The sequence below is a fragment of the uncultured Alteromonas sp. genome, from assembly GCF_963976965.1.
Taxonomy (GTDB): domain Bacteria; phylum Pseudomonadota; class Gammaproteobacteria; order Enterobacterales; family Alteromonadaceae; genus Alteromonas; species Alteromonas naphthalenivorans.
In genome coordinates, this window is sequence record NZ_CAXBMP010000006.1 from 173015 (window position 1) to 222674 (window position 49660).

Sequence of the window (49660 nt, forward strand, 5' to 3'; positions counted from 1 at the left end):
CATATCAGCTGCATGCCTTCCGCTTGCGCAAAAGTAGAGATAGCCTCTCGGAGTGTACTGCCCTCTTTGAAAGTGCGGAATTTTTGCTCTCCGGTCCAACTGGTATCTACCGTTGTATTTATACTCGACATGCTTTCTAGTCTGCTATCGAGCTGTGGATCAACGCCGCCAGTTTCTATCACAAAAGTACCCTGCTCTTCCTTAACTGGATCGGTAGAGGACATTCTAAATTCGCGGTAAAACTCGCTCAATCCCTTTGCCACCGATTTTTCTTCAGCTGGTTTACCGGAAGGTTCTTCATCACTGCTATTTTGTTGCAAATAAATCATCACACCCGCAATCACTATCAATACGAATGCCAGCGCTATGTGACGCGCCCAAAAAAATGTATTTGAATAACCTTTTTTAGCCATGACTTTTTCAATGCTTCCAATAACTTAAACTCAAGGTACAGCTTAACTCGCTTTTACCTTACGCACAAAAAGCGCGCTACAGTAATAATTGTACACCTAACGGCACAATAGGTAACTGCTTCGTTAGTACAATGACGGGGTGTCTTTACTGGGTCTGGTTTTGAACCGTTTATGCATCCACAAGTAACTTTCAGGCTGTTCTTTAATTGCCTTATCAATATGCGTGTTCAATTCTGTTAATGCCGCAACATCGTCCATATCCCCTAAATGCGTCAATGGGGGGTATATCTTTATTTTATAACCCTTCGCAGTGTACTGAGACGTAATCATCATAGGCACACTGGTAGAACGACGAATAAACATCAACGTAGCTGTGGTGGTCGCGGTTTCAGCAACCCCACCAAAAGGTACGAATACGCTTTGCTTTGGCCCGTAATCTTGATCGGGAAGGTATAAGCACAGCTCGTTTTCTTCCAATGCCATTAACAACGCTTTGGCATTTCGCTTGTCAATCATATACTTATTGGAGCGATTACGACCATGGTACTGTAAATAATCGACCAGCGGATTATTATGTTTTCTATAGAAGGCGATGCTAGGGTGGAAGTAACCAATACCCCTGCATGCAAATTCAAGGTTCATGTTGTGCAGTGCCATGCCAAACACACCTTTGCCGCTGGCTATGGCTGCCTCAACATGCTCCGCACCTTCAATTTCTATGGCCTTTTTCACTCGCCAATCAGGCCACCACCACCCCATCGCCGTTTCAAATAAGGCCATTCCGGTTCTGCGCACATTCTCATTTAATAGCGTTTGCACTTCTGACTCCGACAACGACGGGTTCCAAAGTTCAAGGTTTCGCTTTGCTACGCGCACGCGTTTAGGAACAATTTTCGCAATCAGTTTACCTGCGCCACCGCCAATAAATCGTATAACAGGCAGAGGGAGCCAAGTGATGATGTAAAGAAGGAATACTCCTAGCCATACAGGCCAAAATTTTGGAGTAAGAAAAGACAGTTTGAATTTAGGAGCCTTAATTGCCGCAGCCAACGCACTCTATTCCTAACAAATTAAGAGGAGCGCTATTGTAGCAGACCAAATTAAAGTCGAAAGTGCGTTGGTGGAATAATTCGACACTACTGTCGTGGTATTTTGAACTCAATACGCCAAGCATTGTTTTACCTAGCTCGGTTAGCAAAAATGTTCACAGGACGTTAGCCCTCTCACTCTATAAATTTAGTGAGCGCCATACTCTTTATCAATCTGCTTCAGCTTTTTCTCAAAAGTTTGAAAGTGATCGTTTGTTTCATAATCGAAGTGATACTGGTTATGGAAACCAAACTGCAATTTACAGTTCATGTCTTCGATAAATAACGTGTAGCCATCTAGGTCGGTGTACGCAACAATACCATTTAGGTGGTATTGATCTTCTTTCTTATCACCATTAGTTCGGATTTTTTCAAACACCTGCAATAGAAATTTACTGTCTAATTCATTTTTCATAAATGGCTCCTTAGTTTTTGACTAGCCACTCTTTTTACGCTGAATGATAGCGTTTGGATTACACCGCTCATACTGATATGAATTTAGTCACTTGCCACTATTAGCCATTAAAAATTGTAGCGAAAGCCCAAAGATACTAAATGCGTTGAGAGGTCATCTTCCCCTCCTAGGTATGTATATTCAAGTCGCACCATAGATTTTAGACCAACATAATAATCAAATCCAAGACCAGCAATACCTGCAACCACACCTTCATCAAACGAGCATGCATCACCCGATAACTCTGAGTTGCCACAGTCGCGCGTACTTGCAATATCAGCGTTAGCAATACCTAATTTGTAATACAGTTCACCGTACTCGCTTTTCGCCTTTCCAAGTACAGCAAGGTAAAGCGCATCCCCCGAAAGATCGGTATCATCCTCGCTATCGTTAGTGAGATTAAGGTAACCCACTTCTGCATACCACTGCCTATGGATTTGGCGCCCAAAAGCAACACTGTAAGCTAGCCCGCTATTCTCGACATTTGTGAACTCAAAATCACTAAACCCCACTGAAGCAATACCGTAGTTGGTAGAAGCACTGTGTGCGTTAAATATAAAAAAAAGCGCTATAAAACCAACAACAAACTGCTTCATTAAAACCTCAAGTTAGAACCACAAAAGAATAACCCTATTATTAAATAGCCAGGGTTACGAGTGTAAATGTTAAATTTAAATCAGAAATAACGCCTTGTACTAAAAAAAGTACTCAAGGGTAAATTGAAGATGATCATCTCTTCTTAGGAAATAAAAAGTATCGTCAGTATCATCACTTGAAAAGAAATAGCCATCCAGTTTCCATCGCCAATGGGGTGAAATACGACTGGACGCTTCAATAAATGCACTAGAGGTACTCGATTCATCTAAATCTTGAACGTACCCCATTAACACTTCTGTTCCGTCAATGTCGTTGAATATAAACCGCAAGCCCACCATAAGGTCGTTTTGACCTAAAGCAAAAAAGTTATCTTTGCGCTCATCAAACTGATATTCACTTAATACGCCAAGGCCATATTGCGTGTCGAAAATACCTTGTGTGGTGTACTCGAAACCTGTGACTACCGCAGCAAAATCTTCCGACTGCCCTTCTCGATATATCGACTCAAATTTAAGTAACCATGCCCCGTATACATTCAGTAAATCTACGCCTACCTGATTGATTTGCGCGTAATAGGGAAGAATTTCTGGCTGACCTTCATCATTCACGGTGGTAACAAGTTCAGGCTCTCTGCTTGTACCTGAAAAGTAAGACAGCCCCACTTCCCAGTCACTGATACTGGCTTGCCACCTCAGCGCATAATCAACATGACTTTGCTCACCATCCGACTCATACAAGGCATCTCCCACAGCAATGGGCGGTCGCAGACGTCCATCAACACTTTCGAAGGTACGCTCTCTAAAATAGGGCAACACAAATGCTGAAAACGTACCAAAATCACTAAAGTAAGAAACATTGACCATGGGCTGACCAAGCTTATCTTCGCCGTCTACCGCTTCAATTGCATCGGTTTGATTCACAATATCGACGAGGTGAATGGACTCTGTTTGCCCCCAGAATACTTTTCCAATCCCTATTTTGGTTTCCCATGTGTCTGCCACGTGCATCCACTGCAGTTCCCGAACATCGAAATGCGTTCTATCCTCGTCGTGTTGATCAGCCCTGAAAAAGGGCTTAAACAGCAAGCTGTCTTCCCCATCATTCCACTCGGTATAGGTTTCAGGGCTAAAAAAAACAGAGCCGTAAGCTCTTTCTTGTGCTTCGTAAAGGGCGTCTTGCAAGAAATAACGCAACTCTCCGCCTGCGGAGCCTGTCACTTCCGTATTGGCCAACAAAGAAAATGAAGCCGTAATACTTGTTACCAATAAAGCGATGGATTTAGTCACGAATTACCGCGCTCTTTTTAAGCTATTCTTATCAAAATCCGATTCTGACAAATCGGTATCAAATATTAAGCTTTCTGTAATTAGCGACGTAGACTTACGGGTTTGTACGTTCGTCATCTCGCTGCGAATAGGTCGCCAGTATTTCTCTTTGTAAAGCTCATAATCTTTTAGTTCAAGCACCTTAAGTAGCGCCCCTTTCTTATCGTAAAATTCAACTTTGTGTACGCGGTAGTGAGACTTATCAATCCATACTTTTTGCAACGTATAACCCGAATAGTCGTATTGAGGAATTTGCTCCAATACAAAGCACGCTTCGCCATTAATCGTCTCATCCCCCACATAGGAGTAGGAAAATTTCTCTACTTCGAACGATGTCATGTCTTCAAAAGCAAATTCACTGCCGACAAAAGGCCCACTTTTATTTTTTGACGCTATACGCTTTACCCGTTTTAAAGCAGGAAGAAATATCCACTGTTCATCGGCATCGAAAACATGTGAGAAGCTCAGGAATGCTGTTCCTTTTACATCCCGAGGGGATTGGAAAACCGTTAGTGCTTTATCACCATCATCGGTCAACTCCATCGATTTCACGTTGAGTTTGCGTGTTGCTTCTTGGCCTTGTGCATTACGCAGGACCATTAAGATTTTCGCCTCTGAGTTATTCCACCCGCGATCTCTCGCTTTTCGCTCCTGCGCTATTTCTAGTCCTTTTGCACTAGGCTCAGCGGCAACGCCATTGAATGCGCTGATAGATATGAACGACGCCAGTAAAACAAGGCTAATGTATCTCACTATTCTTCTCCGGTAACGGGGTTTCATCTTTATCCAACCACATTAATAACGCGGGTAGGAAAATAAGGTCAACAGCCAAAGCCGCGACGATAATAATAATGGTCAAAATGCCCATGTGCGCGTTCAGCATAAAGCTTGAAGACGCTAACACACCAAAGCCGACTGTCAGCACTATTGTGGTAGTGGTCAGTGCCATTCCAACCGTATTAAATGCATAAAGCACACTCTCTTTAACCGATTTACGCGTCAGCCTCGCCGACTGATACTTCGACAAGAAGTGCACAGTATCGTCAACAATAATACCCATGGTCATACTGATCACCACTGACAGTGCCATGTTAATTTGGCCAGAGATTAACCCCCAAACGCCAAACCCGATAGCGGCGGGTAGCAAATTAGTAAACAAGCTAACTAACCCGAGTCGCCACGAACGTAACGCGAAAAAAATCAAAACAGAAATAAGGACTAAGGCATAAATAGACCCCTTTACCATACTTTCCATATTTCGATCGCCAATATGCGCGAACATTAAAGGCGGACTGGCGGCTTCCAGACGGTTGTCGCTGCCAAGGCTTTTAAAATATGCTTTAGCATCAAACTCTAATGCGGTTAAATCTTTACTGCCTAAATTATCAATAACGGCGATAATTCTCATTGCTGATTTATCAATATCTAACTGATTACTTAAGTCTAGACCAAATGGCAGCGACATTTCGTACAACAATACATACTGCGAGGCCAGCTCTCCATCTTCTGGTAACCGGTAATAGGCATCGTCATCACCATGCATATTTTTATTTAAGCGTTTTAATGTATCGGCAAAGGACAGCACATGATGAACTTCTTCTTTATCGCGAAGCCATTTAGTGAGTAACTCTACTCGTGCCAAAAAGTCAGGCTCTGTGGCACCATAAGGGGTATCTGAATAAATAACGAAGTCGATGTTAGACATACCACCAAGCTTCTCTTCATTGATTTCCACCGCTTGGCCAAACGTACTTCTATCGTCGAAGTACTTCACCGCAACATCATTTAATTCGTTATTGGTAGCAAAAACACTGATCCCCACAATCACTAATGCACAGATAGGTAACAAAGCGCGGTAATTCGACGTGACTTTATTCCCCAATCGCTCGAAGACTTTGTTACTTTTCGTCGCTTTCGCTTTCAATGGCTTTAATAGTAATAAAGCTGGCAGGAACCAAAGTGATAATACACAGGCGAGCATTACCCCGAATGCGGTCATGTTACCTAAATCAGCCAAGACGGGGACGGCAGAAAAGTTCAGCATTAAGAAGCCGATAGCTGTAGTAACACTGGTGATAATAATAGGCTTGGTATTAATTCTTAAACTTTCACTTATCGCATTAGCGTTGTTGAGGCCGCGACCAAGAAAGTACTGTACACCCACGATGATGTGGATACAGTCAGCCACTGCCAGTGTCGTTATCATAGTGGGTGCATTTACCGTAGCGGTACTTAGAAACATGCCCAGCCAGCCAGATACCCCAATGGAAGTGGCAATAGAGACAATAACCACTAATAATGTAGCGAGAGCTGCAAACACCGAACGGACAATCACGCCGATCATCACAATGATAAGGAAAAACATAAGTGGAATGAGCGTGCTGGCATCTTGCTGCGCAGCCACCGCGAAAGCATCGTTCATTACAACCATTCCGGTGAGATAGATAGCGTGACAGGGGTATTTTTCCTCTAACTGCTGTTTTAGCGCAGTGGCAGCAGTTGCAATTTCAATCACCTCTTTCGTTTGGTCACCGTCGGGCAATTGAATGGTAGTGTTCACTACCAACACATCTCCAGGGTATGATACTAACCTTCCGGTTAGTTCAGGGGTACTATCTAGTACATCCTTAATATTTGTTATTTCAGAATTCGAGAGCGAACCCGTGGTAATTAAGTCCTCTACAATAAGATCGTCATCTTCGGCGTAGGTGTATTGGAAATTAGATATGGATTCTACGCGGGTAGAAAGAGGGAGTTGCCATGCAGCTTCTGTAAGCTCAACAACTAAAGATAAGGTAGACGGTTTAAATACATTATCGTCATCTGGCACCACCATAAAAGCGACATTTTCGCTCTTATTAAATATGTTCTGCATTTCTTCAAAGGCAAGACGCTGCGGATTATCAGGCTCAAAGAATACTTTGTAGTCGCCTCGAAAGTATAAATTTTTTGCGCCGACTACTGCCACTAACATCGCAACAATAACCACACAGATAGTTAGCTTTGGTGAAGCAAACCACCTTGATGTGTTCGATGATGTATCTTGCATTACTACTTCCTGTAACTCGCTCTGTTATCGAAAGTTTACCTGTAAATGGTTAATAAACATAACTCAGTTACCAGAATATTTTCGGTTGCCGCCTCACATTTTTTACATAAGCTCGCCTCTATCATTTTCAGCGCTATCGTAATCACTTCATTTTATTAAATTTTACATTTTTGAAACTATTTATGAGCGATTTTTTTGATCTTTTCTGAAACTGATGTAGTATTAACACTATACAACTGGTCAGATGAGCGGATGAGTCAAATATGAGTATTAGAACTAGCTTAAAAAAAGTGTTACCACCAATTTCTGTAACAGAGCAGGAAGCGTTAGACGCAGGTGACGTTTGGATTGAATCTTCTATTTATCAGGGTAAACCTGATATGCAGGCACTTCGTGATATTCCTCAAGCAAAATTGAGCGCGGAAGAGCAGGCATTTATGGACGGCCCAGTGTCAGAATTACTGGGTATGATTGATGATTTCGAGTTAAACAACGGCGATCACATTCCTCAAGACGTTTTAGACTTCTTGGGCAAAAACCGTTTCTTCTCAATGATCATCCCTAAGAAATTTGGTGGTCTTGAGTTTAGCCCTTACGCTAACTCAACTATCGTTGCCACTATTGCTGCTAAATCTGGTGCAATCGCTGTAACCGTTATGGTACCTAACTCGTTAGGCCCAGGTGAGTTACTGATGCATTATGGTACTACAGCGCAACAAGATTACTGGTTACCACGCCTTTCAGATGGTCGTGATATTCCTTGTTTTGCCCTAACCAGCCCAGAAGCCGGTTCAGATGCCGGTGCTATTCCTGATGCTGCTATCGTCACTAAAGGCGAGTACAACGGCGAAGAAGTACTTGGTCTTCGTATCAGCTGGGACAAGCGTTACATCACGCTGGCTCCAATTGCTACCGTACTTGGCTTGGCATTTAAAGTATTCGATCCAGAGCAATTACTTGGTGACAAACTAGAGCTAGGCATTACCTGTGCCTTATTACCTAAGTCTCACCCTGGTGTAGAACTTGGTAACCGTCACGACCCTATGGGTGTACGCTTCTATAACGGTACAACTCGCGGTCAAGATGTATTTATTCCTATGGAATTTATCATTGGTGGTCAGAAAAATATCGGCCGCGGTTGGCAGATGCTAGTAGCGTGTCTAGGTGCGGGTCGTGGTATTTCACTTCCGGCGATGGGCGTTGCGACAGCACAATCTGCATTTAAAGGTACGGTTGAATATTCATTCGTTCGTGAACAGTTCGGTGTTCCGATTGGTCGCTTCGAAGGTATTCAAGAGAAGATGGCAGACATTGCTGGTAAGACTTTCTTACTTGAAGCTATGCGTGTTTTAACAACAGAAGGCTTAGGCTTAGGCGTTAAACCATCGGTTGTTACCGCTATTGCTAAATACCACATGACAGAACTTGGCCGTGATGTAATGAACTCGGCTATGGATATTCAAGCAGGTAAAGCAATTCAACGTGGCCCGCAAAATACCCTTGCAGGTGGATATGCAGCACTTCCTATTGCCATTACGGTTGAAGGTGCAAACATCCTTACTCGTAACCTCATGATTTTCGGTCAAGGTGCAATGCGTTGTCACCCTTACTTGAAAGATATGGTTGACCTTATTCACAGCAACGAAAGTTCTGCGGATAAAGAATTCAACAAGGTATTACGTAAAACTGTTGGCTTCAGTGTTAAGAATGCATTCCGTAGTTTTGGTAAAGGTTACTTACCTTTCCTACGCGGTTCAGAGTCTGCATTGCCTGAAGTACGTAAGTACGAAAAGCGTGTAAATAGCATTTCAGCTAAATTAGCACCACTTGCTGACTTATCACTAGCTGTACTTGGCGGCGACCTCAAAAAGGCAGAGTTACTTTCAGCCCGTCTGGGTGACGTGATGAGCTACCTTTACGGTGCAATGGCCGCTATTCGTTTTTACGAGCAGCGCATTGAAGATCGTCAACTTGCACTACCGTATTTCGAATACGCTATGCAGTGGTCATTACAGCAAGCTGATCAGGCAATTGTTAACTTCATCAACAATTTCCCGAACACGCCTACTCGCGGTCTAATGCGTTTACTTACCAACACCTATTCTAACAGTGTTGCGGGTATCAGCGATGATCTAGTTCGTGAATTGTCTATGGCGTCTATGCAAGACAATAGCGTGAAAGCACAGCTTACTCACTTAGTTCGCGTTAGCCCAGGTGATGGCAACGACATTAACGAACAAGCGTTTAAAGCGAAACATGCAGTTGCAAACCTATTAGGTAAAGTGCAAAAAGCTCTTCGCAAAGAGCCAGTAGTGCCGTTTATTTCGTTTGAGCATGCGCTGAACAAGCTTCAAGAGAAAGGGGTTATTAATGCCGAAGAAGCTGCACAGTTGCATGATTACAATGAGAAACGCCAATTGGCTGTTCGTGTTGATGAGTACACATTCGACATGGAATTATTGCCTGCAACTGAAACGCTACGCGCAATTGATGGCGGAAAAAACGCAGCTTAATATTTCTTATTTAGCACGTTATCTATAGAAAGCTCTGGCCTTTGGCCGGAGCTTTTTTGTATTTATTAAAGAACATTAGTCAGCGCTTTAAGACGCCCTATGCTCGCTTTACATATACATCCCTTCCACCTTGTATAAAGGATGAAAATTTATCCTTTAACATCTACGCTTTAAGTATCAATTTTCAATTATAGAAAATTATGCAAATAATAAAACTTCTTAGCACTGCTTTAACTTTTATCATTGCTTAGCTTATGGGTCTGATGATTCGCCCTTACTATCGGATACCCTTGCATCTTACGTCGCATAGCAATTTTTGTAATATGAGTGTAATTTAACCAAAACAGGTGTGTAAATTTAAAGCGATAAAAGCTGATTCGCTGTTATTACTAACAACACCAATAAAAAATTCACACCACATTAAGCGTAAAAGCTTATTGAGTTGGAACTTAGATTTATAGTGAAAAGCTCTGATGAACAAAGAGGGACAACCTCTCCTATTCCTATAACGCCGCAAATGCAGCGCGACATGGTAGATATGCTTAACAGTAATATGTTTACTGGATTAGCTATGACCTTCGTTGCCTTCCTAGGCTTAACGTTCGGTTTCGGGTTTGATACCGAAAAAGACCAAAGCTTAAAAGTATTGCTTTTTATCGCAATGAGCACTGTTATTCTTTTTCGTTTTACAGATGGCCTTTACTGGCTGACTAGATTAAAGGGCACCGAATATGATGTGCGACCTGTAAAGTTTAGGTTCGCGATTGGCGTGTGTCTAGCATCTGCGGTATGGGCACTCTATTCAATTCTACTCTATCCCACAATGAACTCGGTCGAGTTGGCGACAACCATGGTTGTCCTTGGAGCCATGGCCGGTGGCGCTGCTTCAGTATTAGCGCCAAGTAAAGTTTTCGTTTTTGTCTACACCACCTCACTACTTGTGCCCATATCAATTAGAGCCTTGTTTGATAATGATAGAAATTTTGTTGTTTTGGGTATATTAGGCATTATTTTTTGTATAGGTTGCCTTGTTAGTTCCTTACGTTACCATCGATTCTTTTTTGACACTGTATCCCTTAGGTATAAGAACAACCGCCTTGTAGAGCAGATGCAATCTGATAGGAAAGAGACCGCTAAAATTAACGCCATGCTGCGTAAATCTAATGAACAGTTAGATGATGCTAATGCTAATTTAGAAGATGAAGTTGAAAAACGTACCGCTGATATTTTTCGGTTATCTAATAGAGATCCGCTGACTAATTTACTGAACAGAAACGGATTGTTTAAACAGTTAAATACTCTCATTGAAAGTACCAAAGCGCTTGATAATAACCTTGCCGTTTTGTTTATTGATTTAGATGGTTTTAAGCAGGTAAACGATAGCTTGGGGCATAAGGTCGGCGATATTGTACTTGCAGAAATTGCTGACCGACTTGGCGAATATTGCGAAAAAGATCATCTCGCTAGATGGGGTGGCGATGAATTTGTTGCAGTAACGCCCTACGCCACCGTCCACACCGCAGTGGCCGTTGCTCATGCTATGCGCAGCGGGGTCACAGAGCCCATCATAGCTTTAGAAAACCAAATAACACTGGATGCCACCATTGGTATTGCGATGTTTCCGGAGCATGGCAACGACACCATGACACTTATTCAACAAGCTGACTTGACCATGTACGATCAAAAACGCAAACAACGAGGCACTATTGGTGTTTTTAGTGAAGACCTACATGAAAAGATAAAAAGCGAACAGCGCCTTTGTGAGCAATTACGGCATGCTATAGAAAAAAATGCGTTTTCTGTGCACTATCAGCCCATTATTTGCGCCGACACACAAAAGTTAACATCGGTTGAAGCGCTACTACGTTGGAATTGTGACGGTAAAGTAATCTCCCCAGCGCGCTTTATTCCCCTTGCTGAGCGCACGGGGTTAATGCCCGAAATAGGCTCTTGGGTGTTAAACCGCGCGTGTATAGATGCGACTGAGTGGCCATTCAAAGACAACATTGCGTTATCTGTGAATGTTTCTATTAGTCAGCTGCTCGATGAAACTTTCATTAATACGCTGGACAAGGTACTAGCGTCGACCAGCATTAGCCCTTCCCGCCTTTATTTAGAAATAACAGAAAGCGTGTTCGCTAATAATATTAATGCGGTTGCAAACCAGATAAATAATGTTAAGGCCCGAGGCGTTAAAATATCAATCGATGACTTTGGCACAGGGTACTCTTCGTTAAGTCGATTGCAGTCAATGCCTTGTGATTTTATAAAAATTGATCGCTCATTTGTACAGAATACCAATGAAGGTAGTGATACTATTATGCGCGCAACCATGCTCATCGCAAACGAGTTTGGTTGTAAGACCATTGCTGAGGGCATTGAAACCTTAGAACAAATGAATAACGTCAAAGCATTAGGCGTGGATTTCATTCAAGGCTTTCTTTACGCTAAACCAATGCCATTGAGCGACCTTAAAACCTGGTATAACGAAAACAAATAATATTCATGGCTCAACTTTATTTTTATTACTCTGCAATGAACGCAGGAAAATCGACCTCTCTGTTACAATCAGCTTATAACTATCGCGAGAGAGGCATGCACTCTCTGATTTATACCGCGGCCTTTGATGACCGTTATGGCGTAGGGAAAGTAACCTCAAGGATTGGACTACAAGCCGACGCAAAATTGTACGGAAATGATGACGATCTCTATGAAGCTATAAAACATGACAACGAAGAAAAGCGTTTAGATTGCATTTTCATTGATGAAGCGCAGTTTCTAACGCAAGTTCAAGTTCGTCAGTTAATAGAAGTGGTAGACGAATTAGATATCCCCGTTTTGGCTTACGGTTTACGTACAGACTTTTTAGGTGGCACTTTTGAAGGTAGCCACTACCTTCTCGCGTGGGCTGATAAGTTGTTCGAACTTAAAACGGTTTGTCATTGCGGGCGCAAAGCAAACTTTGTGGTAAGGCTGGATGAAGACGGCAATGCAGTTACCGATGGAGACCAAGTACAAATTGGTGGCAACGATCGCTATGAATCTATGTGTAGAAAGCATTTCAAAGAGTTGGTCTGGGATAAAGACAAAATTTAATGTTTCTTGAACTTCACTCTTTGATAGTAAGTATATAATTAAACTATTGTGTTTAAATTACCTCAAAGAGTGTCGCTATGGATATAGACCGCTATACAACACTCGTCATTTCATTGTCAAAGCGCGGATTGGATGAGCAAGATAAACTTACTGCGATAGTGTCATGCCTTCAATTAGGTATTCCGGCAGCGAATCGCATAAGCTTATGGCGATTTGAAGAAAACAAGACCCGAATTCGGTGTCTTACGTTAAATCAGGATGGCCAAAATTTGGCAACTCATGATTTATCGATATCTAAAGAAGATATTCCCGATTATTTTGACGACATACTAAAACAAAGCGTGTTAGTAGCCTCAGATGCCCGTAACCATCCTGCCACAAAAGGCTTTAACAAAAATTACTTCAAGCCCAATGATATCTACTCACTATTAGATTTTACCTTCCATAACCACTTCGACCCTATTGGTGTTATCTGCTGTGAGAAAACACATAGTCCAATCGAATGGTCACAGAATGATATAGATAGTTTAAAGCGTGTAGCGCAAATAACGTCTATGTTTTACGACAGTTAGACATTCAATTTAGTACTCACAGTTAAACGCTAACCGTTTCACCTATCTTTAAATCAAACGGTAGTACGGTGCTTTTCAGTGATTCGCTGAGTAAAGCTTGGGCGGCCATCTCGCCTTTAAGTGCGCTTGATTGGCAAACCGTTGTTAAATAAGGACGAGTTCTGTCTGCCTCTTCAATACCGTCAAAACCTGTAATTTTTAGCTCTTCAGGTACTTTAATTCCCATCGAAAGCGCTGATTGCAGCAGTTCCAGGGCAATAATATCACTCATACATAATACGGTATCAGGCCGAGGGTTACTGTTTAACACTTCTTTAGCCGCTTGCTTTGCGAAGCTTCGCTCACTTTCGGGAATATGCCAAACCCAATCATTTGATATTGTTGCCTGACGTTCATCGATTGCTTTCATATAACCGTCTAATCGACGATGAGAAATAGAAGTTTGAACTTCTATAAGCGGACTGTCATAAATGCGGCAGGTACTTGGAGACTCAATTAATCGCAGTCCTAAAATGGCGACATGATCACCAGGGGAGATTGCTTTTTTAGCGATTTGATACGCGGCGTTGTAATTATCGATGTTAACTGACGGAAGCCCTTCAATATCAAAATCTACCGTAATAGCAGGTTTACTTTGTCTTGCTAGCTCTTCTGCCAACTTATAATTGCGTGGCGCTCCGTAACAAATGAACCCATCAACAAAATCCACCACATCAAGGATACTTTCTGAGTCACCCGCATAAAGCAACAGGTGCTTTCCTTGCTGCTGTAATATACTTGAAACCCCTTTAATGAAGGTACTTGCTACGGGGTCACTGACGGTATAAGGAATACTGTCAGCCAATACTAAGGCGACAATATTAGAGCGCCCTTTCCTTAAGATTTGCGCGGCTTTATTAGGCCCGGTGTAACCAATGCGATCGCACTCGGCGAGGATATGTTCTCGACGCGCTTTAGACAATTGATCGGGCCTATTAAATGCATTTGAAATAGTGGCGGTCGACACACCTAACTGCAAAGCTACATCTTTAAGTGTCAATTTTGTTTTGGTCATTTTTATGTGTACTATTCCCTGCGTTTGTTTTTACGATTCCCTGCGTACGCAAAGACAACTAACTGTAAATATGCAAGCGTTACAAACGCTTCAAGCATGCCGGTTTGTTGGCTACCCGTTAATTACAGTAAAATGACCTTAACTATATCACCACTTAAACGATTAATTCACACCTCTTATCGAATACCTATGATTGAAAGGTTTTAAGCGAATTAGACACAGAGGCCAGTTGGGCTAAGTTACCTTAATCGTTTTTGTTTTTATCGTGTTCCAAATATTTTATCGCCTGCATCACCCAAACCAGGCAGTATGTAACCCTTCTCATCTAGGCGGTCATCAATAGCAGCAGTGAAAATTTCTACATCAGGGTGCGCATCAACCACGGCTTTAATACCTTCTGGCGCGGCCACTAAAAAAAGCCCCATGATTTTCTTACAGCCCTTTTGCTTCAGTAAATCGATAGTGGCAATTAACGTACCACCAGTCGCTAACATTGGGTCAACGATTAATGCAGTGCGCTCATCAATATTCTTTACTACTTTGTCAAAGTAAGCCACAGGCTGCAGTGTATCTTCGTCGCGATACAAACCAACCACACTGATTTTTGCATTAGGGATTAGTTCTAATACGCCCTCAAGCATGCCCAGCCCAGCACGAAGAATAGGTACTACCGTAATTTTCTTGCCTTTGATTTGCTTAACTTCAACATCATCACCTGACCAGCTTTTTATCACTGCACGCTCTGTTGGTAGCGTTCGTGTAGCTTCGTATGTCAGCAAGTTACCTACTTCTGATGCTAACTCTCGAAAGTCTTTACTGCTAATTTTGGAGTAACGCATCAACCCCAATTTGTGTGCAATCAATGGATGAGTTATTTCATGAACGGCCATTTTACTTCCTTAAGTATCTGTTTTACACAGTTTAACCGCTCAAACCATTTAGGCAAAATTAACCTAACGTATTTTCTCCTACATTCACGGTGCTACCATCAGGTAATGTCATTTCTATTTTAATACTTCCTCCTACTGCCGCGAGGTAAGCCGAGGCTCTATGAAGGGGAACATCCTGTATGCGTTTCGACTCAAGCTTACTTACCCCCGAAGCAGTCACGCAAAGCGCCATTGCCACAACTTCTTGTTTAACCCTGTGTTGCTTTCTAATTTCACCTAACGTTATTTCTCTCATTGTTTTGTCGCCGATATATTTTGGGCATAAAAAAACCCAGATGGTTTAACCTTTCTGGGCTTTTGCAAAACGTTCTTACTTTTATGCTATGCCCAGAAGCGAATACTTGCCCCTGAACACTCAGCGTCAGGCGCTATTATTGGGTATAATTGTAAAAGTAATTAAAAGTAACGTTTTGCATGATGAATTCTCTTTGGTGGTTGGAATGCGCACTTGCGCTGCTCACTTATCCTTAACCATACCATTATTATTGGCAATAACAACGACTTTCCAATTTGGAAATTTTTTGCCTACCTCTTCCACCTTTACTAGAAACTTACACTTTACTTCGCAACTTTCACCTTTAAAATCTCTCTTAAGGTTATCTTTAGCTACCTCAAAAATTATAATTATGAAATTACTTGTTCCCTTTTTAGTTGCTACTGCCGTGTTAGCAGGCTGCGCCGGAAAACCAGACCATCGAGATCAAGGTGAAGTGTTCTTCGAAACCAAAATTAATCCCGATGGCACCAAATTATTTGCTTTTAGCATTGGTATGCCAAGTCGTGGAGATCGGGATGAAGGCCGCGGCCAACGTCCTTCTCGAGGTGGTAATGGTGGCGGTCGAGGCGGCAGAGACGGTGGCGGAGACGTTGGCGGAGAAGCAAGGGGCGGTAACGATCGCGATGCCGAACGTATGGAAGCTTTTTACGATACATTAAGTGAAAAGTTATTTGAAACGCAATATTGCCGAAATGGCTATATTGAAATTGATACCCATGAAACTGAAGGCCGTTATCACCTACTCGGCGAATGCCAAGAATCGGCGTCAGAGGAAGATAAACTCAAGTTCGCAAATCCTTATTAATTGGTAAATTATCGCTCATATTGTTTTGTTTAGCAGTGTGGGCGATCACTTTTTATGCTTCATAGATAGGAAAAGTGCTAACGCATTTTGGATAGAGTTTTACTCTTTTATTATAAGTTGCAAGTGTTCGTGCCAAGCACAAAAAACATTAAAACTGCGTACCTAATTCAGCCTCTTTTAGTTTCTCTAAAAAAGGTGCAACCGCTACATCGCCTTCTTCAGGTGCCCAACTTGCAAAACCTTTATCATCCATGACTTCGTAGGGGCCTTGCTTTACTTCCATAAATACCACGGGTTCAAAGCAAACCGTGGCATGCCATACGTTAGGCGGGATCTCTACCCCTACACAATCACCACCAGCGCTTAAGGTTATACGTTTAGTTAGCACAGCATTGTCGTCAAAAAACAATAAATCGATACTCCCTTCCACAGCCATAAAAAATTCCCACTTATGCTGTTGGGTATGGCGATGCGGACGAACATAAGAATCTGGCTCCATTGCAATAAATAGGCGCTGGACTAAATCTTCGTAACTTTTGTGGACGTTGTGATTGGCTCTTCGTCTTGGACTTGCTTTGGCACTTTCTTTAAGTGCATTGCGCTGCGCGTGATTAAAAAGTTGAATATCGGTAAGCATGACACTCTCCTTGTTTTGCTCTATTAATGGGATTGCCGGTATTTGACTCCCCTAAAGTGCTGAACATTTAACTTAACGCGCAAGCCCGTGTTGCGAGGGGACTTGTATTTTGGCGCAACCTGTACGTTAGCATTTACGGTGCTGAAAAAGCAAAAAGACGAGCTTACTGCTCGCCTTTGACATTCAAGAACACGCTAAGCCCTCGGCTTAGCGTGTTGAGTTACCCTATTAGTTTAGCCGCTGAACTTGCCCAAACCTTCAACCAACAGTGCTTTAATCTCTTGCCCTTGTTCGGTATCGAGGTAGGCTTTTGCACTATTCACAATTTGCATGATCTGCGCTGGCTCTAAGCCTAGCGCTTCAAATTGCTTGTTTAATTCATTAACTGACTTAAAGCTATCGCTATAACTTGCGGCTTTATCAAGAATACTGCTTAAACCGCCTTCAGAAGTTACATTGCTGATATCGGGTACTGAACCTAGTAAAGACTCAAGCCCCGGCAATGCGTTGCTTAGTTCACTGAACTGGCTGGTTGAAATATTGTCTTTTGCGTAGTTGAAGATAGATGCTAAGCCACCTGTCGCTTGAGACTCGGTAATGCCTACCGCATCACTAACTGAGCGTGTCATATCAGAAATATTCGGCACTGCTTCAACTTCTTCGGTCATACCAAACAAGCCTTTCAGAGAATCCAACCATCCTTCAGCATGGCTTTGTGGGGCAACGGCAAGTCCTGATACTAAAACAAGAGCGTAGATTTTTTTCATCATTATTTTTATTGTGAGCAGGAAACAAAAGCTCTGCCAACAATCCATCCTTAGTGATTTCAAGAGCCATAATTTTATAGGTATTTGTAATTATCACAATTAGGCAAAAGGATAAAACTATGCCCTAGCACTTACTCGAACGGGGCTGAGTCGTTATTTTAGTGGGGTGTGTAGGACTTAAGACTTAGGCTTACTACGAAGCGAAAGAAGTTGCTCGGGCATCAGCACAAAAGCCCTAACGAGCCCCATTCCATAACCCGGACCTTCGTTGTCTAGTTCAGAAGCTGGTAAGTAAAAGTGCTGTGTCGCTTCTAAGCGGTATAAGGCTGAATCTACAATGTGCCATTGCCCGTCGTACCAAACTTCAGTCCATGCATGCCCAAACGCGTTTACACTATCGTTTTGCTCCACTATCACCGTACCAATTATAACCTTGGCTGACATGCCTAACGCGCGGGCTAACGCTGCCGTAAGCACCGCATATTCGGTACAATCACCACTGCGCTGGCTAGCAACAACCGAGGCAATATTAAAACCGTGAATATAATTTGGATCAACAATATAGCCATCTACAAAGGCGGTAAGATGTTCTAGCTCAAAGGGGGCATCTGCGTAAGCTTGTTGATAGCTAGCAACAAATGCTTTTGTACTGGGCTCACTCAAATCTACAACAAAGCTATCTGCGCTGTGTTTATCTTGAACTGGTTTAATAAAACGAGGCATTGGAGATAAGGTAATCGATAAGCGATTATCGCTCACCTGTTCAGCAGTCACACCTTCCCAATTTGCTAAGTTGATAGCCAGCTTATTTGAGTTTGATGATACCAGCTCAAAATTAATCTGTTTTGAAAGTGGTAACATCTGACCTTCAGCAAGCTCGATATCTATTTCAGCCATAGACGGCACAGACTGCGCGCTTACTGTATGAGTAAACGCAAAACCAACAAAACCAAATAGTAGGCTAAACCCAATAGATAACCGAGTTGAGGACCGCATTACAGTGTGGGGGTTCCGTGGGAATGCATCAATACCATGTCCATCTTAAGACCGCCTTGTTGCATAACACCCTTGCTAATGACGCCCTTTTTGTCAGACTGCATGGTCATTATCAATGGCCCCATATCTATTTTAAGGTTGCCACTAGGATTGTCTGCCTCTTCGCTTATCACAACCTCAATGGCTGCGGTTGGGTCGGCATCTGCTGTCCACATATAAAAACTGCCTGAGTTATTGTCTGAGTTAAGCAGATTGACCGATTCTAAATAGCTGCCGTAGCTCGATAGTAACCAGTCTTTATGAGCCAGTTCTATTTCTAAAGCTTTACCTTGCAACTCCCCTTTAACCTGCCAAGCGTCTTCAACGTAACTAATATTAAAGCTTGATGTCATCGTGCTGTTTTCAATGGTGTATTCACTTGCGTTAATCAAAGAACCGTCTGGGTTACTCCACGAAAAAGCGACTGAATCTGAACGAGCAATTGATGTTTCATCTACGGGGATCATAAACGCTGTCCCTACCACAATTTCAATATCACCATCGCTATCTTCTATATATTTTTCACGGGTGAAACCCATAGGGATATCATTAATGACTATCTGATAGGTAGAACGGTAAAATTCAGGGGAAGGTTGAGACGCAGTAAACGCGCGTACGAACGACTTAAATACAGCAACAAAAGCGCTTTGATAACCCATTTCGTTATGGATGCAAACTTGCAAACTATTATCAGTTTCAGCAGAGAGGCCTTTTAAAAGGCCGGAGACCTTTTCATCGCCCTCACCTACCGTATACAACGTATCGAGTGAGAGGTAAGGCGTTGCGTCGACCACACCCGAATCCATGGCATAGTTAAATTGTCCAGAAAGCGTTTTTTCATTTAACGTTTCCACACCCGACAAGCTATATTCAACAATTGAATATAGCGAGTTGGCTGGGCCATCAAATTCATTAAATGCGTAACATTCGACTGGTGAATCAGTGCCTATATCGATGGTGTAGTACCAAGTACCGTCAGAAGCGTCTTGTGCAGTCGCTTGCCCCAACACCGAACTATTTACCTGAAAATCAGCTATTTCAATAGGTGAAGTGTTAGTCACCTTGGTATCTCTAGCCATTGCCTCTTTGAACCAGTCTGGAAAATCGCTAAGGTTGACTAATTCAACAGCGCTTACGTTAAACGCCAACAAACTTGAGAAAGATAAAGAGGTAACAATACTGCCTAACTTCATAAATAGTCGTTCCTTGATATTTGTCACTGATTAAGAAAGCACATTGGCTGCTCATACCATTGACCATACGTTTTTTATGCGAATATTTCTATATTCTTTTGTGCGTTCTACTTCGCGTTTTTCTTCATTCTTTTACTTTGCGCTTCACGTTTTTCATTTCGTTTTTCTTTTCTAGCTTGTTTATCTGGCGTGAGCGAGCCATCTTTAAACCGTTGCTTTCGCTTGGCGTTATCAGCGGCTTTCTTTGCTGCCACTTCAGCTATTTCACGTTTTTCGACTTCAATCATCTCTGGGGTTTCTAGGGTTATTCTGCCTAATTTACCCGATTGTAGTTCGTTCAATAACACTTCACATATTTTATGAAGATTAACACGGCCGCCGGTCATTATAGCGCCCCGCTTTTTCGCCGCGGCTTCTAAAAACTCAATTTCAGTATCGGGAATTTCTTCAAGCTTATAATTCGCTTTTAACACATCTGGGTAAGTTTTAATCAGGTAATCGGCAGCATAAAAACCCACATCATCATATTCCATTGCCGTGTTCTTCACTGCACCTGAAGAGGCTAAACGATATATGGAATTAGGATTTTCCAGTTTTGGCCATAACACCCCAGGGGTGTCGAAAAGCACAATACCATCACCTAAATTAATACGTTGCTGACTTTTTGTTACCGCTGGCTCGTTACCCGTTTTAGCAATAATACGGTCGGCCAAAATATTGATGAGGGTAGACTTACCTACGTTTGGAATGCCCGTGATCATGGCTTTAATCACTTTATGCTGCACGTCTTTGTGTGCACATATAGTTTTAATCAGCCCCATGACTTGTTTACTGCTAGCGGGGTTGTCGCTAGAGGTAGTCAGGGTTTTAACCCCGCGCTCAGACTCTAAATGCGCTTGCCACTGCGCTGTTATTTTAGGGTCAGCCAAGTCGTACTTGTTCAAAATTTTTATGCACGGCTTATCGCCTCGCAATTTTGCAATCTCTGGATTTTCGCTTGAAAACGGTATGCGTGCATCAAGCACCTCAATCAGTACATCTACCTGACTAAGCGATTCCTTAATCTCTTTAAGGGCTTTGTGCATGTGCCCAGGAAACCATTGTAAGGCCACTGTTATTATCCTTTTAGGGGGTGGTGATACCAAGCTATTAGCACTTCGCTAATGCCCGGGCTGTTATCAAGCTAATGAGAAGCAAGCGCATAACGCTAATCCGCATTAAATGTTCAATAATATATAAACTGCAAATAGCAGCGCTAATATGTGCGTCTGAATAGCATTAGCAAAAGGCTAACGGGACAACTCATAAACAGACATATTCACGGCACTGGCCAAGTTGAGCGAATCTATTTTTCCGCTACCCGCAATGGTGTATGCCTTGGCATTAAATGCAGAAAGCGCTGCTTTAGGAACACCCCTCGCTTCATTACCAAACAAGTAGCAGTCGAAATCTGAAAACGACGGTGCGGTAACGGCTTCACCTGACATATCTAAATAGGCGAACCGGCTGAAGCGAGTTTGCAATGCATCTAGGCTCACATCTAATTCAATAGGCACGTGAAATATTGCCCCCATACTCGAACGCACCACTTTAGAATTAAAGGGGTCCACGCTATTGGGGCTTAGTAACAAGGAGAAATTATCAAACCAGGCTAATGTTCTTAATATGGTGCCCAAATTTCCTGGATCTTGAACTTCGTGCAAGTATACGTAGCGCTGCTTATCTTTATGTCCAAGCGCTTGATTCAAATTTTTATCCGACACTTGCTCTAGAGTATTGGTCGCGCCAGCGGTAGAACTAGGTAATGGCACACAGGCAATAATACCTTGCGGTGTTTTAGTATCACTTAGCTGTGTCATTTGCTTTTGGGTGACGTTTACTAGGGTAAACCCCGAATCAAGCGCCCTCGCCTTTTGCTCAAAGTCATCGGTAATATAAAGGGTGATAAATTCAGCTGATGGAGCACTACTCTTATTACTGTAAGCATTGGTCCTAACGGCTTTTACTAATTCTAAAACTAGATGTTCGCCTTCCACCAAATAAAAGCCAAATTGCCCACGGTATTTTTTCTGATGCAGCTTTTTAACATCATCAAGTTTCATCATATTATTTTTTCCGTTTTAGGAGGCGAAGCGCAAAGGTGCATTATTGTTTATTTATCGTGGACGCTATTCGTGCTCAAGCAAGGCGAGTTTATCTGGCACACCATTCCATACATCTGCGTCTTCAGGCGGCGCTTTTAGCTCAATAATATTAGGCCACTTCGCGGCAAGCTCTTCGTTAATGGCCAAATACGGCTTTTGCGCATCAGTGAGATGCGTATCTTGAACAATGGCGTCGGCAGGACATTCAGGCACACAAAGCGCACAATCGATACATATAGCAGGATCTATGGCTAAAAAATTAGGTCCTTCAAAGAATGCATCTACTGGGCATACTGCAACACAGTCTGTGTACTTACAGTTTATGCAATTGTCTGTCACTACAAAGGTCATTTGCACCTACATGCTTGGGTTATTATTTCAGGGTGCCAAGTTTAAATTAGCCTGTGTAAAACTCAAATTTCTTTTTACTCTATTATTCTAGGGTAAATAAGCTAATTAACACACTGCTTACCCGTGATTGCAGCTAGTATTAGTCTTGTTGCTGATTTACCATACGCGCGCCCTGACGGAGAGGCCGTCCGGCAAAGCCAAGAGTACCTATTATTATGTTGCGTTTAACCGATATTAAATTACCGCTAGATCACGATGAAGTTGCAATAGAAAACGCAATTTTACATAAGCTTCAAATCACAAAATCGATGCTTCTTGAAACCACGGTATTTAAACGCGGTTACGATGCGCGCAATAATAGAGACATCCAGCTTATTTACACCCTTGATGTAACGGTAGAAAACGAAGCTGCGCTGCTTGAAAAGTTCGCCAAAGATACCAGTGTGCGGGTAACCCCTGATATGCGCTATAAGTTTGTGGCTACCGCTCCTGAAGAAGTAACCGACCGCCCAGTGGTAGTTGGCCTTGGCCCTTGTGGATTATTCGCTGCGCTTATTTTAGCCCAAATGGGCTTCAAACCTATTGTGCTTGAGCGAGGCAAAGCCGTTCGTGAACGTACCAAAGACACCTTTGGTTTTTGGCGTAAACAACCGCTAAACCCAGAGTCTAATGTACAATTTGGTGAAGGTGGCGCAGGCACCTTTTCTGACGGAAAGCTATATAGTCAGGTGAAAGATCGCAAGCACTATGGCCGCAAGGTATTGAACGAATTTGTTGCTGCTGGCGCACCTGAAGAAATCATGTATGTGAGTAAGCCACATATCGGTACATTCAAACTGGTGAGCATGGTAGAGAAAATGCGTGAGCAAATCATTTCTCTAGGTGGTGAAATTCGTTTCAGCACCCGTGTTGAAAGCTTAGATTTAGACAGCGCGAATTCAAAACCAGCTGATGAAGCAAGCACAGACTCAAAAAGCCATAAAATTAAAGGGCTATTCTTATCTGATGGCAGCTACCTACCCTGCACCAAAGTCATTATGGCTATTGGTCATAGTGCCCGCGATACTTTTCAATCGCTTTATGACCAAGGTGTATACATAGAGGCCAAACCTTTTTCCATTGGTTTTAGAATTGAACACGAGCAAAGCATGATCGACAGCTGTCGATTTGGTGAGAACGCTGGTAACCCTATTTTGGGCGCAGCCGATTACAAGCTCGTTCACCACTGTAGAAATGGTCGTACCGTATACAGCTTTTGTATGTGCCCGGGCGGCACCGTGGTGGCAGCGGCGTCTGAACCTGGCCGCGTAGTTACTAATGGTATGAGCCAGTACTCTCGTCATGAACGAAATGCCAACAGTGCTATTGTGGTAGGTATTACGCCCGAAAAAGACTACCCCGAACACCCCTTGGCAGGCATAGATCTTCAGCGCAAATTGGAAGAACTGGCATTTAAAGTGGGCGGTGAGAATTATCATGCACCCGCGCAGCTTATTGGCGACTTCCTAGATGGCAAGCCAAGTAACGAATTAGGCGAAGTAAAACCTTCCTATACCCCAGGTATTACCCTGACTGATTTAAGCAAGGTTGTCCCCGATTTTGTTATCGAATCTATCCGCGAAGCCATTCCCGCATTCAATCGTCAAATTAAAGGCTTTGCTAAAGCTGACGGCATGCTTACAGGGGTTGAAACCCGCACATCGTCGCCTGTGTGTATTAAACGTGATAAGCAATACGAAAGCGTGAATATTGAAGGCTTGTACCCTGCCGGTGAAGGTGCGGGTTATGCCGGTGGTATTTGGTCTGCAGGTATTGATGGAATTCGCGTTGCAGAAGCGGTAGCACTGGCTTTGGTGCCCTCCGATTCTAATACCTAACTCCCAGTAGCATTTCCTCCATTGCTTATATGGGGGAATACGGTCAGTTTTTATTACTGACCGTTAGGGAGTCATTTAAGCAAACCAAATAAACGCCATTTCTTGCGATGCTGTGCCAGCGGAATTCTTACTACCCGCTCTTCAGTATCGCAAGGCTCGATTTTGGCATCCACCTGAACATTGTTAAGTTCAAGTACTAACTGCTGGGCATATACTTCATCTACACCACTTACCAAGGTAAAACGCTCTAATGAACTAATGGCTTTAGCCATTTGAATCACTTTCGATAGCGGTAAATCAACCAGTGTACGCAGCACTTTTAGTGCAGATACCGTATCAATATTATTTCCACTTATAATGACTTTATACATAGTTGACTCTATTCGTCTTCGGTTTCAGATTCTGGTTTTTTTGTACTGTTTGAGCTGTTTGAGCCGCCACCGATGCCTCCACCCGCGGCGAAGCCCCCCATACCGGCTAGGCCTATACCCGCTGCACCTATCCCGATTTCGCCCATTGTTGCTGCACCTGCCAAGGCAACAGGAATGGTTGCCAATCCAGCGGTAGATACTAATGCAATTCCAAGCCCTACCATGGCAATGCCAACGCCGATTTGTTCCCACTCATAATTTCCACCGGCTACTTGATTTAACTCTAATTCAGTAAGTTGTTTCATATCCTTGCTTTCCTTTTTAGGTATTCAATTAATTCGCTAGTGTTGCCTAGCAAGGAAAGCTTACTAACAGGAGAGATAGTAAAATACTGATCTTCGGCTTAGTTATTGAGCAGATTTAACCACTATGAATAAAAAAGGGCCATTAGGCCCTTTTATTTATCGGCTTTGATTAAGCAATCAATCATCGCCCAACTGTTCTGCGGTCGCTCTCAAATTATTAGCATTTTCAACGAACTGAGCCGCTACTGTCGTATCATCAAAGAGGTAGTTGAAGTCGATATAATCGCCCTCACCTTCATCAGAGACGAAAACCGAGAACCCAGTAGTACTCAAAGCAAGATACACTCTACCATCAATATCTATGCTCCCATCATCGTTTAATACATAGCCGAAGCTGTCGTTTACTTCTGAGTAAGTGCTATCGGTGTAAATAACCACATTGCTGCCGTCAAACTGTAGATAAGTGGTGTTCCATTCACCGCTTTGCGAACTATCTACCAATACTAAGCTCTTATCTTTCAACGAATCAAACGACGCAACAGATGTGCCTTCTCTTAACACCGTTTCATAATCATCAGCCGCTTGCTGAGTTCCGAAAAACGGTACTGGCGCACCTAAATGCGCGCCTATCGTGACGCCATCAGAAGACAACAGAAATGCTTGAAGCCCGTTCGGCGCTGCAACATCACTTGCTTGTAATAGAATACTGTTGTCTGCGGCAACTAGGAAGCTCCCACTTTCACTGCCTTGCGGCAATCCTTCGAAGGTACGAACATAAGTATCATCTGCTTCTAGGCTCAACGCTATTGATGCATCGTCTACTGTGTACAACCCGTTTTGCTCGACACCATATAACGTTGTACCTAAGTAGTCTGAGGGCGCCACTAAATTGACAAACGCTTGAGGCGGCAGCGCGGGTAAATGTGGGTGCTCAGGCAGCGTTGCGGTTACAGGACGATTCGCCTGTTTCGACACGCGGCGATTATCCTGAACAAAGTAGTCGACTATGCCATCGAAGCCGCCTCTACCATCTTGCTGACTGAAGTCGAACTCGTGCAGATTAGTAATATGGTAAGCATCGCCAACTTGAGCAAATATCGACCATGTACGACTGTTGTACAAATAGCAATCGGCTGATTCATTAAAACAACCGGGCCAACTATAATCGGTTGAACGGTAGCGATTTATTTGTAATTCTCCATTCGCTTCCACGGACCAATTCCCATACATTACCAAAATTTCTTCCGTGGTAATGTTACCGTCGCCGTTATTATCAGCAACTTCAATGGTGTACGCCTTTCCGTTTGGCCAAAGCTCCCACCAAAATTCATTGAGACTATCGCCATCAAAGGCGTAGGTGTATATACCTGGCACTGACGCTACGTCGAACTTATCTTCTGCGGTTACCGCACCGCCTGCGTCGACCTTAAATGACTCATTCTGCCCATCTGAGGAGATCCCGCTAACTGCATAAAGGTTATTGTCGCTTGAGTCGGTTAGTTGTACATAAGACAGTGTTGTTCCATCATCAAATGTAATGACGAGTTCGTTAATGTCAGGGTTCAACGCGTAAGGTTGCTTCATCCATGTAAAATCATTATCTACAACACGTGTACTACCCGTTCCGTCTTGGTTGAATTCGAACGTGTCTGAGGCCCAATTGTAGGTAAATAAATTACTGTCATCAGTATCAAATAGCGAAGAGGTGATAGGCAGTGATAGCGCTTTGTTATCGGCACTATCAATGGTAATTTCAATAGCATTATTTAACGCAATCGCAGTAACTTGCGTAGGGTCGCCAAGAATATTGTGAATATCTTCCAATTCACCATTGAGGTAATACTTTGAGTAAAGCAGCTTCATTTCAAATGTCACTACCCCATCTTGCTCATTTAGCGGCAAAAATGTCATTTCATGGTAAGCATATTCAACTTCAACTTGCTGAATAATCCCATCAAAGTTTAGATATTCATTTTGAGTAAAATGATACTCTCCATGTTCAAACTCTAATGTTATTTCATTGTCATCACTAAATTTCTCAGCTTCAAACGTGCCTAAATAAGTACTGTAAGTTGCTGTGGTGTCACTGGTTAAGGTGAGCTTTTTACCTGGATCTGAAATGAGTGGATTATAGTAATCAAGCAGGAAATAGGTAGTAGCCGATGCGTCTAAATCACTCTCTACTAACTCTGGGTCTGCTATAATTTCTTCGTAGGCTGACTCATACGCTTCGGTATTTTCAACAGTCTCGATATAGGCAGCGGAAGCTTCTGGGTTTTGGACCAGTGCTAACGTGTCAGCTATACCGTCAGGCAACGCTAAACTAGCATCGTCGTCCGCTTTGTCTATCGCCACTTTTATCGCGGTTGCCAACGCGAACTTCTCTTGCTGTGAAACCCGAAGATTCAATGCCGCTAACGTTGCGTCATCAACGATGGGATCGCCCAGGTTTTCTCGCTGCATTAAGCCGGCGTTTGCAGTGGTAACGTTGGTCACATTCACGCCGAAAAAATCATCTTTGATCACCTCACCGTCACCGTTAGAGGCTTCATTGAGCGCTTCAAACGAACCTAGCACTGACATAAGTTTCGCTTGCGTTTGCGCCCCTACGCCACTGGCTACAATAGACACCATTTTATCCGTTGCATCATCATCCACATTCAATGTAACGGAATAACTTCCATCGCTACCAGCCGTCACTTCTTGTTGCTCATCGCCTACATTAATCACAAGGTTTGCATCAATAATAGGCGAATCAGTCACTAGCCCTACTAGGGTTAACGATTCACTTTTCTGAAGTACATTAACGCTAACCGTTTCGGTAGTCGTCTCACCTTCATCATCTTCTACGGTAAGGGCAAACGATAACGTTTCATCGCTGTCTACAGAAGGCGCGGTAAAAGAGAGCGTTGAGGTCGTTGTGCCACTTAGCTCAACATCTGTCCCCCCCGTTTGCTCCCACAAATAGTTGGTAATTTCACCGTCGTCTTCAGCTACAGCGGCGATAGAGTGCGCCTCTTTTTCTTCCACTTCCTGGGCTGAGATTGTGATTATCGGTGATGCGTTGATGTGAGTAACGGTAACAGACACACTATCTGTGGCAGTTGCACCAGCATCATCAGTAACGTTAAGTTCGAACGTGAGTATTTCGGAAGGTTTCACATCTGGAGCCGTAAATTCAGCAGAAGCTTGGTCTGCATTTGTTAACGTGACCTCTACGCCTTCGGTTTGTACCCAGCGGTAAGATACAATAGTACCATCATCATCTACACCACTACCGGCAAGTGTTACCTGCGTATTTTCGTCAACGGTGGCATCCTCGCCGGCTTGGGCGACGGGAAGACTATTAACCACCTCTTCATTAACTGCTTCTTCTTCGTTAACAATAACATCTTCTTTGTCATCGTCGTTACAACCCGACAAGGCTAATACCAGTGATGCAGCAATAATGCTTTTCTTATAATTTGCTCTGATAAACATGAAACACTTCCTTATACTTTTTATCGGTTAAACATTAAACTAAAAAAGCATAAACCTGATCGCCCCCACCTTTCCTTCCTTAAATCGCGCAACTTGAACGCTCGCAACTAAAGACTGATAAAACGAAGCCACGCAAAACCAAAAACATGACGTGAATAGTAAACACAAAAAAATTCTAATTTTTTTGGAAAATACCTGCGCATTTTCTTTCTACCCCGACAAGTGGAACAAAAACACAATAGCCCCACAGCGAATATCGACAAGGTGAAGGGCAATGAAGTCGTGTGAGGTTAATGGGGCAGAACGAAAAATACGGTTCATGGTGAAATTTGAACAGCAGCTTAACTGTGAAATAGATAGAAGAGCGGTAAGCCACGACATATGTGATATACGGGTAAGTGATATGGCCAACGCCCTGAATATGGACGTGTCGACCCTTAGGCGTTTATGCCAGAAACACTACGGTAAATCGCCTAAGGCTTGCATAGATACGTTGCGTATTGCAGAAGCTAGGAAGTTGCTCTTAGTGGGTGAAAGGCCTTCCACCATAGCCGATAAGCTCGGTTTCTATGAACACAAAACCTTCTCTACCTTGTTCAAAAAATATGAAGGTGTGAGCCCCGTAATTTTTACCCAAAACGATAATGCAAAGGCCTTTGCGGCATACCGTTAACCAATTGTCGCTGCGCCTTCGCAAATCTTAAAAGCAAGGTTACTCTTAGGTGTTTATCGATGATCTTAATGAGGATTAACCACCGTAAACCGTTCATCAGACACAGCCCAATAACCTGAATCACTTATAATAAGTATTTTGTAGGCATTCCCTTGACCATTAAATTGCGCGGGATCGAGCCCGTAGTTACCTATGTTCGGTGCCCTACTCGCCACTAAATACCAACGTCGTTTCAACACAGTAGTGATCTGCGCATTGCGTCCGTTGCCAATATTAATAGGGTTGTCGTGAAGTACATATATCCCTACGGCATCGCCTTTTAACGCGGCATTGTCCCATTCAATAGTATTACGCTCGCCCACATTATAAACCTCAGAAGCTTCAGGTTTACTCACAGCATCAACTAATAAACGGGGATTGATAGTATGAGTAATGCCGTTGTCTATCGCCGTGCCATTTTGTACACCAAATGAGCCGTCACTGAGTGACCAATAGCCTTGATCGGATACCATCATTACCTTAAAGCCCTGCCCGCCATTTGCCATAAGAAAGAAAGGATCTATCTCTACTTCGCCCGTATTAGGCACCTGCTTAGCAAACATCTGCCAGCGCAAGCCTTGTATGTTTTCAAATGAATCAAACGCTTTGGCTTCAAAATTTAGTTTATGATTGATATACAAAGAAATGCTCTCGCCTTTAAGGGCCTCTTTATTCCACTTAAAGGTAAAAGGCGTACCCATCTTAAGGTTATCACCGTGAGTTGGTGCGGTAACCCCAGCAACTCTTCGATTACTCACCACGCGATTTTGCCCCTCTAACACCATCATATCGAGAGTCTTGAAATCAGGTGTTATTAACACCTCTGGGGACAATATACTGGCAAGCGTTTCAGCATACTCTTTGCGTATGGGAAGCGAAGTCGACGTTGCTAACATTTCTTCCGCTTTTAGGGCTTCTCCTTTAACTGCATACGCCGAGGCCAGTGCTAAATGTCTTTCAATATCATCGTTCTGAGTATGAGTGAGCCCATATTCAATCGCTAAATCAGTAAAGCCAGCGCGTAGAGCAGTATGAATAATATAAGCGGTATACTCGCCCAAGGTGTCTTTTTCCGCCAATGCATAAATATCGGCTTGCTTCACTGATAGTCCCAAACCTATCTCACTATTCACTGCCACTAACGACGAGAAAAATGAAAGGGAGGCTGTTGAGTTCTCGTCGGATACGCCGTCATTATTTCTCAATGTTTTTATTTCTGCTGACTTGATAACCGATAGCGCGCTTGTGAAATCATTGACAAGATACAAGGCTATCGCTTGTTTCACCTTTAACCGAGAACACCGGGGGCGTTGCGCGCACAACGCAACCGCAGATTCAATAAAAGACACACTTTGAGCATACATTTTACCGTAGGCATAATAGTTGTGTTGCTGCTCATAAACTTTTATTAATCGCTCCTCAAATAAGGGAGCAAGTGCAAGGTAAATACTTTGCTGCTTACTTAATAAAAACTCTACCAAAAGAGGGTCATCTATTAGCGACGCGGTTTCTAATAGATATCCATATAATTGCGCGAGCTCTGGATTAGTTGCATTATAGGCTTGCTCACCCAACGCCAACGATGATTTCATTCGTGATGCGGCACCATTCCTCTCGCCGGCTTTGGCTAGCACTAATGATTTCATACCTTCAAACCATGCTTTTTGGTGAGCCGGCATATCTGCTGGTAAGGGCTGCTCAACCCTATCAAGTAACTTGGCTGGTGCATGTTTAAGCAAAACTTCCCACTGAAATTTTTGCAATCTAAACTTGTCTTCCGGCAACATTTGTTTGTCGAAATTATTCAGAAGACGCGCCAGAGTATCTAGCACTTGCGGCCTTTGTGTGCCAGCGTAGTCGACCTTAGCGTTAAGGAATTCGCTTTCAAACGTACTTGGTAAATCGTTATTATATTTCGTAAGCCAGTGGGTGGCGCTGCTCAAATCACCACGGTAATAGGCTATTTTTGCCTGCATCAATGCACCGCTGGCACCATCTGTATCCAATCGCTCAATAACGTACTTTGCTTTCTCTATATATCCTAAGTTCAATAGCGTTTGAGATAAGGTGGCAACAATTGATGCACGGGTTTCACTATCACTCAATGAGGTCGAAAATGCGATATCAACACCATGATTAATAAAGTCAGCGGCACTCAATGCGCCGCCGCCTTCTGATTGTGGTGAGTGCGCTAAAAATAACTCGTCGTAAAAGGAAAGCGTCTGCTGTGTTTTCCTCGATTCTTGAATTAGCGACTTATTTTGCATGAATAGCGCAGCAGCCCCTATCGCTAGCACACAAGGGATAATGACGGCAGATATTGCAGTAGTGGGCGAACGTTGAAACCATTTTTTGTAATAATAAGACTTGCTACTTTTGAACCACTTAAGTGGCCTATTAGCGAATAAACATTCAAGTGCATCGTTAAATTGCTCAGCACTTTGAAAGCGATCCCTTGGGTCGGCAGATGTGGCTTTTTCAATTACTGCCTCAAATTCAGTATTGAGCATATGGTGCTGAAACATAAACGCCATTACTTTACCCAGCGCATATATGTCATCGGTAACTTTTGCCTGGTTGCCACTTTGTTGTTGTGGACTAGCATAATCGTTGCTGACGGCGGTTAGTTGTTGGTTATCTGGATGGCTTAACGAGTGTGAAATACCAAAATCGAGTAACTTTGGTTGGTTGTGTTCATCTACAATAATATTCGACGGTTTAATGTCAGCGTGAATAATACCGCACTGATGTGCTTCAAACAGCGCACTACAAAGTTTCATTAATACTGAAAGGTAGGCGTGAGTAGTGTGCGATAAATTCTGTCTATTTGATAACGTTGCTTCAGACAATGGAGCACCATCAATGTATTCCATCACCAAATAAGGTACGTCTTCTTCAGTGACATCGACGGTATAAATTTTAGCGATGTTAGGGTGGTTTAAATTGGCTAAATGCTGCGCTTCTTTTTGTATAAAGTTATCACCCGCTAAATCTGCAATTGATGCGAAAACAAACTTAACGGCGACTTTTTGTTCTATCAACCCATCATTTCGCTGACCTAAATACACCGCGCCCATTCCGCCTTCGCCAAGCTTTTGCTTCAGCAGATAAGGGCCGACTTGTTTACCTTCTAAGGATTTCGCGTGATTATCATCACACAGTAAATCGGCTTGAGCCCCCACTAACTGTGTGAAGCCACTTCGTTGTTGATTCGCATAATGTGCATCGATCAATGCCAAGGTTTCAGCAAATATTGGGGCTTCTTTGGGACATAACTGCGACAAATTTTCGCGCATTTTAGCTTCATCCAACCCAATAAGGTGCTGAAAAAAGAGTAAGGCATTTTCAAACTTCATGAATAGCTCTTATGGTTTAACTGAACAACATTAAGGCGGGGTGAACTATGCGGCTTCGCACTGAACCCTAAGGTAAGCTTTTGCCGCCGACAATTCGTTGTAAACCGTTGACTCGCTTAAATTGAGTTGAGAGGTTATTTCCCCTACATTTTGCCCTAGATAATAGTGAAGAAGCGCTATTTGGTAACAACGCTTAGATACATTTTCGAGTGAAGATAACGCATTGTCGAAACTAAGATATAAACCTGAGTCGATAGAAGCGTCGGTTATCTGTACCACGTCTTCTAAATCGTTAGTGCGTTTTTTCGCAGAGCGCTTTTTAATTTCATCTTGCAACATCCAGCGCACAAACACCGCGAGAGAAGCATAAAACTGCTGCCTGTTTTCAAAGATTTCATCAGGAGCAGTCAGTTTGATAATGACATCGTGAAGGAGGGAGGTGGTATTAGGAAGCTTGTCGAGCAGGCTAAGCCCATTGTCAGACTCCGCTTTTTTGCTAATTTGCTTTTTCACCATGCCTTTTAAATGATAGTAGACAATACTACGAAGCTGATTGGCACTTTTTAAATCGTTATTGATTACCCAAGCGTTTAACACTTCGGTAAATTCGCCGCTTGTATCCCTCAAATGAACATCTTCCATACTGCTGCCTAGCGCATTGGCTAATCACTTTAATTACCAACATAGAAATAATATGGCGATTAGTCAACGCTTAAATGCACTTTATCTTAAGTAATAATTCAAAAACCCTAAACTCAACCACAGTATAATCATTTGTTATTACTAACAATTACTTACACTCATTAATCAGGACATTTAACATAGAGCTCACCATCGTAAAGCCCTTGTATGGTGAGTTTCTGATTAGACAAAGACCGCAAATAGTTAATGTGATCATCCTCTATTAATTGCCCAGGAATAAGCAGTGGAATGCCCGGGGGGTAAGGTGTCACCAACCCAGCGGCAATGCGCCCCGCACTTTCCTGCCAAGGTATAGACTCCCGCTTCCCGAAAAACGCTTTTGAGGGTAAAGCCACTAAATTAATAGGTGGTATGGTGGCAGGCATAGCACTTCGGCTTTTACTTTTATTCAGGGAAACCTTGCCTTCATCTAGCTTCTTAAGGGCGTTATATAGTCTGACAATTTTAGAACGCATGCCGCCTAATGTTAGCAATACTAGAATAGTGCTATGAGTAAACTTCTCTATTTCTAACCCCACTTCGTCCATCAAAAATCGATGAATTTCTTGATTCGAATATTCAAGAGCCGAAATATCGATAAGAATTTTAAGCGGGTCGTGGCCCATATTGTCTTGTTCAAAATGGGGGAATACACGTGCAAAGTCGGCTTTCTCTAAAATACGAATTCGACTAAAGCGCGCTACCTGCTGTTTCAACTCTTCCACGTTAGCCAGTAATTCGTTAAGAATTTTGTAGCCTTCCATTTCTAACTGCTGTCGACACACATCAAGGGATGCCATTAGCTGATATTTTGGTGATGTACTGGTGTGAATGCTGTAAATCTCTTTAAAGAAATCACGGTCGAAGTCAGGGTCGTTAACGTGAATAAACGAGGCTTGAGAGAACGCCGAGACTACTTTATGTGCTGAATGGGTAACGTAATCAGCACCGGCTTCAATAGCGGAATACTCTCTAAACTGAGGATGAAATAAAGAATAGGCAAACCACGCTTCATCAATAAACACCTTAATACCGTATTTGTGCCCTAGTGCCACCACTTGTTTCAAATCAGTAAGCAGGCCATCGTAGGTACATCCCGTCAGCACAATCAGCTTGGCGTCAGTATTCGCTTCAATAACTTCTTTTAACTGCGACAAACGAGGCGGTGAAAATATACCGTAGTCTGGGTTGAACACGCTGTCTAAATACACGGGCATAGCGCGGGCTTGCACAATGCCGTAGTGCACCGACTTATGGCAATTTCTGTCAGCGATGACTTTATCGCCTTCTCGCAGTAAGGTTTGCAGAATAATTTTGTTTGAGGTTGATGAACCATTAGTCACGAAATAAGACTGCCTAACTTCAAAGGTATTGGCGACATTCGCCTGAGCCCTGCCAATAGCGTGAGTACCATCTGAAAGTGAACCGAGGGAGTCAACACTTACTGATAAATCACTCACAAATACATTTCGCCCAAAGAAGCGGTAGAAATCACTGATGTAGGGAGAGTTTCTAAAGCTTGCCCCACCGCTGTGACCTGGCGTATGCCAAGAATCATTCGCTTCTACCACATAGTCTTTATAAGCGGTCCAAAACGGCGTTTCGTTTCTGTCATCAAAATCGTTGATGATGTAACCCAAAATAGATTCCGGATCGGAAATAATATCATTGCGATAGAAAAACGACTCCATGCCACTGGCCTGATTCACAATATCTAAACCCTTTATAGCGTCGCCCAATACATAAACAGGCAACTCTCTGCGGATCGCTTTAATAGCACTAATCACTACTGCATTGTTTTCTAGCTTTGGTTTTTCTTTCTTCTTAGCCTGATTAAAACTTGTGCTCATACTCACTTCATCAAGTAAAACCGTGGTATCCCAGCTAAATACCACAGCCTGTATTTCGCCGTCGTTTCTTACCACATCAAGGGCGCGTGATACTGAAATTGCCTCGACAACGCTCATTTCGATATCCGGTCTGTCGAACAGTTCGATGGTGGAGCGAATACTGTCAGACAATTGCTCTAACAATTCTTGTGAATCTTCAATGATAAGAATTTTTAATTTTGGAAGCATAGTATGGTTAACGTAAGTAATTAGAAATAAGCTAAAAAAGGAGTGTACGCCTGAATTGATAAATTGTCAGCGTACCTGTTTCCATGCACGGAGAAATGCATTCTTTTGATAGGGTGAATATAGATCACGGGCTCTATCCCACAATCTGCCAAAAACTCAATTATAAGCGAACGCCAATACCCTTCATTATTTAAAAAAACTTGCTTCTTAGCGTCACTAAAAACACACTCCCCCAATAGTATTAACAATAAAGAGGCAGTGATGGCTTTCGAATTAAAAATTGAAAACAAGGTAGCACTTATTACCTTTGATGACGGGAAAGTAAACGCAGTGGGCTTTACCCTTATTGATGCGTTAAATAACGCATTAGATGAAGCTGAGCAAAAAGCTGATGCAGTAGTAATGTACGGCGGTGCCGATAAGTTTTGCGGCGGCTTCGACCTTTCCGTTATGAAAGCTGAAGATAAAACCGAACAAGTAAAATTAGTCCAAGCAGGTGCCGACTTAATTATACGGCTGTACAGCTATCCTAAACCCCTTATTGTTGCCGCTGAAGGCCATAGTATCGCACTAGGGGCAATATTTTTGATGGCCGCTGACTTACGTATAGGTAAAGATGGTGAAACTAAATATGGCTTAACAGAAACCGCTATCGGCATGGTTTTACCTGCGTTTGGTATGGAACTGGCGAAATCACGTTTAGCCCCTACATCTTTAACCGAAGCGTTGCTCTTTTCGCGTGTATATCAAGGGAAGGAAGCAGTAAAAGTGGGCTATTTGGATGCAGCAGTGCCTCAAGATCAAGTACTTGCTACCGCAATGGGCTATGCTGAAAAACTTAAAATGTTGCCTGCGAAAGCGTTTGCAGAATCGAAGCTACAACTTCGCAAAGAAACGCTATCAAAAATGCGTGGCTAAACAAAAAACTAAAATGGCACCGAAAAGGTGCCATTTTCTGCTCGCGCTGTTTCAATATTTTCGTTAACTAACGAAGCGTGCTTCATTGTGTACCAGTTGGGCGTTTTAACTAATGCACTGCACCTGAAGTTTCTTCAATTTTCGCTTGAAGTTCTCCTCGCAAACCCAATTCGAAGCCAAGTTCTGCAACCACAAACAACGGCCCAATAGCCAAGCCCATAATATCGTCTACGAAGGCTGGTTTTTTGCCTTCAAAATGATGCCCAACAAATTGTAAAATCCAGCCGCCAACAAAAATACCGATTGAAGCAGATAGCCATAACCATGTTGCGCTCTGCGCTAAAGGCTGTGCGATGTAAAGCAAAGCCCCTGTTAACACCACCATAGTTAAGCCAAGTTTCACATCTAACTTTAAGTAAAATACATTACCTATTACCCACACGAGCAACGCAGGGCTTAGCAATAATGCACCTACAATTGGCGCTGTAACTTCAAAAGCCGGGCGGCTTAACAAGCTTAAAAACGCAAAAACAATAAGGGGAATACCAATGTAATGGGTAAAGATATTACGCTGATCTCTATGGTATTTAGCGTACTCACTTAAATGCTGCTCAAGCGTTTTCATTTAGCTACCTGTAAACTTTTTCTTATATTGGGGAGAGATTATCGAGAAAAAGCACTTCACACTGTCGTAAAGCCGACAATTAGTTCAAATTGATAAGTAGTGCATACCATAGTCGGCACCATTAGGGCGAAGCTCCTAAAAAAGGTTTAATCGCCAAAGCCACTAAAAATTGCCTTATCGCGCAATATAACTTACCTTTTTGAAGATAAAGATAAAACCAAAAATCATTGAGTTATAAATTTTACAAGGATGTTTCATGCGCAAGGCCATTCGCTTTAGGCTACTTTACTTATTATTCGCCGTTGCTACTTACGTTTTAGGCTTCACCTTATTACCAGAAACCATTAGCTCTTCATTCGACCAGATACTTTCTGCTGGCTTCCTGATTGCCTACTTTGTAATACTCCCCGCTGTTTTTTGGTTTTGTGTAATTAAAATCGGTGAGCAGAAAAAATGGAAGATTATTATTCCGTTCAGTATTGCCAGCGTGGTGGCCCGTTATTCCATGCCCGACACTCTTGCTAGTTACTTTGAATTTTTAAGCTGGGTGCGCTACCCCGTTATTGTCATACTGCTTATTATTGAGTTTGTGGTTATTTATCACGTGGTTTCCATGTTGTGGAAATCGAGAAAGCTGAAAGGTGACCCACGAATTAATGCGTTAATTGACAACATTGACGCAGACGATAAGAAAAGAGAAGTCACGTTAATTATGGCTAGTGAACCGGCAAGCTGGTATTACGCTATTCCTAAGTTTACAAGAAACCATACTGCCACTTTGACCAATTTATCCTTACTCAGCGCCAAACGATGGCACTTCGCTTTAGTACTGTTAGGCTTAATTGCTGTGACGTGGGTGTCTTATTCTTTATTAATTTTATGGAGTGAAATTGCCGCCATTATTGTCGCGTCGGTCATTTTCTATTGCATTATTAGTGTCACGGCGAGTCATCGAATTAGCAGGCGCTTTTCTGTTTATTGTCACAATAATCACCTCATTGTGAATGCCACCTTTTTCAATCTGCTTTTTATTCCCTTATCGCACCTTAAAGCTTGTGAAGCAGGCGAGTGGAAATGCGACAAAGAACAATTAAAAATAGGTCGCGGTACGGCGAATATCAAGCTTACCTTTTCAACTCCCGTTTATTGGTTCACGCTGATGGGTACTTTTTGTGAACGCCCTAGCGAAGTCTATTTGTGTGTAGATGCACCACATGATCTCGTGAATTCTCTAAATTCTGGTCACTTAATAGGTGGAAACTCGAGCGCTGAGCCGACTGATGACAATATTGATAAACAAGCGTGTGCTTAACGAACTTAATATAATGTAGTCAGTAAGTCATGATGCGAAGGTGTTTAGTGTGGTTAGTTGCTCAAATAGTGCGATAGATAGTAGGTAAATAAAACACCGCCTTAGCTTGAATAAGCTAAGGCGGTGTTAATTATTACGGTGTTCTTTGTTTCGGTGCTTTCAGCAGTGCTTTTTTTACCACTTAAAACGCTATTACAGAGACGTTTTGAATTCTATGCGAGCAGTCGCACCGTCACCAATAGTCACGTTGTTAATACCGCCACCAACAAGGTAATTGGTATCAAATATGTTTTCTACATTTAACCTTACATCAACTTGTTTACCCATAATATCAGTACGGTATGTCGCACCGATATCAACACGGCTGTAAGCATCTTTTAGTACGGTATTGGCGTTGTCAGCATAGCGCTCGCCCTGATAAAAGATACCCGCATTTAATGCTAATTTCTCAGTAACTTCGTAGCGGCTCCATAATGAGGCAGACCACTTAGGCGCATCAACTGGCGTGTTACCTTCAAAGTTTTCATCTTTTTCATACTCAGCATCTAAATACATCATAGATGTCATCACAAACCATTTATCGCTTACCGCACCTTGTGCAGCAAGTTCTAGGCCTCTGTGAGTTTGCTTACCTGATTGGGTGGTAACCGTGGTGTAAAGTGGGTCGTTCAATAACTGCTCTGAAATAAGGGTTCCCGTTTTTTCTATATTAAATAGTGCACCATTCAACAATAGACGTTCTGATACTTCCCATTTCGCGCCCAACTCAATTTGCTTCGACGTTGTTGCATCTAATTCCATACCAAAGTTTTGATCAAGTTCGTCTTCAATGGTTTCACTTGATTGAGGCTCAAACCCTTCTGAATAGTTCACATAAATCGTGCTGTTCTCTGCTGGGTGATACAACACCCCAACTTTTGGCAGTAAAGATTCGTTGTCAGCGCCTTCACGACTCTGCTTATCGAAGCGACCACCAATGGCAACTTGCCATTGATCGTTAAACGTCATCAAATCTTGGAAATACACACCGTAATAATCGTATTCAGTGGTACTTAAGGTTTCATCATTATTGAAGTTTAAATCTGGTTTAGCAGGCTCTGGTTGCCCTACGGTGTAGGAGATTGAATCCCCTCTTTCGATAAGCTGGCCATAATAATAATCCAGTGAGTTTCCGCCAATAAGGATATTGTGCTCGATACCACCAAACGAAACTTCACCATTAAAATCGATAAACGCGGTTTTAAATTGCCAATCATCTGAACGATCGTATGGGTTAGAGGTATAGCTGTTACCAATTTCGTAATCTGAAGGAAGTCGAGGCGATGATTCAAAACGCTGTCTTTCAAACGATTGCTCGTTGTAACCCACCTTCACTTGCCACTCTGGATTCATGAAATAGGTTAATTTAACCCCTTTGTTTTCAACATGGATATCAGTGAACGCCCACGAGAAGTCGTTAATGGTATTTCTATTACTTATTACGTTAGCATCTTCATCTAACCATGCGCCGGTATCTAAACCTGCTTTATCGTTAGTGCGATCGTAATAAGCATTCACTATTAAGCTGTCGTTAATTTTATGTTCAAGCACCAATGAACCTAGGAAACGATCACGCTCTCTTGTTTCGCCATTTTGATATTCGCGATCGAAATTAACATCCTGCTTTACCAATACCGCGCGATAGCCTGTGTCTTCGGTAATCTCGCCACCAGCATCTAGCATAAATCGTGTAGAACCATATTGGTCGGTGTCTGCGCTAACTTCCAATAAACGAGATGCCGTAGGTTGCTTGGTTACCATATTAATAAGCCCACCTGGTGCAGACTGACCATATAGAATACTTGAAGGCCCTTTAATAACCTCTACTCTTGAAAGCGTTTCGATTGGCTGTTGATAGTGAGACCAATGTTGATGTCCGTCACGTAAATAGCCGGTAGAAGAGCTTAATTCAAAGCCACGAGAGCTGAATACTTCACGGTTTCGTTGTTTAGAACCCGGTGACAAACTTGCATCGTTATTGAGTACTTCCCCTAGCGTGGTGGCAAGCTGCTCATCAATAATAGTTTCTGGGATTACTGTTACTGCTTGAGAGGTTTCAAGCAATGAGACATTAGCACGCATAGCACCGGAAGCATCACCTACTTTATAGTCGTTAAAATAGGTACCTTTTACCTTGATTACTTCTACTTCGCTTTCGCTTGTCATTGTTTCTTCTGCGTAAGCCGCATTCGATAATGCAATGCCCCCAACGCTCAGACCCAAGCCTAGACCCAAACTTTTGCCTAACTTGAGGCCTAAACGAACTTTTACTGATGTGCGACTAAGTTGCATCTTTATTTTCCCTTTACACAAAACTGACAGTAGCTTTCAAAAAACGCGATGCTACCACAAACACAAATGATAAACATTCACATTCAGATAATTATTTTTAAGATAAGCTAATATCTGTATTGATAAAAATAGAGAAGAAAGTCTTTACTAACCGCCAAAAGGTAGATAGATATAGGCTCCATAGCCCAAGCAAGTAATAACAGCAGAAGTAAAGAACCACGCTACCCACCCCACCTTTTGTAAAGCGGCTTGCCAGGTCCGAAACGGAGTATTGGGTAGTGATTTGACTGTTAGCCGGGCATTTTTCATCGGTGAGCTTTTAGAAGAAATACTTTTGCCTTTTCGCCCTACTCGCAATCCGTACAGGTAAGTGCCAGTTATACAAAGGCCAGTAAGAAAAACACCAAATACAAAATACAGAAGCTTACTCAATAACTTAGCCGTATTTCCTTGCACTTCCCCCCACACGCCAAAATGCAACGGGTCGGCTGCTTCTGAAACACGGGTATGTAACGAGAAATCACTACCATCTTGCTTAAAAACGGCTTCAGCAGAAACGGGGTCAAATTGAATAGTGTTCGCTCGGTTTCGTACCAGTATTGCACTAGCTTGCCCTTGAAACGCCACTACCCCACCCGCTTTGTTAGGAAAGCGCACTTCTTTGATACTAAGGGCTGGGAATTGCACGCGAGCAATATGCAGCATAGTGTTAAGCGAGGTTTGCGTTGGCATTACAGGTTCATTTATCGCGTCATCGGTTACAGCGTAACCTTTGTCTGTACTAGGAGCGGCTGCGCCCCAACGCTCAGCTAAATACCAGCTGCCGGTAAGCCCTATCACAAGCAAAAACCACAAGCTCCAAACACCCACGATTCGATGTAAGTCGCCCCAACGGGTTTGTCTGTGCCGCCAACGAGGCTTGCGAAAGAAGCCCTTCCACCAGTGCCTATAAATATATAAGCTAGATATCAGTAGGGCTAATATAGCAATAGAAAAGGCACTTACAATGGTAATACCAAGGGTTAGCGGTAACATTAGATGCCGGTGGGTTACACGAAAAAAACGCTGCCAATTTAACCAGCGTCCGTCACCTAAATATTCACCGGTTGTGGGATGAAAAAACAAGCGATGCCGCAAGCTATCCTTATCTCGATAGATAACTTCTGCACTGAACCAAGGGTGAAGAGGCGCGTGGATAGATTCTATTTTTCGTACAGGGGTGGCTAATTTCGCAGTTTCATTAAGAGCTTGTACATAAACCGCCTGCAAATTCATATCACTTACGGTTGATGGGGCAACCCGTTTTGCAGGGTTAGCTAACCAATCAATTTCGTGTGACACCACAGAAAGCGTACCGGTAGCTACAATAAAGCACAGCAGGATGGAAAGCTTAACGCCCACCCAACTGTGAATTGCAATCCATGTAGACTTGCTTAGCACTTATTAAAAGTTATATTGAAGCTGAGCGATAATTTCGCGGGGTTGCCCTGGAAAGTGGCCATTTCTTTCGCTAAATCCGCTTACTGCATATTCTTTATCAAACAGGTTGTTCACGTTTACGCTAAGTAAAACCGCGTCCCATCGCGTTGTCCAGCTTGCATCAAATACAGTGAAAGGCTTCACCTTTTGTGCATCTGCACTTATTTGCTCGCTCACATAATTCACTCCAAAAGCAATCGATGAGTCGATACTGTCGATGGCATATCTTGTCCACAAACCGGCTTGATGACGAGGTGCATTTACAAATCTATCGCCCGCACCAAAAGTGTTACTTGAGCTACCGTCAACCACAATAGTATCATTGTACGCGTAATTTGCAGTTACGCTGATGGTATTGCTTATATCGCCTACCAAGGTAAATTCAGCACCGTCACTTTCTACTACACCAAAATTGATAAGTGCTGACTCGGTATCGTCATTCACGCCTTCAATATAGTCTGGGTTGCTATACACTAAGTTTTCTTTACTTATGTGGTACACGGCGAATGTGGTCATAATGCTGCCGTTCAACCATTCGTTTTTCACACCGAACTCAATGGCATCACCGCTAACCGGCTCTAGTGCGGTAACATTGGCATCAGCTTGGTCAGTAGCATCAACAGGATTGAAGCTTTCGGAATAGTTGGCGTACATCGACATCGCTTTAAAAGGTTTGTAAGTAATACCGGCACGATACGTTACATCTGAATCGTCGTATTCGGTGCCAGTTTCTTTGTCTCGCTCGTCAAACCTATCGAAGCGTGCGCCAGCCATTACAATAATATTATCTGTCAGGTGCATCATATCCTGAATGTACAACCCCTGACGATTACGACGTATGCCGTCTCTATCTAAGTCGGTCAGGTTATAGGTACTAGGGTCGGTTTCGCCATAATTTAAGGTGAAGATATTTAAGTTGGCCACGCCGTCAGCTTCATACCGAGCACGTAAGTAATCGTACTCTGTGTCCATATAGTGCCAATCGCCACCAAACAGGAACTGATGCTCCACACCAGCTGCGTTGAAATCGTAAACAAAGTCGGTGGTTAAGCTGACTTCATCGTTAGCGCGGTATTGGTCTCGATATTCACGTTGAATGGTCTCGTCATCAATATTGGCTTCGCCGTCACCGTTAACATCAACCCAACTGCGGGACTCGTGATAAGCCTGATCTCGCTCATTCGTTAAATAGCGAAGGGTAGAATTAACTTTTAATGCGTCGCTAAAGGTATGTGCTAACTGGGTTTGAAAAACAAATGCTTCCATATCTTGAAAGTCACTTTCTTCATTCGCGTTATAGGTTAAATCAACAAGGAAATTACCTTCATCATCTACCGGTACGCCGCGAAGTCGATGACCACCTAGGTTTTGTACTATGTAATCGAAGGTAGTGGTTAATCGAGTGTTGTCGCTAACATCGTAAAGTAAGCCGCCAGCAAGTTCGATATTTTCCATATCTGCGTTATTTCTAAAGCTATCTTGGACTTCATAAAAGCCACCAATTCGATAGGCTACATCTTCTGTTAGCCCACCTGTCGCTTCACCTGAAATACCGCGAAGGTCATAGTTACCACCTGTTAGGGTTATTTCTTTATTTTCGGTAAAGGTAGGTTTTTTGGTGACGTAATTAATCATGCCTCCAGGTTCACCACCGCCGTATAACGCTGCCGCAGGACCTTTCAGTACTTCTACTCTGGCGACATTGAATAAGTCAGGCACACTAAAGCCTGAGTAAGGGTCGCCCCTTACACCATCATAAAATACGTTGTCTTCGTCTCGAAAGCCGCGAAATGACACGCCGGAATAGCTGTACTCGCTGACGCCAGCGATAGAGCGATACAAGTCGGTAATATCACGAGCAGCCTGGTCAGCAATAAGCTGCGCACTAAGTACTTGTGCTGACATGGGAATATCGATGAGATCGGCATCAGTTTTAGTACCAATTTTGGTTTTAGTATCTAAATAAAACTGCTGCGCCCGCCCTTTTACTTCAACACGCTCTACCGTGTCAGGTTCACCCTCTTGAGCCTGTCCATTAGACTCTGCAAGAACTGCAGCTTGTGGGGGTATAGCAGATTGAGCGTAAACATTAGTAGAACTAAGTCCAAGAGAAACGAACCCAGATAAGCCAGAAAGAAAAATTCCAAGTGAGGTAGTGCTGCGCGACATTTTTTATATTCCACTAAAGTATAAACGGATAAAATTTGGCCGCACTTTAACTCAAATGATAATCATTTTCAATTGCGTTTTAGGAACTTTACTTTCATTAAAATATTTATCGCGATATGTTAAATAATTCCACCATTTGCCCGTAACACTTGCCCATTAACCCAATGCCCTTCGTCACTGGCTAAAAAGTTAACTACATTGGCAATATCTTCTGGCTGCCCTAGCCTTTCCATGGGGCTCATATTGGCAAGCTTATCGATGAGTTCTTGGGATTTTCCCTCGGTAAACAAATCAGTTTCAGTAGGCCCCGGCGCTACACAATTTACCGCGATATCCTTACCTCTAAGCTCTTTCGACAAAATAGCCGACATGGTTTCAACCGCAGATTTTGTAGCAGCATAAACGCCGTAACGCTCTAATTTCAGCCCCACTACACTGGTGGATAAATTAATAATACTGCCACCTTGATGAAGATGTTTCGAGGCTAAGCGAAGCATGTTGAATACCCCTTTCATATTAACGTCGAATTGTTCATTAAAATCGTCATCGCTCGTTTCGTTAAGTGTTGAAAGCGCCATCACGCCCGCATTGTTCACCAGTACGTCTACCTTACCAAATGCCTGTAACGCTGCTTCAAACAAGCTTTCTGCCTGAGTGGGTTTCGACACATCAGCTTGCACCGCAATCGCTTGCCCACCTTTACTTTTGATTTTATCAGCAAGTTCGTTTGCCGCATCGCTACTACTGACATAATTAATCACCACGGCAAAATTATTTGCCGCTAACTTTTCAACAATACTTGCGCCAATGCCTTTCGCGCCACCTGTTACCAAAGCTACCTTTACATTTTCCATATGCCACCTGCTGTTTGAAATTTTTGAAAATCGAGTCAACTAACCTACAAAAAAGTTGGATATCTAGATACCAAAACAAGACCAGATATACTTATTTCGGGTTGCAAAGTAACTAGAAAACAAAGCGTCGCGATTATTGAGGTTATCTTGCCTTAGCACCACTTAATGCAAATTTTGTAAATAAAAATGATTTCCATTTGCACTAAATGATTTTAAACTTTATTCTAGCTCCACTTTAAAACATGCTGTTCAAAACAGCGTACGAAAAATATAAATGTATTTGCAAGGAGCAACAAAGGTGAATGCTGCAATTCTCATGGGGACGCTAGGCTGTTTGCTGGCTAATCTAGTGTTTTACGCAGGCTGTCCGAACCAACAATGGTTTAAGAAAAGGCCACTATCATTTAATACCACACTGTTAATTGCCTTGGCGCTATTGATCTTAAGCACGGCAATATTCAGCTTCACGTTTTCATTACCTGCCGCCATCTATACCGTTATTACGCTGTGTATGCTGCTGTTGGGAACCATTCCTTTCTTTACCCGTTACACCGCGCCTCTTAAATCTGGACGCTCTCGCGGTACAGGGCTCACTAGAGATGAAAGTTACACTACCTTTAAGGCGCACTGGTGGTTAAAAACTACTGGTGCAACATTAATTAGTTTTCCCTTTGCACTATTCACTAGCAGTTTAATTAGTTTTCTTTTTCTTTCTCACACACCTCTTGATGTGAAGAGCCAATTTTTAATGTGGCTGATAGTCCCTTTTTGGTTAACCCCGTTAAGCCTTATCTTTTTTGCTAAAAAACCTTGGCTTCCGTTGGCTCTGCTGACGCTTATTACACTGTTTGAATTTACCGTTTTACAGGTTCTGGGGTAACACTAATGAAATTACAGAATTATAAAAGTTATCAGCAAGTACACATTTGGACCGGCATTATTTCAGGCTTACTGTTATTCATTTGCTTTGTGGCCGGTGCGTTAACCATGTTCAAGGCGCCACTAAACGTATGGGCTATGCACGAAAAAAATGCGCTACCAGCTATTGAACTAAACCAATATGACAGCCTAATTAAAACCGTTTTACAGACTCACCCCGACGCTAGCAGAGAGATGACGGTTTATCTTCCTTCTGCCCAGCCAAACCATGCCCCAGTTACTTGGACTATTGAAGACGAAGCCACACATACACACACCTTTTGGCATGCTTCATTAGATAGCTCAGGGGAATTGGTAAGCAAACAAACTCATATTTCAGCTATTGGCGATTTTCTCGATCATATACACCGTACCGCGGGTATTCCTGGCGGCGATGATCATGATGCGTTAGGCATTTTCGTGATGGGATTTGTATCGATTTTGTACTTTGTGGCCATAGTGTCAGGTTTAATCATTTTCCTACCCACATGGTTTAAAGATTTATTTAGCTTACGGAAAAAGAAGAACGGAAAAAGATTTTGGGTCGATTTTCATAATATTCTGGGCATTACCGCTTTGCCTTTTCATATTATTATTGCCATCACTACCGTGGTCTTTGCTTACCACGACATTCTATATGGCAGCATGCAACAATGGGTTTATAAAGACAGCCCTATGTTTAACCGCCCCGCTCCTACCGAGATGGACCGAGGCGTTGATAATCTAATTTCAATTGCCCAGCTCACCAAAGAAATTACCGATATTGAACCCGAATTCGAGATTGCAGAGCTTCGCTTTGCAGGCCTAGGGACTCCCCGTGCAAGGGTGCTAGTAGGTGGAGAGTTAGTAGGAGAAATAATACGTGGGCCCGATTACGCTTTCTGGGTTACCGATCCCTACACTGCCTCTTCAGGTTATACCGCGATGCTACCGTCTATTTCTGGTGTGCCGGGCAAGGTCGTGAATAGTTTCTTTACCCTGCACTTTGGCGGATTTGGTGGCGCGTTTATTCACTGGGTTTACTTTGCTATGGGCTTAAGCGGCGCACTGTTATTTCTAACGGGCAATGTGGTTTGGGTTGAATCCAGGCGCAAAAAACAAATTCAGAATAAAGCTCCGGCAGAGCAAAGACGCTCAGTTCGTATTATGGCACGGCTTACCATTGGCGTGTGTGCCGGTGCGGTTGTAGGTATTGTATTGTCATTGCTAGCAGCGAAAGTGTTCTCAATCGATAACCCCAATATTCGTACTTATCAGCTTATCGCTTATTACATCGGTTTTTTCACGCCTGTACTTTACAGCTTCGTTGTGACGCCAATAAAAGCCGCTATCGATTCACTCTACCTATCGAGCTTGCTGCTCCTTGCCACTATTGGCATTACCCTTTATTTCAGCAGCAGTAGTTTATCTGCAAGCATTGATATTGGGGTTTGCTTAGTGTCAGCAATCATATTGCTCACACTTCTATTTACCGCCCGTCATTTACAAAACCGCCGTTCGGCTATTCCTATCGACTCGGTGTGGGCTTAACCAGATAACAAGATACTTAGGAAAATTGCAAATGAGATGAGTATTTTCACCTTGTAGGTCTTTGCGCTAGCCGTTGGCGCAACTTACCCACTGTAAACCGCACTTTTGCACCAAGACCTTAAGAATAAGAGCACCTTTGAAGGTTGCCACATTACTCATTTACACTGACTTAAAGGAAAATTACTATGACTTTCTGCTCAACAGAAAACGTATCAAATAGAAAATCCACACGGCTATCAACAAGGCTGTTACCAAGTACATCTTTGCTAGCACTCGCCATTTCCTCTGCCATAAGCGGCGTGCATGCACAAGAGATACAAACCCCAGATAGAGATATTACTGATATTGAAAAGATTGTGGTTATTGGTGAAAAAGCGAATCGCTCATTAAAAGACTCAACTACATCGATTTCCGTTTTAAATGAAGAGGCTATTAATAACACCCAATATAAATCGGTGTCTGATGCCATATCTGATATTGCAAATGTCGTGGTTCAAACAGGCTCTTTACCTGATATTCGAGGTGTGTCAGGCAATGGTGCAGCGGGTGGATTTAATTCTATATCTGGCGGCGCAAATGGCCGGGTGATGACGTTAATTGATGGTGTATCACAACCTTTTGTGGCTGATTTAACCGGCGACTCTGGCATGTGGGATTTACAACAAATTGAAGTATACCGCGGCCCGCAATCTACCAGTAATGGGCGCAACAGCATTGGTGGCGCAGTCTATATTAAAACTAACGATCCTAGCCAAGAATGGGAAGGTGCAGCGCGTGTAGGTTATAGAAATAACGACCAATACATAGATACTGCAGGAGTAATTTCAGGGCCGCTTATTGAAGATGAACTCGCGTTTCGTTTGAGCGTTCAAAACTTGAATGCCGATACTATTACCGATGGTGAGGGTTATGAATCTAACCCACCAGACTATGATATTGATAAAATTGAAACCCAGCGCGTACGTGGTAAATTACTTTGGACACCATCTGATGATTTATCTTTCACGCTGTCTCATACCTACAATAATGAAGAAGGCGATACTGGCCGCGTTTATTATGCGCTAGAGAATTTGGAAGAATACAACCGTATTTATTATCGCGATATCAGCACAGAATCTTCGACAACTGCGTTGAATACCCAGTACGTGATTTCTGACAATGTATCTTTAGACCTGCTCATTTCATTCATGGATTACAAGTGGGGCTTTGATTCTTACGAAGCCTCTGACGATGCTGAGCAAACCCTAATTTTTGATGAAACCAATGTAACGGTAGATGCAAAAATTAACTTTGCCTTACCGAGTAACAACATTGATGGTTTTGTTGGTTTGTATTATTTCGAGCGTGAGCAAGATATTTTAAGCACAGGCGCTTACCCCTACTACGGTAGCGATGAAAGCGAATCTATCGCAGTGTATGGTGAAACCACGTTTGCGCTTTCTGACAAACTTAACATTATTGCCGGTGTACGGGTAGAACGTGAGAGTCAGTTCAGACATTTTGTTTATGAACCCATAGATTCTGAACTGGATGATGATACCAACATATTTTTGCCGAAATTCGTTATTCAATATGCATTTACACCACAAACCACGTTAGCGTTTAGTGCGCGTAAAGGATACAACGCAGGCGGCGGTGCGCTGAACTTTACCGCGCAAGAGTACTATTACTATGAAGAAGAGAAGGTAAATACGTTCGAGCTAAGCAGCCGCACACAGTTTGAAAATGGCGCGGGTTTTGTTAGTGCCAACATTTTCTACAACGACTACGATGGCTTTCAAGCACTAAGCTCTACACGCTTCATTACCAATATGCCAAGTGTGGCGACATACGGCGCTGAGTTAGAAGTACATGCCAACGTAACAGATAGCATAGAAGTGAACGCTGGAATGGGGTTTCTTCAATCAGAGATTAAGGATGCCGGTGCGGATTACACCGATGCGCAGGGCAATGAATTAAACTCAGCCCCAAGCTTTAACGCTAATGTAGGTGCCAAATATTGGGTGACAGATGCCATCAGCGTTGGCGGCTCTGTTCGTTACATTGGCGAATACTTTGGCGACTTCACCAATACCGCAGAACGGGTTGCCGGCGATTATACAATAGCCCGCTTCACCGCTAACTATACCTCTGACAACTGGCTGCTTACTGCGTATTTAGATAACGCGTTCGATGAAACCGCATTAGTTTCGCAAGAGCCTGTTAGCACACGTTATCCTAGCGGTTATGCCGCAGTTGTCGATCCTAGAACTGTTGGCGTATCGGCTACTTATCGCTTTTAGTCTTTAGCTTTAGCTTTAGCTTTAGCTTTAGCTTTAGCTTTAGCTTTAGCTTTAGCTTTAGC

The 49660-nt window shown here is 42.8% G+C and carries 40 protein-coding genes (1 of these 40 only partly in view); 12 read left to right on the plus strand and 28 right to left on the minus strand.

The window, feature by feature from the left end; translation table 11 throughout:
- From AAC006_RS07320 to AAC006_RS07350, 7 genes are all read right to left on the minus strand, one after another.
- Window positions 1–413, minus strand: partial view of a TcpQ domain-containing protein gene (locus AAC006_RS07320; RefSeq protein ID WP_159532275.1) — the 5' portion only. Its footprint begins 202 nt before the window's first position; the window shows 413 of its 615 coding nt (coding positions 1–413); the start codon lies at window positions 411–413; its stop codon lies off the left edge, out of view.
- A 123-nt stretch (window positions 414–536) separates the two neighbouring features.
- Complete coding sequence (gene lpxL, locus AAC006_RS07325; RefSeq protein WP_159532277.1) at window positions 537–1463, minus strand: LpxL/LpxP family Kdo(2)-lipid IV(A) lauroyl/palmitoleoyl acyltransferase; 927 nt, start codon at window positions 1461–1463, stop codon at window positions 537–539.
- A 186-nt stretch (window positions 1464–1649) separates the two neighbouring features.
- The gene (locus AAC006_RS07330; RefSeq protein WP_159532279.1) at window positions 1650–1916 is read right to left on the minus strand and encodes a DUF3081 family protein; all 267 of its coding nucleotides are present in this window, start codon (window positions 1914–1916) and stop codon (window positions 1650–1652) included.
- Between the two features lie 107 nt (window positions 1917–2023).
- Window positions 2024–2551, minus strand: a complete 528-nt coding sequence (locus AAC006_RS07335; RefSeq protein ID WP_339891026.1) for an outer membrane beta-barrel protein — start codon at window positions 2549–2551, stop codon at window positions 2024–2026.
- A 99-nt stretch (window positions 2552–2650) separates the two neighbouring features.
- Window positions 2651–3838 (minus strand): hypothetical protein, encoded by a 1188-nt coding sequence (locus AAC006_RS07340; RefSeq protein ID WP_339891028.1) that lies wholly within the window; start codon window positions 3836–3838, stop codon window positions 2651–2653.
- A gap of 3 nt (window positions 3839–3841) precedes the next feature.
- Window positions 3842–4630, minus strand: a complete 789-nt coding sequence (locus tag AAC006_RS07345; RefSeq protein WP_201299273.1) for an outer membrane lipoprotein-sorting protein — start codon at window positions 4628–4630, stop codon at window positions 3842–3844.
- Window positions 4617–6926 (minus strand): MMPL family transporter, encoded by a 2310-nt coding sequence (locus AAC006_RS07350; protein ID WP_339891031.1) that lies wholly within the window; start codon window positions 6924–6926, stop codon window positions 4617–4619. The genes AAC006_RS07345 and AAC006_RS07350 overlap by 14 nt, the downstream gene beginning before the upstream one ends.
- A gap of 263 nt (window positions 6927–7189) precedes the next feature.
- Between AAC006_RS07350 and AAC006_RS07355 the strand changes: the two genes are divergently transcribed.
- The 4 genes from AAC006_RS07355 (at window position 7190) to AAC006_RS07370 (ending at window position 13107) form a co-directional block, all read left to right on the plus strand.
- Complete coding sequence (locus AAC006_RS07355) at window positions 7190–9439, plus strand: acyl-CoA dehydrogenase (RefSeq protein WP_339891033.1); 2250 nt, start codon at window positions 7190–7192, stop codon at window positions 9437–9439.
- A 460-nt stretch (window positions 9440–9899) separates the two neighbouring features.
- Window positions 9900–11939, plus strand: a complete 2040-nt coding sequence (locus tag AAC006_RS07360) for an EAL domain-containing protein (RefSeq protein ID WP_339891035.1) — start codon at window positions 9900–9902, stop codon at window positions 11937–11939.
- A 5-nt stretch (window positions 11940–11944) separates the two neighbouring features.
- Complete coding sequence (locus AAC006_RS07365; protein WP_129739656.1) at window positions 11945–12535, plus strand: thymidine kinase; 591 nt, start codon at window positions 11945–11947, stop codon at window positions 12533–12535.
- A gap of 77 nt (window positions 12536–12612) precedes the next feature.
- The gene (locus AAC006_RS07370) at window positions 12613–13107 is read left to right on the plus strand and encodes a hypothetical protein (RefSeq protein ID WP_339891037.1); all 495 of its coding nucleotides are present in this window, start codon (window positions 12613–12615) and stop codon (window positions 13105–13107) included.
- 22 nt (window positions 13108–13129) lie between these two features.
- Here the strand turns inward: AAC006_RS07370 and AAC006_RS07375 are convergent, their stop codons facing one another.
- From AAC006_RS07375 to AAC006_RS07385, 3 genes are all read right to left on the minus strand, one after another.
- Window positions 13130–14161: a LacI family DNA-binding transcriptional regulator gene (locus AAC006_RS07375; protein ID WP_129739660.1), complete on the minus strand. Its 1032-nt coding sequence runs from the start codon at window positions 14159–14161 to the stop codon at window positions 13130–13132.
- Between the two features lie 260 nt (window positions 14162–14421).
- Window positions 14422–15051 (minus strand): uracil phosphoribosyltransferase, encoded by a 630-nt coding sequence (upp, locus tag AAC006_RS07380; protein WP_013783184.1) that lies wholly within the window; start codon window positions 15049–15051, stop codon window positions 14422–14424.
- Between the two features lie 58 nt (window positions 15052–15109).
- On the minus strand, window positions 15110–15346 hold the full coding sequence (locus AAC006_RS07385; RefSeq protein WP_013783183.1) for an XRE family transcriptional regulator: 237 nt from the start codon (window positions 15344–15346) through the stop codon (window positions 15110–15112).
- A 391-nt stretch (window positions 15347–15737) separates the two neighbouring features.
- Between AAC006_RS07385 and AAC006_RS07390 the strand changes: the two genes are divergently transcribed.
- Window positions 15738–16193, plus strand: a complete 456-nt coding sequence (locus tag AAC006_RS07390) for a hypothetical protein (protein WP_339891039.1) — start codon at window positions 15738–15740, stop codon at window positions 16191–16193.
- 148 nt (window positions 16194–16341) lie between these two features.
- Here the strand turns inward: AAC006_RS07390 and AAC006_RS07395 are convergent, their stop codons facing one another.
- The 7 genes from AAC006_RS07395 to fdxA all read right to left on the minus strand — a co-directional run bounded on the left by AAC006_RS07395 (window position 16342) and on the right by fdxA (window position 22320).
- Complete coding sequence (locus AAC006_RS07395; protein ID WP_159532310.1) at window positions 16342–16830, minus strand: WbuC family cupin fold metalloprotein; 489 nt, start codon at window positions 16828–16830, stop codon at window positions 16342–16344.
- A gap of 233 nt (window positions 16831–17063) precedes the next feature.
- Window positions 17064–17600, minus strand: a complete 537-nt coding sequence (locus AAC006_RS07400) for a DUF2780 domain-containing protein (RefSeq protein WP_232043466.1) — start codon at window positions 17598–17600, stop codon at window positions 17064–17066.
- 174 nt (window positions 17601–17774) lie between these two features.
- Window positions 17775–18593: a transglutaminase domain-containing protein gene (locus AAC006_RS07405; RefSeq protein ID WP_339891041.1), complete on the minus strand. Its 819-nt coding sequence runs from the start codon at window positions 18591–18593 to the stop codon at window positions 17775–17777.
- Entirely contained in the window at window positions 18593–19825 is a 1233-nt protein-coding gene (locus tag AAC006_RS07410; protein WP_339891043.1) for a hypothetical protein, read from the minus strand. Before AAC006_RS07410 ends, AAC006_RS07405 begins: the two co-directional genes overlap by 1 nt.
- A gap of 107 nt (window positions 19826–19932) precedes the next feature.
- On the minus strand, window positions 19933–20937 hold the full coding sequence (ylqF, locus tag AAC006_RS07415) for a ribosome biogenesis GTPase YlqF (protein WP_339891046.1): 1005 nt from the start codon (window positions 20935–20937) through the stop codon (window positions 19933–19935).
- 177 nt (window positions 20938–21114) lie between these two features.
- Window positions 21115–21927 carry an RNA methyltransferase gene (locus AAC006_RS07420; RefSeq protein ID WP_339891059.1) on the minus strand — a complete coding sequence of 271 codons (813 nt, stop codon included), beginning with the start codon at window positions 21925–21927 and terminating at the stop codon, window positions 21115–21117.
- Between the two features lie 66 nt (window positions 21928–21993).
- Window positions 21994–22320, minus strand: coding sequence for a ferredoxin FdxA (fdxA, locus tag AAC006_RS07425; RefSeq protein WP_013783175.1), 327 nt, complete (start codon window positions 22318–22320; stop codon window positions 21994–21996).
- Between the two features lie 215 nt (window positions 22321–22535).
- Between fdxA and AAC006_RS07430 the strand changes: the two genes are divergently transcribed.
- Window positions 22536–24197: an NAD(P)/FAD-dependent oxidoreductase gene (locus AAC006_RS07430; RefSeq protein WP_129739670.1), complete on the plus strand. Its 1662-nt coding sequence runs from the start codon at window positions 22536–22538 to the stop codon at window positions 24195–24197.
- A gap of 71 nt (window positions 24198–24268) precedes the next feature.
- On the opposite strand, the gene AAC006_RS07435 is transcribed toward AAC006_RS07430, so the two are convergent.
- From AAC006_RS07435 to AAC006_RS07445, 3 genes are all read right to left on the minus strand, one after another.
- Window positions 24269–24568, minus strand: coding sequence for a hypothetical protein (locus tag AAC006_RS07435; RefSeq protein ID WP_339891048.1), 300 nt, complete (start codon window positions 24566–24568; stop codon window positions 24269–24271).
- Between the two features lie 8 nt (window positions 24569–24576).
- Entirely contained in the window at window positions 24577–24873 is a 297-nt protein-coding gene (locus tag AAC006_RS07440; RefSeq protein ID WP_013783172.1) for a hypothetical protein, read from the minus strand.
- 177 nt (window positions 24874–25050) lie between these two features.
- Entirely contained in the window at window positions 25051–28353 is a 3303-nt protein-coding gene (locus AAC006_RS07445; RefSeq protein ID WP_339891051.1) for a hypothetical protein, read from the minus strand.
- A 274-nt stretch (window positions 28354–28627) separates the two neighbouring features.
- Here AAC006_RS07445 and AAC006_RS07450 point away from each other — a divergent pair, with 274 nt between their 5' ends.
- Window positions 28628–29026, plus strand: coding sequence for a helix-turn-helix transcriptional regulator (locus AAC006_RS07450; protein WP_013783170.1), 399 nt, complete (start codon window positions 28628–28630; stop codon window positions 29024–29026).
- Between the two features lie 65 nt (window positions 29027–29091).
- Here the strand turns inward: AAC006_RS07450 and AAC006_RS07455 are convergent, their stop codons facing one another.
- From AAC006_RS07455 to AAC006_RS07465, 3 genes are all read right to left on the minus strand, one after another.
- Window positions 29092–32421, minus strand: a complete 3330-nt coding sequence (locus AAC006_RS07455) for a protein kinase (protein ID WP_339891054.1) — start codon at window positions 32419–32421, stop codon at window positions 29092–29094.
- Between the two features lie 45 nt (window positions 32422–32466).
- Entirely contained in the window at window positions 32467–33063 is a 597-nt protein-coding gene (locus tag AAC006_RS07460) for an ECF-type sigma factor (RefSeq protein ID WP_208805759.1), read from the minus strand.
- 161 nt (window positions 33064–33224) lie between these two features.
- Window positions 33225–35180, minus strand: coding sequence for an aminotransferase class V-fold PLP-dependent enzyme (locus AAC006_RS07465; protein ID WP_208805760.1), 1956 nt, complete (start codon window positions 35178–35180; stop codon window positions 33225–33227).
- 261 nt (window positions 35181–35441) lie between these two features.
- On the opposite strand from AAC006_RS07465, the gene AAC006_RS07470 reads away from it, so the two are divergent.
- Window positions 35442–36098, plus strand: a complete 657-nt coding sequence (locus AAC006_RS07470; protein WP_208805761.1) for a crotonase/enoyl-CoA hydratase family protein — start codon at window positions 35442–35444, stop codon at window positions 36096–36098.
- A gap of 109 nt (window positions 36099–36207) precedes the next feature.
- On the opposite strand, the gene AAC006_RS07475 is transcribed toward AAC006_RS07470, so the two are convergent.
- Window positions 36208–36723: an Mpo1-like protein gene (locus AAC006_RS07475; protein WP_057790391.1), complete on the minus strand. Its 516-nt coding sequence runs from the start codon at window positions 36721–36723 to the stop codon at window positions 36208–36210.
- Between the two features lie 256 nt (window positions 36724–36979).
- Between AAC006_RS07475 and AAC006_RS07480 the strand changes: the two genes are divergently transcribed.
- Complete coding sequence (locus AAC006_RS07480; RefSeq protein WP_339891056.1) at window positions 36980–38035, plus strand: hypothetical protein; 1056 nt, start codon at window positions 36980–36982, stop codon at window positions 38033–38035.
- 192 nt (window positions 38036–38227) lie between these two features.
- On the opposite strand, the gene AAC006_RS07485 is transcribed toward AAC006_RS07480, so the two are convergent.
- The 4 genes from AAC006_RS07485 to AAC006_RS07500 form a co-directional block, all read right to left on the minus strand.
- On the minus strand, window positions 38228–40240 hold the full coding sequence (locus AAC006_RS07485; RefSeq protein WP_208805786.1) for a TonB-dependent receptor: 2013 nt from the start codon (window positions 40238–40240) through the stop codon (window positions 38228–38230).
- Window positions 40241–40513: 273 nt separating this feature from the next.
- Window positions 40514–41806 (minus strand): PepSY-associated TM helix domain-containing protein, encoded by a 1293-nt coding sequence (locus tag AAC006_RS07490; RefSeq protein WP_208805763.1) that lies wholly within the window; start codon window positions 41804–41806, stop codon window positions 40514–40516.
- A 3-nt stretch (window positions 41807–41809) separates the two neighbouring features.
- Entirely contained in the window at window positions 41810–44014 is a 2205-nt protein-coding gene (locus tag AAC006_RS07495) for a TonB-dependent siderophore receptor (RefSeq protein WP_126871624.1), read from the minus strand.
- 119 nt (window positions 44015–44133) lie between these two features.
- A complete protein-coding gene (locus tag AAC006_RS07500) occupies window positions 44134–44868 on the minus strand; it encodes an SDR family oxidoreductase (protein ID WP_126871623.1) in 735 nt (244 codons plus the stop codon).
- A gap of 298 nt (window positions 44869–45166) precedes the next feature.
- Between AAC006_RS07500 and AAC006_RS07505 the strand changes: the two genes are divergently transcribed.
- The 3 genes from AAC006_RS07505 to AAC006_RS07515 all read left to right on the plus strand — a co-directional run bounded on the left by AAC006_RS07505 (window position 45167) and on the right by AAC006_RS07515 (window position 49598).
- On the plus strand, window positions 45167–45748 hold the full coding sequence (locus AAC006_RS07505) for a hypothetical protein (protein ID WP_126871622.1): 582 nt from the start codon (window positions 45167–45169) through the stop codon (window positions 45746–45748).
- Between the two features lie 5 nt (window positions 45749–45753).
- On the plus strand, window positions 45754–47316 hold the full coding sequence (locus tag AAC006_RS07510; RefSeq protein WP_126871621.1) for a PepSY-associated TM helix domain-containing protein: 1563 nt from the start codon (window positions 45754–45756) through the stop codon (window positions 47314–47316).
- A gap of 185 nt (window positions 47317–47501) precedes the next feature.
- The gene (locus tag AAC006_RS07515; RefSeq protein WP_339349833.1) at window positions 47502–49598 is read left to right on the plus strand and encodes a TonB-dependent receptor; all 2097 of its coding nucleotides are present in this window, start codon (window positions 47502–47504) and stop codon (window positions 49596–49598) included.
- The last annotated feature ends 62 nt before the right edge of the window (window positions 49599–49660 follow it).

Coding starts and splice junctions, on each gene's coding strand:
- AAC006_RS07465 (WP_208805760.1), bottom strand. CDS start 35,180: ATGCTTCCAAAATTAAAAATTCTTATCATTGAAGATTCACAAGAATTG.
- AAC006_RS07385 (WP_013783183.1), bottom strand. CDS start 15,346: ATGAGAGAAATAACGTTAGGTGAAATTAGAAAGCAACACAGGGTTAAA.
- AAC006_RS07350 (WP_339891031.1), bottom strand. CDS start 6,926: ATGCAAGATACATCATCGAACACATCAAGGTGGTTTGCTTCACCAAAG.
- AAC006_RS07370 (WP_339891037.1), top strand. CDS start 12,613: ATGGATATAGACCGCTATACAACACTCGTCATTTCATTGTCAAAGCGC.
- AAC006_RS07430 (WP_129739670.1), top strand. CDS start 22,536: ATGTTGCGTTTAACCGATATTAAATTACCGCTAGATCACGATGAAGTT.
- AAC006_RS07445 (WP_339891051.1), bottom strand. CDS start 28,353: ATGTTTATCAGAGCAAATTATAAGAAAAGCATTATTGCTGCATCACTG.
- AAC006_RS07335 (WP_339891026.1), bottom strand. CDS start 2,551: ATGAAGCAGTTTGTTGTTGGTTTTATAGCGCTTTTTTTTATATTTAAC.
- upp (WP_013783184.1), bottom strand. CDS start 15,051: ATGGCCGTTCATGAAATAACTCATCCATTGATTGCACACAAATTGGGG.
- AAC006_RS07495 (WP_126871624.1), bottom strand. CDS start 44,014: ATGTCGCGCAGCACTACCTCACTTGGAATTTTTCTTTCTGGCTTATCT.
- AAC006_RS07330 (WP_159532279.1), bottom strand. CDS start 1,916: ATGAAAAATGAATTAGACAGTAAATTTCTATTGCAGGTGTTTGAAAAA.
- AAC006_RS07435 (WP_339891048.1), bottom strand. CDS start 24,568: ATGTATAAAGTCATTATAAGTGGAAATAATATTGATACGGTATCTGCA.
- AAC006_RS07405 (WP_339891041.1), bottom strand. CDS start 18,593: ATGCGGTCCTCAACTCGGTTATCTATTGGGTTTAGCCTACTATTTGGT.
- AAC006_RS07475 (WP_057790391.1), bottom strand. CDS start 36,723: ATGAAAACGCTTGAGCAGCATTTAAGTGAGTACGCTAAATACCATAGA.
- AAC006_RS07510 (WP_126871621.1), top strand. CDS start 45,754: ATGAAATTACAGAATTATAAAAGTTATCAGCAAGTACACATTTGGACC.
- AAC006_RS07450 (WP_013783170.1), top strand. CDS start 28,628: ATGAAGTCGTGTGAGGTTAATGGGGCAGAACGAAAAATACGGTTCATG.
- AAC006_RS07355 (WP_339891033.1), top strand. CDS start 7,190: ATGAGTATTAGAACTAGCTTAAAAAAAGTGTTACCACCAATTTCTGTA.
- AAC006_RS07480 (WP_339891056.1), top strand. CDS start 36,980: ATGCGCAAGGCCATTCGCTTTAGGCTACTTTACTTATTATTCGCCGTT.
- AAC006_RS07395 (WP_159532310.1), bottom strand. CDS start 16,830: ATGCTTACCGATATTCAACTTTTTAATCACGCGCAGCGCAATGCACTT.
- AAC006_RS07485 (WP_208805786.1), bottom strand. CDS start 40,240: ATGACAAGCGAAAGCGAAGTAGAAGTAATCAAGGTAAAAGGTACCTAT.
- AAC006_RS07390 (WP_339891039.1), top strand. CDS start 15,738: ATGAAATTACTTGTTCCCTTTTTAGTTGCTACTGCCGTGTTAGCAGGC.
- AAC006_RS07375 (WP_129739660.1), bottom strand. CDS start 14,161: ATGACCAAAACAAAATTGACACTTAAAGATGTAGCTTTGCAGTTAGGT.
- AAC006_RS07455 (WP_339891054.1), bottom strand. CDS start 32,421: ATGAAGTTTGAAAATGCCTTACTCTTTTTTCAGCACCTTATTGGGTTG.
- AAC006_RS07365 (WP_129739656.1), top strand. CDS start 11,945: ATGGCTCAACTTTATTTTTATTACTCTGCAATGAACGCAGGAAAATCG.
- AAC006_RS07515 (WP_339349833.1), top strand. CDS start 47,502: ATGACTTTCTGCTCAACAGAAAACGTATCAAATAGAAAATCCACACGG.
- AAC006_RS07440 (WP_013783172.1), bottom strand. CDS start 24,873: ATGAAACAACTTACTGAATTAGAGTTAAATCAAGTAGCCGGTGGAAAT.
- AAC006_RS07400 (WP_232043466.1), bottom strand. CDS start 17,600: ATGATGAAAAAAATCTACGCTCTTGTTTTAGTATCAGGACTTGCCGTT.
- AAC006_RS07470 (WP_208805761.1), top strand. CDS start 35,442: ATGGCTTTCGAATTAAAAATTGAAAACAAGGTAGCACTTATTACCTTT.
- AAC006_RS07460 (WP_208805759.1), bottom strand. CDS start 33,063: ATGGAAGATGTTCATTTGAGGGATACAAGCGGCGAATTTACCGAAGTG.
- AAC006_RS07500 (WP_126871623.1), bottom strand. CDS start 44,868: ATGGAAAATGTAAAGGTAGCTTTGGTAACAGGTGGCGCGAAAGGCATT.
- AAC006_RS07420 (WP_339891059.1), bottom strand. CDS start 21,927: ATGAAACTTGATGATGTTAAAAAGCTGCATCAGAAAAAATACCGTGGG.
- fdxA (WP_013783175.1), bottom strand. CDS start 22,320: ATGACCTTTGTAGTGACAGACAATTGCATAAACTGTAAGTACACAGAC.
- AAC006_RS07410 (WP_339891043.1), bottom strand. CDS start 19,825: ATGAAGTTAGGCAGTATTGTTACCTCTTTATCTTTCTCAAGTTTGTTG.